Here is a 45,908-nt window from a genome sequence, read left to right as displayed (position 1 = left end):
TGGCTCTTTTTATGTTTTTAGTGATACCACAACCCATTTTTCGCCATCAACAAGTTCAAATGTATCAACAGTAGTAAAACCAATAGCGGTATGTGCTTGTAATGATCGTTTATTTTTAGCGTTAATATCTGTAACAATATAATCAAACTCAGCACCAACGTTTTTTTTCATTGCCTCATACAAGCCCCTAAACACCCCTTTTTTTCTGTGATTTTTTGAAACACATACCTGACCCATTACAATAAATTTTTTGTTATTATAATATGTGTCTTTATTTAGAAAGGTAAACAAAGGTTCCAATACTTCAATTGTATTTCCAAAATCAGGATGCATACTTAAAGCGTAACCTGCAACTTCATCACCGCATTTTGCTATAGTATGTGCACATACATCATTCATTGCTTTTAAAGTGCTGAAATCATGCTCTACGGTAACAAAACCTTCACCGTTTTTTTCTTCCTCAGAAACATTTTTATATAGATTAGCTTGTTGTAATGCTAAAACTTGATTTAGGTCATTCGTCGTTTTTGTGACAGTATAAGTAATATTCATTGGTATGTATACGTTTTAGATGTTTGTGAAAAGCTATTTATTGTTTTTTTGAACTATTGATATTCAAATACTTAATATCATATAGCTAATATCGTCTTAATGTTTTTAATTAATTCTAAGTTAAAACTTAAAGTTTATATGAAAATGTTAAATGTGCTAAAAAAAATATCGATCAAGCACTTTAATCGTATATATTTGCGTTATATCGATAAATTATTTGATTTTATAGGAATAACCCCAATTTTCTTATAAGAAAAAACCTACAAAAATAACAAAATGAAAACTTTTATGTCTGCCACCCTAATTCTAGTGGTTTCTTTAATTTTCTGTAGTGCTACTACATCTTGTGAAAATGAAAGTGAATTATTTACTGAAGCTGTTTTACTTATTGAAGAAGAGGTTACTATTGATCTAGAAAATGCTATTGTTATTCCTGAAGATTTTGATTGGACTAACATTCCTGAAACTTATAAAGACTCGATTTTAGATATTCAGTTTGATTTTGACTTTGAAGAACAAACTATTGAATTGCCAGCGGATATAACTTTATATTTTAGCACAGGTTCTTTTAGTAACGGAGAATTAACAGGTGATAATACTACAATTATCTCACAAACAAAATATCAAGTATTTGATGATATTGATTTGGCTGGTTCGTATGATGAAGATCAGTATTTAATGCCTTATTGGTTTGGAGCAGTTATGGATGGCGTAACTGATGATCGTGATGTTTTTGTAGAAACGCTAGACCAAGCAACGAATATTAGCGGAAAGGTAATGGTAGATAAGGACATTTTTTTAGACGTTGAAGAAACAGGTGCTAAATCTATTTTTTTAGATGATAATAGTTGGATTGAGGGTGATAACGATGCAAATATTATTGTTAATAGCCTATATTCACCTGCTTTTTATATTGCTTTAGTAGAAAATGTTACAATTAAAAATTTAGTAATGTTGTACGACCAACAGTATGACGCTAGTTTTGGTTGGGATACTTCAATAATTGAAGATAATATCACTCAATTACGATATTACTTAGAACAAGAAAAAAATATAATATTTACAAGTAGTACACCTTTATGGAATGGTGGTCCAGTTTCATTTAGAGCATTGTTTTCAATTGAGGCTGCTGAAAATGTAACTTTTGAAAATGTAGATTTTAAAGCTAAGGGTGCAACTGCAGATACTTTTATACAAGAAGCAATAAAATTTAAAGAACAATTTAGTTCCGATCAAGAAGTAGTAAGTGATTTAGGCTTGACAGCAATTTCTAAACAAGTAAGTTTAACCAATATAAGTATGGATGGAGTTATAATGGGTATTCAAGGTATTGTTGAAGATTTACTAATTACGAATTTTGATGGACATAGATATTCAGATGTACAAAGTGCTTCAGGAAATTATATTGGAGGAGCAGATCATTGGATGCCACCACCACATTTAATCTACTTAAATGAAGATAGTTCAATTAATAATCTTTTTACCAATAATGTTCAGATAACAAATGTTATGGATTATGGTGATTATGTTGGTTCAACAGAAACTAGGGGTTCAAGTGGATATTGTAATTCGTTAAAACTAGTTGGTAATGTGCAAAATGTTGTTGTAGCCAATTATACTTCTTATCGTAGAGATGGATTGGGCGATTTTGGTAATATTATAAATGGAGACTTTAGCGATATGTATTCGGAATATACCTCTGATATTTTTGATTCTAGTTTAAAATTTTATTCAATGCGTTTTGTAGGGCCTTTGACTAATTCTACAATCGAAAATGTGACCATTAAAGATATGTCGGACTTAGCTGAAATTTATCCAATGGGTTTTGCTGAGGGTGACTATGTTACTTTGGATAATATACAAATTTATGTAAATGAATTAAATACAGAAAGTTATGGCTTTTTTGGTATTTCAGGTTCAAACAATACTATTATAAACTCTAGTATATCTATTGAAAATCATACGAGTACAGATGCTTATAGAGGTGTTATTTATCATAATGAAGAAACTTTAGAAAGTGGTGCTAATAATTACTATGATGTAACTGTAAATGGGTGGAGAAGTTTAGATGAAAATTGTTATGAAAACAAATGTAGAATGATTTTTGCGAATGCCTCAAACACCAATACTAATTATGCGAAAATTACAGATATTAGTAATAATATGGTGAGTGAACAAACCAATAATACACTTGTTGATACATGGACTCGTACTGAGACTGTCGATTTAGGTAGTGGTACAAGTGAAGAATTAGAAATTAATATTCCTTATGGTTATATGTTGCAATCTATTTCAGCAAACACTGTTGAAAGTTTAGCTTCTGGTGTTGAAATTAGTATAGGAACAAGCGCTACCGAAAAAAGTAATTTAATGAGTACGCTGTCTAAATCTACAGGTACTATATCTGCATTAATTAATGAGGTGACATCAAGTACAAGTAATCGGTCTATTTACTTATTTTCTGATAGTGATTTTGATAGTACTGGTAGTGTTGAGGTGACTATAGAATTAACTCATGAGAGTCAATATGACTAATCAATGGTATAACTTCCTATGCTTGTGAGCAATTTAAAAATACATTTTATCTTTTTTATAAAGATAAAATGTATTTTTCTACTGACTTAATTTGATTGTTGGTTAATTTATCTTTCCAAGCTGTCATTTTTCCGTTTTCAGATCCGTTTCTAATAATATAATATATTTTTTCTTTTCCATAGATCCATTGATCATCTGCTAAGTTTGGCCCGAGTCCACCTTTTGCATTAGCACCATGACATATTTGGCAATTTTCTTGATATAATTTTTTCCCACTAATATTTATAGATTTTGATTTGTCTGTGTTCTTTAATGTAATCATATCAGATTGCTTTTCGGTGGGGTGAAATAAAATAATCTTATTACTTCCAAAGCCTGATACATAAATATTTCCAGTTTTTTTATCTTCAACAAGATCTAAGGGACCTCCATTTATTTGTAGACCTAGTTTAGAGCCATCATAATCTTGTATTATATCGTTTTTATCACCTCCTGGTTTTAATATTATTAGATCATTTTTTCCCATTCTTGCTACTATTAGGCAACCTTGTAATTTTCCTTGGAAATTATCGCTTCTATATTCAATCACACCTGTAGGTGCTACGTGTGGTCCAAAATTATAAGTAAATCCTCTAAAATTTTCATCAGGTGCTATACTGTTGTATTCAAAATTATCTAAACTTTCGTCGCCGTAATTAAGCACATATTCAGCTCTAAGTGGATTAGGGTGTCCGTAATAGCCATTTTTTTTAACCCTAGCCATAAAGTCATTTTGATCTGGATGTGCATTTGTTATTGCTGGAATATTTTTTGGACCTTTATAGTGAATTTTTGAATAGGGTGGTGTATACTGTTCTGACATTGGATCTGAGCTTGGAGTGTTCTCATCTCCACCAGAACCATTAATTGTAGTATAAAGCTCTCCATTGCTATGCCAAACTAAATCATAAGGGTTTCGTATGCCTGTGGCATAAATTTTTAATGGAGCATTTTCGTTATAAGGTTCGTAAATACCGCCACCATCAATTGTTTTTACTGATAAAGGGAGTACATTAGGTAACTTATTTAATTCAAGAGTTAATATTGTTGCTGATAGTAAGGCTTCGCGAGATGGTTCTTGGTTCTCTTCACAATCACACCAACCCATGCCTGTATTGGCTCCTTGCCCAAAATATAGTTTTCTATCAGGACCAAAAACTATAGAATTAGCAAAGTTTTCATTATTTGGACCAAAACGTGGTAAATCCGTTAATACCAGTTCATTTTTTAAAATGGAATCAGATGTACTGCTTAATTGTAAACGACTTAACCTACCAGCCCAAATTGTTTTATCTATATTTTTTGGTGCATTAGGGAGATCAATCCAACCACTTGATGTTTCTGAAAAAGTTGTCCAAACAACTAAACTGTCTCTAGTTGATGCAGGATCAAATACTAATCCAATAGTTAGTCTTTGTTCGTCACCGAAAGTTTTAAAAGTGTGCTCTAATTTTAGTTCTCCTGATGGTTGAATTAAAAATCGTTTTATTTTACCGTCAATTGAATTTGCGTATAATTTATGGTCAGGGCCTATTATTAGGCTAGTATATTGTCCTTCGGCACTTTTCCCTAATTCTATTTTTTGAAACTTAACATTTTCTAAAACGCCTTTAGGTTTTGTCTTGTAGGTTCGAATCTGTCTATGAACGTACCTGTTAAATTTATTTGGATAAAGTACCAGAATAGCTATGACTAAAGCCATTATAATAAAAATAAGTGTTTTTATTTTTTTATTCATGCTATTTCTTGTAAATACATTAAATACTTATGTGATAATTTTGTAATAGATATTTTTTTATTAAATTTTTATCATCACCGCAAGCTTTTTTTACTTCATAAATTTTAGCATCTACTAACGTACGGTACCACCAACCTTGTAAAAAATGCCATAAAAAACCTTCTTTACCTTGCGTGAACCCTAATTTAAAAATATAGCGGTATATAAAATATAGGAATGAACGCCAAAACAGAGGCATGTCAGCATATTTTTTTTTCTTATCTCTTTTAGATTGCGCGTCTTCAGACATTTCAAATTCGTTATCTTGTTGCGTATTTTTTATTAAACTATATTCTATGTTTAATAATTCTATAGCTTCACGAATTGCATAATTGTTGTGTTTTTGTGTCCACCAGCCTAGTGAGTTTTTATTATCATCAACAAAATACCCTTCAAATTGTATCGTTTCTCCTTTTGTTAATACAATATGCTCATCCATCCATCGATTTTCACAAACTCCATGTTGGTATTTGAATAGTCGGAGCATATTCATTTGTACCATACCTTTAGTCATTAATGTATTTAAAAAATACATTTTTCGTTCAAAAACTATTCCTGAAATATCATTGGAGATAGTTGGTATTTTAGTATTAATTTCTGATATTAAATCCTCTGTTAAATACTCATCTGCATCCAATCGAAATACCCAAGTCGTTGTAATAGGTAGGTTGTCTAATCCCCAATTGAATTGTTTAGCATGGTTATTTTCCCATTTGTTTTGGTATACTTTTGCACCCAATTCAGTTGCGATACTTACAGTATTGTCTGTTGAGAAGGAATCCACCAAAAATATTTCACTTGAAAACTGTTGTGCATTTTTAATACAACGTTCAATATGTTTTTCTTCGTTATAGGTAAGTATTATGGTGCTTATGGAATTCATTAATTTAAAATTTCACGTTTCTTAATAAATTTTGCGGGGTTTCCACCAACAATTGTCCAAGCTTCAACATTTTTAAAAACCGCTGCTCTTGCGCCAACTACTGAACCTTGACCAATAGTAACACCTGGGCCAATAAAAGATTCTGCTGCTACCCATGAATTTTCTTCAATATAAATGGGAGCTAAGTATAATTCATGCTTTTTACTTGTATAATCATGACTAGAGGCACATAAATAACTTTTTTGAGAGATGGTAGCATTTTTACCAATTGTAATTTTACCTTGATTGTAACAATCAACTTTTGGTCCTAAACAAGCGTAATCATGCATTTTTAAATTCCAAGGAGCCCAAATTTTAGTTGAAGAATTGATCATAGCAGTCCAGGAAATGTCAGCGCCAAAACATTTTAAAACTAATACTCTCCATTTCTTGAAAATACGCAATGTAAAAGGCCTAAAAAGAAAAATATAAGTAATAGACCAAACTACTCTTAAAATTTTATTCTTTTTTGAAAATTTATGTCTTGTTGAAGTTTTTGATAGTTCCTCCATTTATTATAAAATTTTATTCAGAATAATAATTATGATTTAATCTAAGGAATTTTTTAAAAATTCAACAGAGCTATTAATATGTTTGTTTAGCTTATGGTTTACAGTTTCAAAATTAATTGAATTAATTTCATCTAAATTCACAGTGTCACCTTCTCTTAGAAGTCTATCTTTTAAGTCTACAACATTTAAAAGACTTTCTTGGCGACTGTTGTTGTTTTTATTAGCAGGTGTTATTACATAAAATGGTTTTTCAAAAATTAATGAAAATACACTACCATGAAATGAAGTGGTTAAAACAATACTTGCACTGCTGTACAAACCTAAAAATTCTGCAGGCCCAAAATCTCTTATGTTCAAAATTTTATCGTCAGACTCTAATGGCATTTCGTTTTTGCAAACACGAATAATTTTATATCCAGTTTTTTCTTGAATTTTATAAGCCAATTCTTCCGCATAAGCATTTTTCTTAAAAATAAAGAAGAGAATATAAGGTTCTTTAGACTCGTAGGGCACCATTAATTCTTCCCATTCTATCCTAGATAATAGTAATGTAGGATCTACAACATGTGTTGCATTTTTATCCGTAATATTTTTTATGATACTTACTCCAGCATCTTCTCGTGTACTTATATGTGTTAAGTTATTTAACCATTCTTTATATTGAGGATAGTATGATTTATCTATACTTCCAACACCAAAACTTGACGCATATGAAACTTTATTTGCATCCTCTGGAGCAAAAGTCAAAAAGTAAGGTGCAATGTTTGTTCCATTATTAGGGTTCCATACTTGATCGCTGCCAACTATGAAAGTGTCGTATTTGTGTTTTTGATCATATAGGTCGGTGTAACTTTTATATTTTTTTGAAACTAGTGTGTTTTTTTTGTGAAAATTATCAAATCTATCTTTTCTAACTTTTGCAATTTCTGGATATTTAAAGGCGCTATATTTATCTAGCCATTTTAATACCAAGTCTTTTAGCTTGTTTTTGGCAGAGGTTTTAATCAAAGGCTTTGATTTTTCTTCAGCACAATATTCAGGATTTTTATAATATAAATAATTTATAATCTCATTATCATAACCCATCCTTTTTAATTTATGATGTAAAGCAAAAGCTTGTAATTCCGCTCCGTAATTGTTTACATTTAAGATGGTAATAATTCCAATTTTTTTCATTTCTAAATTTTATTAATTCCTTTTATATATTGAGTTGCTGCTTTACTTGTGGTAAAAGATTCATCAAAAACTTTAAAGGCATTTTGCTTCATTTCATTTTTTTCTAAAATAGATAACTTACTCCACTTTTCTAATAACTCATACGTTTCTTTTGAGGTATTGTTTTTTACAATGCCACTATTCCCATTTTCAATCTCTCGCCAAATATTTACTTTGTTACTTATCAACACTGGTTTGCTACAAGCCAAAGCTTCAACCACAGCAATACCAAAATTTTCTTGATGACTGGGTAAAACAAATACATCACTTTCATAAAAAGCACCCCATTTGGCATCTCCGGTTAACATACCTGTAAATAATATGTTTTTTGATTTTTTTGCTAACTCTTGCATCTCCAATCCATAAGCATGGTTATTTGGGCCTGCAATTATTAATTGCGGTAGCTCTTTAAGTTCAGATTCAAGTTTTAAATATGCGTTTATTAATAAGTCGACTCCTTTTTTTTGGTGAATTCTACTTAAAAATAAAAAATATGGTTTTTCACCCCAATCAGGCACTTTAGCTTTAAAAGCTTGTTGCATTGAAGTCTTATAAGAAGGTGGAGCTTGTATGCCGTACCCTACATTTATTTCTTTTTTTGGTTTGTAATTGGGGAAGCTTGTTCTTGCCAATAATAATTCTTCTTCGCATGTAAATAATACTCCATCCGCTTTATTAATGACTTTGTTTTCAAATATTTTCCAATAAAAGGTGTTTCGTAATGCTTTTAACCTACGTTCTTTTGCTTTCTGAAAATACGGATCTAACATGCCATGCGGCATGACAAATACTTTAGGTGAATTATTGTTAGAATTTCTATATTGAAGTATCGCTTTAATTGTGGCATGGCTTTGGTACAACCACAAACCGTGTATCACAACAATATCAAAACGTTTAAAATTATTCAAAAGCCAAGGGATGAGTTTTTTATTATAACTCCATGGCGTTTTACTAGCACCAAGGGCATGTATGCTAAAAGAATCTTTCCCTAAATAGGCAGCGTCAGGTTGGTCGAAGCAAACTACTTCGTTATGGTGTCCAAGTTTACTTAATTCGGGCACCATATTTCGGATGCCTTGGCAAGGACCGCCCGCTTCTGGATTCATACTTGGAATTACTCTTAGTATTTTCATCTTTCAATTAAATTTTTATATAATTTAATATACTGATTTGCTATATTGGTTACTGAAAAACGTTCAGCGTTAACTAATCCTTTTTTTATTACCTCGCACCTAAATTCATCATTGTTTATACATTTTAGATACATGTTTTTTAATGAATTTTCATCATTTGGATCTATAAATGCAACTGCATTATCACTCACTTCAATCATAGGTTCTATTTCGGATGTGATAACTATTCTTCCAGTTTTTTGACCTTCAATAATGGGCATACCAAAACCTTCATAAAGAGAAGGAAAATTTACAATATCACAGTTAATATATTCCTCTTTAATTTCTTGGTCAGTTAAGTTTGTAGCATTCGAATATTCAATATTGTATTTTTCAAGTAAAACTACTTGTTCTTTTTTTAAATTTCCAATAATTCTCAAATGACATGATATATTATTAAGAGCTTCTATTGACTTTTTAAGATTTTTATTCCAACCTGTTCCAATATGTAATATGACTGGTTTTTCTTTATTAAATTTATTTTCAACATACTCAAAAATTGGATCTATAGGATTATAAATAACATTAAGTTTATTGGACTTTATCTTCGTTAATATGTTTTTCTTGGTTTGATTAGAGATACAGACTACTTCGTTTGCTATTTTGACAGGTATATAGAGCCATAAAAACCATTTTATAAATTTTTTAATTGGATTTTTTACATTATCCAAGAAAACTAAGTCATGTATGGTAAGTACAGTTTTAACACCAATTAACGCTAAGAGAACATCATGAATATGCCCCGTAACGTGATGAATTGTATTTTTAGATCTTTTTTTATAAGTGAAAATATTATTTTTTAGTACGTCATTAGGTTTCGAACCTTTTTTTGGCATTTCAATAATTTCTACAATGTTTGATTTGCCAATTTCTTCAATGATTGTTCTAAATACTCTATGTATAGAATGCCCTACTTTAGGATGCCTAAAAAAATAGTGTATTTTCATGGGAGGAAGTTAATTTTTAAAATTGTTATGGTTTATTTACGCAATTTTTCCCACTCTAGATCTTTAAAACATGGGCCCTGTGTTGCTTCAGAAAACTTTATGTCATTGCTGTACCCATTCCACTCTATAATTACAGGTTTATTGTCGTTATTTACAGTTACGTCCCAGCCAATAGTACGTACCATAGGCATCTTATTATGCAAATCAGTTACTAATGAAATACAGTCGTTAAAGTTAGGAATTATTTGTGACTCAAATGTCTGTTTTGAATCAGGATGTTGAAAAATTTTTCGCCAATTTGACAAGTAGCCATATTTACTTAAAATACCATTTTTCATATTTATCGGAACACGGATATGATCTTTTGATGTAATGTGTGTATTTTGAGTTCTTCCTAATCGTAGGTATGCGGCCCTTAAGGTAATCGTATTGTTCTTATCAATTACTGTTGTCAACCTAATAGTAGCAACACTATTAGTTGTAAATCTATTAAAAAAATCATGTTGAATTATAAATTCTTGAATGACACAGTTGCCTAGCGTAATAATTTTATTTGTGTTGAAGTCTTTTTCTTTAAATACTAAAATTCCCTTTCCTTGAAAGGACTGATCAGGTTTACAAATAACTTTATCCGTAGTACTAAAGAGTATTTGATGAATGTCTTTTTCCTTCAATAGTTCATAGTTTTTGTTAAACCATAAGCCATTTATAAAATAAATTAAATCAGGACCAATTTCTTTTTTAAATAAGTAATTATTTAAAGGTTTTAAAAATGATATTTTTCCATAACTACCTTGAATTTTCGGAATTATTTTTTTTCCATAATAGTTGTCTGGAATCCAACCTTCTTTAAATTCGCCTGCGTTATGGCTGTATACATATAACCAAGGTGCATACCCTTTCCAGCCTAAAGTATTTATGGCGTAATGATCTGAAGCTTTTTTTAAATAAAGTGGAAGCTTTCCTTTTTCCTTTTCTATGTTTTTGAGAACACTTTTTGCTGTGTTGTTTGAAATTTTATGGTATCTGAAAGTTTCTATTTTCTCAAAAACAATTTTCGTTATTGATTTTAAACCTATCATAAATGGTAAGAGCCAATTATTTAAGGTTGTTAACGATTAGTGGCTTTTTTGTGCCCACTTGTTTGATTTTTTGAACCTCTTTTGGTTTTACTTTTATTTCTGATCTTGAACGTTTTTCTAATAAAATAGCCATCTCTTTTACTTTTTCTATAGGTTTATTATTTTGTCGAGGAACATAGTTCAACATTACAGAAAAATCGGCTTCTTGTTGTAATTGTATTTCTTTAAAGTGTTTCATATAACCATCAAACATAACCATAAGATGATCTCCTTTAATGGTTAAACCTGAAGGTGTTTTAATATTATGAGCCTGTCGCCCTCTAACATTCTGCATTAAGGGTAAATTTTTACCGCAAGAACATTTTTTATCCATATATGCTCCCTCATCTCCAATATCATACCGAATTAGTGGGAAAGCATAGTTGGTTAAATCTGTAAGTAATATTTTACCAGTTGTATTAGGTGGGACAGGATTATTATTTTTATCTACAAATTCAATATGCACGGTATCTTCCATTATATGCAACCCTTCTTGTTTGGGGCATTCTGCTGCGATTAACATAATTTCGGTATTCCCGTACTGGTCACAAACAGGGGCGCCAAAGGCTTTTTGCATGATTTCCCTTTGTTCCTCAAATAATGGGGCAGAGGTTACCCAAACCATTTTTGGAGGATGAATCTTTATATTGTTGTCTAGTAAATATAGTGCAAATTCAAAAACAACATCTACATAGCCTTGTAGTAATGTTGGTTTTATGCGGTTAAACTTTGTTACAAATTTATTTAAATCTTCTTGACTAGGATTTGCGGCCGCTAAAAAAACACGTTTCGTAGGCCACCACATAATTTCATTTGTAAGACGCTTAAGTTTAGTTTTTTTATAACGGTATATAAAAGCTTGGTTTTCCCAAGGTTCAATATTCCACCATTTTAAGATTCGCCAACGTATAGGTGTTTCAGGATGCCTTTTATCATGTAATAGAGTTAACGGGTTTCCTGTACTGCCGGAAGTTCTTACAGTTCTATAGTTACCTGATTTTAATTTTTGTATTTTAATTTTGTTAAAATTTTCTTTTATTTCTTCTCTTGTTAAAGGTGGAAGATTTAAAAAGTCTTGGGTAGAGAGAATAGCTCCATTTTCTAAATTCAAATTTTTATACTTTTCTGCATAAAAAGAAGATTTTTTTATGGCATGCTGTACCAAATTTTGACGCCTTTTAAAATTTAGATCATCCAGACTGTTTTGATTTAAATTTTCTTGCGCATTTTTGTGTAGTTGGTTTAGCTTTGAATTTAAAATTTTGGTTTTAAACGAAAAAACTGCTTCTGATAAGCGATTCCCCATAAGTTATTCGTTTTATTGTTCTGTGTTGTTAATACAGAACTAAAACTGAAAAATAATTTTAGTTCTGTATTTCTTTTTTTGGTTGGGGATTAAATTACTTATTTGTAGGTAAAAAAATATTTTTCACCTGTTAAATAGTGCTAATAATCGATGAAATACATATATATTAATATTTTTTACAATTGTTTTGAAAAAGATGTCATAATATTATCCATGGCTAAATACTGTGATGCATAACCTCTAGCATTAGCCTTCATCTTACTTGCATTCTTATTTTCAAATGCTTCTTTTATTCCTTTGTTTAGAGCTAATTGGTTTTCTGCTGCTACCATGATGCCCATATTGTAGTTTTGCATTAATTTATAAATGCTTGAATTTGAATTTGCCGTTACAAGAGCTAAACCTCCTACTGCTAATATTGTTGTTAATTTAGAAGGCATAACCAAATCGCTTGCTTTTTCTTTTTGGATCACCAAATGCAAATCGGCCATATTTAAAAAGGCATTAAATTTTTCCATAGGTTGTAATGCCATGAATTTAACATTTGTTAACTTCATTTCTTTGGCCATTGTTATAAGCTTTTCTTTATAAGGCCCCGTACCACAAATAATGAATTGTATTGCTGTAACTTCTTTTAATGCTTCAGCCGCATTTAAGATTGCTTCTAAACCTTGCTTTTCACCAATTGCACCAGAGTAAAGTACCACATAGTCTGACTCTTTAAATCCAAATTGTTCTTTTAATTCAGTGTTATTTTCAATTGGAAAAAAGCTTTTTGTATTGGTCCAATTAGGAAAAAAAAGAATTGGTTTTTTAGCTTTGCGTTCAATGCGTTCCATCATTCCGTCAGAAATGCTACTAACGACATCTGTATGCTTGAAAATAAATTTTTCCGTTCCATATAAAATTTTCAATAATGCTGGAGATTTTATTAATCCTAAATCTTGAGCAGCTTCAATTTGTAAATCTTGTATATGGTGTAAATGTTTCGCTCCTTTCAATTTTTTATAAAAAACACCTAGCAAACCAAATTGAAATGATGGCGCTATTGAGATAACCCAATCATATTTTTGTTGAAATAATTTGGGTATTAGTGCTAGAGAAGCAGTAGAAGAAAATGTTGTATCTAAAATCATTCGTTTCAACCCAGTAGGGTTTGTTGGAACATACATCGGGCAACGTACTACGGTTAATTTACCACCAGATTCAAATTGTTGTGTTTCTTTCTTATACCAAAATCTATTTTTGCGATAAGGTTCTTGAACTTTCCATTGTGGATAATAGGGGTATGCTGTTAATACCGTACAGTCAAAACCTTCTTTAGCCATCCATTGCATCATTTCCCCGGAATATTTGCCAATTCCTGTAAGTTCTGGAGAAAAATTATACCCTATAAATAATATTCTTTTTTTTTCTGTTCTCAAATTAGTAGTTTTAATTTTGTTGCTAATTGATATCCACTATCAAATTGAATTACTTTTTAGCTTTAATTTATAGTTTTAGCTTGTTATTGTTATACTCTTAATATATAAAAGAGATCTTTTTGCTAACTATAGTTTTTTTAACTCTTATATTTAACTTTTGATTATATCTAAATAAATTTTTTCAATTTGATTCAATATAGTTTTTTCATTAAAGATAGCGCAATGTTCTAAACCCTTCTGAACTATATTTTTTCGTTCCGATTCTGTTAATTGCATCATTTTTTCTACAATTAAAGCTGATTCTTTTAACCAAGCTGTTTTATTTTCAGGAGAAGATGGCATTGATTTTATATAGTGAGCAGCAGTACCGCCTACTTCATTCATAGGCATTGCATCTGTAGTAATTACAGGGCAACCACAAGCCATAGCTTCTGCTACAGGAAAGCCAAAACCCTCTAATAAGGATGGAAACAAAAACAATGTAGCGCCTTGGTAGGCTTTTACTAAAGTTTCATCAGACACTTTGGTTAAGAAATAAATATCTTTAGAAAATGGAGACTGCTCTTGTAGTTGTACCATTTTTTTACACGGTGATGAGCCGATCATTAGTAGTGGTAAGTTTTGATCGCTCATTGTTCGCCATTCTTGGTATAACTGGATTACACCAGCTCTATTTTTGTAAAAAGTATTTCCCCCAACATGCAATATATAGCCGTTTTGTAGCTTGTTATCAATTTTATTTTCAATAAAAATTTTAGCTTTTTTAGTGTCCCCAATTGTAAATTTTGGATCTATTGGATTGTATACTTGTTCTAATGTTTTAGGTTGTTTTTGTAAAAAAGATAACAGCTCTCTTTGTGTATTTTTTGAAATTGCAATAAAATTATCAGCTTTAGAAAATCCTTTTAAAATTAAATTTTGATATATTTTTCCAGTTTTTGAAATAGGGTTTTCCTTGATCAAACCTAGTGATGATTTTAATGCAATAAAATCATGACAATGAATCACATGTTTTCTGTTTTTTATCAATGGAGTCCATATACCTAAAGCTTGATCAATTAAGATATATAGGGTATCCTTTGGCGTTAATCTATTTTTCCAATGAAATACAATAGGGAATAGAAAATAGACATCAATATAACGTAACCATTTGCTTAATCCACTTCGAGAGTCTTTTTTGGATAAGTATAATTTAGGAGCCCATATTTGAGTTTCATGTCCTCTTTTTTGTAACCCTAAATTTAGTATGTTTTCATAACGTTTCATACTATAGCCTAAGGAATCCTGTTGATGGATTATAAAAATTAGTTTCATACTAATTTTATTTTTTTAATAATTGTAACGGTTTCAAATAATTTAATTCAAGAAATTTTAATTTCCATTGTATTGATCTTTTTTCTAAAAAATAACAAACAACTATAAAAGGAGGGATAAAAAGTAATTGGTACATTAAATCAATTTTTTTCATTTCGAAAAAAATTAAAAAAGGATAATGTAATGCATATATAGCATAGCTGCCTTCACCAATTTTAAAGAATAGTTTGTTGATAATATTTTGAGTTTTGTCGAAATTTTTATTTTCAAAAAATAACATACTAAAATAAAAAATTCCATTTAAAAACATACCTTTTCCTATAACTAGCAAAGTGTCAGAGGGTATGTAATTATGGAATATTATAGACATTAAGCCTATCATAAAATTAGTTATAAAAAATAAATTATTTTTTTGCCAAAGGGTAAAATATTTTGAAGAAATATAGCCTTGTATCCAAGTAATAAAACCAGCAAGAAATAGAAAATAGGGTACAAAAAATATTTTTTTATTAAATATTATTCCTATTAAAATAATAAATATAAATACAATGTATTTTACATTTAGATTTGTTTTTAAAAGATATTTCTTATTTAGAATATATGCAATTGGAAAAGCTAAATAGAAGAACATTTCAAAGGCTAAAGACCAAAGGGGTCCGTTTAGGCCATAAGGGACAACCCATGACTCAGCGATCGAAGCACTGGTTTGTAAAAAGAATAAATTTCCAATAAAATTTATGATATTAAAATCTTTTAAGTATAATATGTTAAGTACAAAACCTATAACAAAGGCTAAAGCAATACTAATCCAGTAAATTGGTAAAATTCGTTTTAAACGTTTATAGATATAGGTATTTAAACTCTTTTTTGTGTTTATAGGCCTTTTAGAAACACTTAAACCTATTGAAAAACCTGATATAATAAAAAACAACAAAACAGCTTCTTTATTTAATGAAGAAACATAATCAAAGATATCGAACCAAGTACTAGTTAAGTTATTTTGAAATATTTTTTTATTTAGTTTGAATATATGATGGTATAATACAACCAACGCGGCAATACCCCTTATGCTGTCAAGAATTTTTATTCTACTATATATTCTCATTTATTTTATTTATTTAAATGTTCATTCTTTAAAAGTTTTGGACTTATGTATTTTAGTGATATTTCAATTATATATTTTATAATCAAATAGGTTGTTATTCCTTGTAAAAAACCTCTAATTAAATATCCAAAATCAGCAATTATTCCTTGTCCATTTTTAAACATTCCTAAAAACGTAAAAAGAGTGATTAAAGCAAATGGGGCATATTGTATTTTATTTTTATTGTAATAATTAAAAGTATTCAGTAATTTAAATACCAGAAAGAAAGAGATAGCTTGTATTAAGAAATACCAATATCCAAAAGTTGCTAAACCATCTCCAACATGACTCGTAACTCTATAACCTCCAAGTCCAGAACCGAATAAGTAATCGCCTCTTGAGAATTCTAGACTAGATTTATCCAAATCAATACCTAAAAATTTTAATATGGGAGTAGGGAATAATGCAATAATATTGTTTTTAAATAGCTCTTGCATTTGCCTGTTGGCAAACCCCTTTTTTTCTGCATAATATATGGTTTGATCTGTAATTCTCATATTTGCATAACGTGCTAGCATAAAATTATCTACATAATCTTCAGTCCAACCTTGAGCATAATTAGTTTTTTTATCAATTGTATTTTCTTTCTCAGCTTTTAATTTATTCATCAACTGTTCATTTTGGACAGTTTCTATAGTTTGTTTAAAGGCTTCCATTTTATCTGCATTGTGCCTAGTTTCTCTATCATAAAGCATTGATTGTCTTGTGTGTAGCATTGCTAAAGAAAGATTGCTTAACAAACTAAGAACCGCTATTAAACAGACTCCAATTACAATCATTTTTATCGGTGAAATAAATTTTGTAATTTTTTTATTCTTAATTATTAAGAATAACATACTTAATAATGCTATTGTGGCAATGGGTGTAACTATTAGTGTTCTTTTGTTAGAAGCAATACTAATAACAATTATTAGAATTGTATAAATCCATATTTTTTTTTTAGAGGAGTATTTTATGTTCAGTAATTCTGAAAAGAACAAGCATAACGGAGCATACATTAAATATGTAATACCTGCTAGGAATTTGCCACCTGCATCACCGTAAGCTATTTCTCCTTTACTAAGGTTGTAAACTAACACTAAAAGTCCGATACATCCCATACCCCATAAAGTAGCAGGAGTTATTTGAAAAAAATTCAACTTTAACAATGTTTGTTGTATTACGTTATTTCTTTCTGTATTGGTTGTTTTACATGCTATATAAAATGATAAAGAAGATATTAAAAATAAAATTATTTCAAATAAAAAAGTATCATAAGGTCTTTCAAACCCGTAGGTGATTGGTTTTCCTTCGGCTAATGTGGCTATTAAAGGTAAATAGCGATACAAAAACATTGATAAAAACATCAAAAATGCAAATGGAAAGTTTTTTATATAGTACGGAGTAAAAAAATAATTGAATATAATATAGCTAATGGTAGCCATTATACAACCGTAAAAATTAGGGATTGAAGGGAAGAAAATCATCTCTGAAATTACACCTATGATTAATAAAAACCCTAAGATTTTTTTAATCTGTACTATCATATGATTTTTGTTTTCTACCATAAACTAGTAATCTTAATTTTGAATTTTAACGAGTTATTCTTTTAGATATTTTTTTGAATAAAATTTTGAAATCTGCAAAACTATGTATCACTACACTACGAATAGTCATTTCCATTATTTTAAATCCATTTGGGATTACTAAAATTAGCAATATTAAGTCTAAGGAAACAGCCCCAATTGCGGCACCTATAAGGCCGTATAGTTTAGAAAAGGCATACGTTAAAATTACTGCTATAATAGCCGCTATGACACCATATATTCCCATTTTTTTTGGTTGGTTCACAGCTCTAAACACCATTTCAGTTGTATACCAAATTGCATTAAATAGCATCGCGGATATTAGAATATACCACATAGAATCTGGCATGCCTAATTCGTTTTTAGTCCACATGTTATAAAACCACAATCCAAATATTGCTAGAAAGAAGACGCCAATTACAGATAATATGAATACACCAATTAAAGAAATTCTAAAAATTTGTCTTGCAGTTTTCCAGTTGTTTTTTCCGATTGCAACTTGTAATTCAGGAAATATAGTGGGTTCTACTAAATATAAAACTTGATTAAATGAGCGACTTAATGTTCTAGCAGTATTAAAAATAGCAACAGCCTCAGGGCCAAGAACAATACGAACTACGAATGTTGTACCTTGAAAGTAGATGATTTGCCAGACAGGTAGCATTAAGTAGCTTAGGCCTTTAGCAGTAACATCTTTTAATATAATAGAATTTTTAACTCCTTTGAATTCTTTATGTAAACCTATAATTTGTCTTCCTCTAATCCAATAGTAAGCTCCAAAAAATACGGTTACAAATAATTGTGATATTGCAAATTCTACGATGCCCATACCTAGTAATAAAACTAACAGACCTGCACCTAAATTTAATGCAGCTCTCAATGTTATCAAATTAATACTTAAAGCTGCTTTTTGTGCAGCTCTGTAATAAGCTTCAATAAGTTGAAAATAAAAATTTAATAAACGTGCTAATATTAATATAGAAACAGCAATAATAGCTTCAGAACTATTTATTAATGATTTATCAAATACATGATATATGTTTAAAACATAAATTACTAAAGCACTTATAAGAACCCCTACAAGTACCATAATAGTAATGATGTAGAATCCTGTTTTGCTAATATCTGCAGCTTTTTGTTTGTCTCCAGCTGCATAGGTCAAAACTAAACTATTAGCAGCTGCGGAACCAAAACCCAAATTTGAAAAAGCCATAACACTTGGAATTATGGTAAGTGTTATCCATTCTCCATAATATGCAGCACCCCATGCTGTTATAAAAAAAGGGACTAGGAAAAGCTGTTCTAGAACACGTACACCTTTTGATAAAATAGAAGCCAGACCATTGTTAACGATTCTTTTTTTTAATGACATATTTTGCTACTAGAGCTTTGTTAATTATTGAAATTATTTTTTTTGATGGAATAACTATTTTTTAGATGAACCGTAACCATAAGATGCGGCTGCTTTAGTGTCATTTAAAACTACCATAGTATTTTTAAGTCGTTCGTTATCATAAATAGTATTTATTGTTTTAATAGCATCTTTTTTTGTAACATCTTTTCGAACCACATAAATTGTACTATCAATATATTCATCCAATGCGAATGCATCAGATATAAGGCCAATTGGTGCCGTATCAATAATAATACGATCGAAATTATTTTTAAGGTTTTCCATTAATTCTCCGATTCTGTTGTTAACCATTAAGCGACCAACATGAGTTTTTATACTACCAGATCCTACTAGGTAGAAATTTTCAATATTTGGGTGTTTTTGTATGATTTCTGAAGTTGATGTGCTTTCTTTAACAATGTAATCTGAGATTCCTGGTGAGTTCGGTAAGTTGAAATTATCCATTAATTTTGGTTCTCTCAAATCAAAAGTTAGTACTACAACTTTTTCGCCATTTGAAGCAAAAGTTAATGCTAAGTTTGAAGCCATAAAAGTTTTACCTTCTCCTTTTGCAGTTGAAGTCACCAAAATAGTTTGGTTGTTTTCTGATTTTTTAAGATAATTTAAATTAAATAATAATAGACGAAATAATTCTGCTTCAGGTGAAGCATCACGATCTTCCGTTATCACAATAGTTTGTTTTTTGCTCTTTGCTATTTCACCTAAAAACGGTGCTCTTAATTTTTTAGTAAGATCTTCAACACTTGTAATTTTGTTATTCAATATTTCTTTCGCATAAATTAGTGAAGTTGGTATTGCCAAACCTAAAAGTAAGCCTGTAAAATAGAGGATTTTTTTATTTGGGCTAATTGGCCATTTCCCTGATTTTGGGTAGCTCACTATTCTTGTAGACGAAACTGGCGCAGCAAGAGATAATACTTCTTCTTCTCTTTTTTGTAATAAATATAAATACAGCCCTTCTTTTGTGCTCTTATCTCGGCTAATATCAATTAATTTTTTTTCCATGCCTGGCACTTTAGCAATTTTATAGTCATATTTATTAGCGTTAGCCAATAAGTTACCACTTGCTATAGAATACCCATTTTTAACATTCTTAATGTTTTGTACAATTGATTGACGAAGACTGTTCAGGCTTTGATCTAAATTAGCAATCACAGGATTTGAGCTTGAAGCTGATTGTGATAAATTCTGTTTTTCAATTAACGCTTGGTTATATTGTGTGATTAAACTATTTACGGTAGGGTCATTAATTGCAGTACCTCCAATTGTAGTTTCGTTGTTACTGTTTTGTAAAGAAAACTCAACACCTTCTAAAACATTAATTTGTGTTTGATATTCAGCAACGCGATTTTTATAATCGTTTGATTGCTGTATGTATGTATCAGCATTGTTTGCAATATTAGTAACAGTATTTTGTGTTTTAAAGTCTACAACCGTTTTTTCTACACCTTCAATTTCTCCAGACAATAGTGTTAGTCGGTCATCAATCATTTTGATGGTGTTTTCAGCTAATTCATTTTCATATTTTATAGTTTTTTCAATATAAGTTTCTATAATATTTGACAAGACCTCTTCACCTTTTTTTCTGTCATTAGAAATAAAACTTAAATTTAAAGAACCACCTGTTTTATTTGCAGAAGTAACACTAAGTCTACCTATATAGTTAGTAATAACGTCTTCTTTATTACCAATTTTGAAATATAGTTTTTGTGAATTATCAAATGAAGGGTTTTCTCCTTTAGTAGCAATAGTGAATGTACCATAAGGCGTAGTAATTACTTCGCCAAAAGTGTGTTGTGAATTTATTTCTTTCTCAACGTCATCAACTTTAATAGTGGCAGATAATTTGTAAGTTGTTGGGTCAATGTACTGAAAATGAACAGGTGTGTTATAAATTAAATTTTCAGCCGTTTCGTCTGCAGTTATATTAATTGGTATGTTATTACCATGTAGTTCAACGTCACGAATGGAACCTTCATTATAAAATGTAATATGATAATTATTTTTGGATATTACCTCTTCCATAACACCAAAAGAAGTTAAGATGCCTATTTCATCTTCTAAACTGTGTGTATTTTTAACTAAACCTAAATTTGTAAACTCAGTTAAATTATTTAAACCTTGGCCTGCTTCTACATTTTTTAACAGTATGGTGCTTTCAATATTATATTCATTTACCGCCCTATACCTGATGTGAAGGTATACAGTGAGTATACCAACAAATATTGAAACTAAAAATAGTGGCCAATACCTTACATATTTAAATATTATTGAACGGATATTTGTTTCTTGCTGAGAATTAAAATCTGAATGTGTTTCTTCCATTTTTTGGGATGAATTTAATAATAGGTTAGGATAACTTTGGTTTGTTAATTTTGGACTTTAATAGGCTTTTTCTTCTCCTCTAATAGCATTAGCAACTGTGTAATATATAATAGATAAATCTAACTGTAATGACCATTTTTCCATATAAAAAATATCATATCGAACTCTGTTAATAATATCAGCTTTTTCAACAATTTCACCACGGCATCCTTTAATTTGTGCTAATCCTGTAATGCCCGGTTTTAAAAAGTGACGGACTAAATATTTATCAACTGATTTCTCATATTTTTCAGTATGTAATTGCATATGAGGTCTTGGACCCACAACACTCATGTCGCCTTTAAGAACATTGAAAAATTGAGGTAGTTCATCAATACTTGTCTTACGTAAAATTCGACCAAGTTTTGTAATTCTCATATCGTTTTTAGTAGCCATCTTGGTATCACTAGTGTCACTTTTAGTCATAGATCTAAATTTGTAACATTCAAAAGTATCTCTATTTACACCGTGTCTTTTCTGCTTGAAAAACAATGGACCTTTTGAGTCTATTTTCATTAAAATCCAAATAATTGGGGTTAACCAAGAAAGAAGAAAAACTATAGCTAAACTCGAAAAAATAATATCAAATACTCGCTTTACAACGTTAGCATATTCTAACTCTAATGGTGATGCACGTAAGTTTAAAACAGGAACTTCACCGTATAATTCAATAGACATTGCTCTTGAGAATAATTCTTTATTATCAGGTATAATCTTTATTTTTTTAAGGCTATTATCAGCAATTTTCATTAACTCTTGAATCTCACTTTTTGAAAGTCTTGAAGCTAAACAATAAACTTCTTGAATATTGTTATCAAATATATAATCAAATGAAGTTTTTATATTTCCGAGGTAAGTTGGACTGCCAGATTTTGAGTTATCAAAATAACCCATGTACTTATAACCGTATTCGGGAGTATCGAAAATTCGCCTTAATTTTTTTAAGTTTTTATCTCTTCCGATTACTACAGCACGTACGCCTTTATTGTAGCCTTGAGACCTATAAAGGTTTCTTGAGAAATAAAAAACCATTCTGAAGAATGTTAGTACTAGGCAGATAAGTAGATATACTAGCACTAAGAAAGACGAATCATAATGGTGTTGACCCAAAAAAGTAAAAGAGGTAAAAAACACTAGGCCATACAGAATAAAAAGCAAAAGAAAATTTCTCAAATTAGTTCCAAAGCCTTCTCTTCTAGAAGTAGGATAGAAATCAATGCTGTAGGTAACTACATACCAAGATATATTGTAATATAATATACTATAACCACTTCTGTAAGTTTCAGGAGTAAGTAAATATAATATTAAGTTGATGGAAATTATATGAAATATAAATGAAAGTGGGACGACAAAATATGACTTTTTCATTTGTAACCTTTAGTATATGTTATATTAATTTGGTTAGTTATTGGTTGGTTGTCAAACAATAAAATTAATTGGAGAAACTTTGTACTAAATATTATAAGCTATACTTATAAAATAATAAAAAAAATTATTTTTATTTAGTGTACCAGTCATAAATTCTAGTGACTCCTTCTTTTAGTTCTACGGTGTGTTTCCAGCCTAATGCATGTAGTTTTGATGGGTCAGTTAATTTTTTCATGGTACCATCTGGTTTGTCAATGTTAAAAAACAATTTACCTTCAAAACCAATATTTTCTTTTATAAGTAATGCTAAGTCTCTTATTGAAATATCTATACCTGTTCCAATGTTTATGTGAGTGTTTCGAATCTCTTTAGTTGTCGTATCATAACAATCTTCAAAGTTTCTTTTTTCCATTAGAAATACACAAGCATCGGCCATGTCCTCACTCCATAAAAACTCTCTCATCGGTTTTCCTGAGCCCCAAATTTCTAAATGCACGGTGTTCTCTTTTTTCTGAATTCCGTACTTGTCTAAAATCGAATAAATAGCATTTTCACTTGCGCCACCATCAACACCTTCGATAGGGAGATTATTTAAATCTTTTCTAATAGTTTCCCAGTCATTATTTTCTAAAGCTTTACCAAGATGCATTTTTCGAATAAGAGCCGGTAATACATGAGATTTTTCTAAGTCAAAATTGTCATTAGGGCCGTAAAGATTTGTTGGCATTACAGATATAAAATTTGTTTTATATTGCAAGTTGTAACTTTCACACATTTTAATACCTGCTATTTTAGCTATTGCATATGGTTCGTTAGTATATTCTAAAGTATCAGTTAGCAGATAATCTTCTTTCATTGGTTGTTGACAAAGTTTAGGGTAGATACAGGTACTGCCCAAAAACATCATTTTTTTAACCTTATGAACATAACTTTGATGAATCACATTATTTTGTATCATTAAGTTATCATGTATGAAATCAGCTCTATATGTATTATTTGCTACAATACCACCTACTTTTGCCGCTGCCAAAAAAACATAATCTGGTTTTTCTTTATCGAAAAAATTAGCGACATCAACACTGTTGGTTAAATCGAGTTCTTTGTGAGTTCTAGTAACAAAGTTACTGTACCCTCTTGCTTGCAAATTTTTTATGATTGCACTACCTACTAGGCCACGGTGACCAGCAACGTAAATTTTAGCTTCTTTTTCCATATATGATATTGACGAACTTTTTTATTAGCATACCACATATTTATTATATATGGCATGCGTTTAATTTTTAGAATTAAATCTTTATTCGAAATAATTAAAAGTTTCGTAACCTCCTTTTTTCAAATGCTGATCTTTCTGCATTAACTTAATGTCGCTTTGCATCATATCTTTAAGTAAGCCCTGTAAATCATATTCAGGAATCCAACCTAATTTAGTATTCGCTTTTGTAGCATCACCAATTAATAAATCAACTTCAGTAGGTCTAAAATATTTAGGATCAACTGCAAGAACTTCTTTTCCAATTTCTATTTGAAATTCAGGGTTGTTACAAGCTTTTACATATCCTTTTTCGTCAATACCTTCTCCTTTAAATTCAAGTTCTATACCAACTTCGTTAAAAGCCATACGAACAAACTCTCTAACTGGAGTAGTTTTACCTGTAGCAATAACCCAATCTTCAGCCTCTTCTGCCTGTAAGATCATCCACATCATACGAACATAATCTTTTGCATGACCCCAATCTCTTTTTGCATCTAAGTTTCCTAGGTATAATTTGTCTTGTAAGCCAAGAGCAATTCTTGAAGTTGCGCGAGTAATTTTACGAGTTACAAAAGTTTCCCCTCGAATAGGAGATTCATGATTAAATAGAATACCATTACATGCATACATTCCGTATGCTTCTCTATAATTTACTGTAATCCAAAAAGCATACATTTTAGCAACCGCATACGGGCTACGAGGATAAAAAGGTGTAGTTTCTGATTGAGGAACTTCTTGCACCTTACCATATAATTCAGATGTTGAAGCTTGGTATATACGTGTTTTTTTCTCTAAGCCTAATAAACGTACAGCATCTAATATACGAAGTGTACCTAAACCATCAGCATTACCGGTATATTCAGGAACTTCAAAAGAAACTTGTACATGGCTCATTGCGGCCAAGTTGTAAATTTCATCTGGTTGAATTTCTTGAATTAAACGAATTAGGTTAGTACTATCCGTCATATCACCATAATGTAAAATAAAATTACGATTTTCTACATGAGGATCTTGGTATAGGTGGTCAATTCTATCCGTATTAAATAATGACGCTCTTCTTTTAAGACCGTGAACTTGGTATCCTTTTTTAAGTAAAAATTCGCTAAGGTAAGCGCCATCTTGTCCAGTTACGCCGGTAATAAATGCTACTTTCATAATTTAAATTATTTATAAAATGGTTATTTTGTTTTTATACTATTTATTAATTCTTTGGTACCGCTCCGCATTGTTAGCCACAAATTGAAAGCCACATAGTTGAAATCAAAAAGAAGAAATATCTGATATTCAGAGTCATTTCATACTTTTTTTAAATGTAAATAAAACCTTAAAACATTTAAAATTAAACACGCTAAGTTTAAGTTACAAGGTTTCATTTGAATCTCTATTGATATTTACGATGTATATAATATTATAGATGTTTATATGGTTATAATATATTTAGGTACCTCTATCATTGAGATAAGTTAAATGTCTTATTCTGCTGTTAAATTTGTCATAAGGTGATGTGTTAATTTTTCATGTTTAAAATTAATTATTAAACCACATCTTTAATTCTAGCATTTAAAACAATATCTAATCCAGGAATAATTAATCGCATTCTCTTTTTACCAATTTCTTGTATAATTGCATTATGATTTTTTAAAAAGCCATTTTTAATTAATAATTGATCACCAGGTATTAAATTTGATAAAGTAATTTCTTCAACAGTATCATTTTCCAACCAATTTTTAATAGTATTTATTTCTTCATCTTTCACTATTGCCGGTTTACCAAGCCAAAATAAATAACGTATCACTCCTGAAATATCAAAAACACGTTTTCTTTCTTTTTCATCGAGTCGTACAAAAACATATGATTTAAATAATGGTGTTTCAATTGTTTTCTTCCGATCGCTCCATTGTTTAATTTCTTTAATGATTGGACAATACACATCTATACCAATATTTTCAAGTTGCTGGGCTATTTTCTTTTCTTTTCTGTACTGTACATATATTACATACCAGTTCATAAAATAAATATTTTGTATTGTTATGCTTCCTGTTTTAACAGAAATACCTGTCAAAAATAAGTTAAATTTTTAACCACATATCTTTTAATTTGATATAGTTTTTGTGGTTTTTATTTATCGTAAAGACTTAATTTTATTTGAGTTAAAGTAAAATTTGATTGAGTTAAAAATTAATTTTTAAAAAATATTTGTAGGAAATTTCATCATAAAAAGTCATCCTTTTGTAATATAATATAATTTAATTCGTTACTTTTACAGAACCCAAATCTTAATGACGTATGCAAACTATTCAAATTACAAATGAAATAGCTGTTGAAAAGACTACAGCTTTTACTGAAAAAAAATCAGTAACCTTTTTAGAAAAATTATTAGCAAGGTTCAACAAAAAGTTTTTTAGAACTAGTATAGGCAGTAGACCCTTAGTGAGAAATAAGAACAAAACCGGTTCTGTTGCTGTAGGTAATTCAGTTGCTTATGATTATGAAAAAATTGCTCAAAATCAACTAGAATACTCAAAATTACTTGAAGGAAGAATACAAAAACTACATTGTAGTAATAAGAAATTCGATGCAGTTGCTTAATTCATATTCTAGATTTTAAAATAAATTGACACCTATAGTAAGTAAGGGTTTACATTTAATATTAAACCTTTATGTTTGTTGACAAAAATGATACTTATTATAGGTGTTTATTAATCTTGTTTATAATTTAAGCCATGCCTTTCTATTTTTTATAATTTTCCTTGAAGGCTGATTGCCACTTTTTTCTATTAATTCTATTTTATATAAAGGGTTAGAACCTAGTTTTATTATGGTTTTTTTTTTGACTTCATATCTTAGAAAATCAATAGTTAATTTATCACCCACATTAAATTTGTTTATATAGTCGCTAAACTTTTGTCCGTTCGGAAAAGGTTTGCCATTTATTAATGTAATAATATCATCTTTTTCAATACCAGCGATATAGGCAGGACTGCCAATTTTTATTGCACCAGAAATTTTGCCATTTAAATCAGAATTTATAACTGCATTGGTTCCAAAGTAAGGTGTTGAAATATCTTGGGTTAAAACAACACCTACTGTATTTAAAAGATTTTTGTAATCAGGCATTTCACTTTTATAGATGTATTTATTAAAGAAATCATCGCCAAATTCTTTTCCCGCATATTCATTCAACCTATTGTTCAAGTCTTGAATCGTATATGGTATTTCTTTTTTACCATAAGTGTTCCAAACTAACTTCATAAAATCATCTAAATTCAATTTGTTGTCACGTAGTTGTAAATCTAGAGCCAAACCGAGCATGCTACCATATGAATAGTATGAAATAAATGTATTTTCTCTATTTACGGGGTCTACGGAAGTTGCTGCGTCAACAAAAGGAGCTTGGTAACTCATTTCAATAGGATTAAAAAACTGTCTTGCGGGTGAATTCCAAACATAATTAAAAGTTCCAGTTAGTCCTTCTACATACTTTTCTTTACTGATAATACCTGCTCTACACAAAATAAGATTGGTATAGTAGCTTGTAAAGCCTTCAGCAAACCATAATTCACCACTCATATTTGCTTCTTCAAAATTAAAAGGTTCTAATGATTGCGGTCTTATTCGCTCAACATTCCATGAGTGAAAAAACTCATGAGAAACAGTACCAATATTACCTTCCATACCGCCATCAGCTAAACTTTTTGAACTAGTTAAAACTGTTGAGTTTCGGTGTTCCATACCATCTCTTGAAGCATTTGGCATATAACATGCTAAAAAAGTATATTCATTGTAATCAAAATCAGGAAGCTCACCAAACACTTTTTTTTCTTCCAAAACTATTTTCTTTACTTTTTCAAAATAAGTATCAAGTTCTTCTTCAGTTCCATTATGGTGTAAGTCAAACTTTATTGTTTTCTTTTTTCCGTTAGCTTCAATTACGTCAAATTTTCTAATACTGTAATCGCTAATTTCAGTAGGGCTATCCATAAAATACTGAAGATTTGGGGCGCTGTACGTATTTCCGGAAACCAGTGGTAATTGTGTGGCAATCTTCCAATTTAAATCTTCACGAGGCTTAAAATTTATTTCAATCTTTCTTTCTGAAAACTCAGGAGCATACATAAAGGTTGCAGGGGTATTTAAGTGGGCATGAGTTTCATCAATTTGACTATAAGTGCCATCTGCACGATTAGCAAAAAGTGTATAGCTAATATTAACTGTACCATTGTGATTATGAATATCCCATTGATACGGATTCGGCCTTGTCACTTTCAGAGAGTTACCTTTATTATCGATCGCTTTAAAATTATACACATTTTTAGCAAATTCGTGCAATGCATATCTGCCTGGAGAGGTTCTACTCATTCTAACAGTAAAAACTTTAGAATTAACATCAGAGAAATTTGCTTTAATTACTGCTTCGTGGTGAATAGCATTTTCAAAAGAAATACTGTAATTGTTTGTTTGTGCAATTGTAAGTGCGGTAAAGGTTAGGAAAATAAGAAGAAAAATAGTTTTCATTTAAAGAGTGTTTTAGTAATGCTACTAAGATAGTGTTTATATATATTTTACCTTTTTGTTAAAAAAAGTAAATTCCGAATTAACTTTTCTTGCGGCATATATTAATGATAATTTTTACCTTTACAGTATGCCAATTTTTCCCAAAAAACTGAGTAGAAAGTTAGAAAATCGTAAGCAAAAAAATGCATTGCGAATTTTGCCGAATTCCAATAATTTAATTGATTTTTATTCTAACGATTATATTGGTTTTTCTAAAAACAAAGTAATATTTGAGAATGCTTCACAATTACTTTTTGCTAATAACTTTAAACAGAACGGAGCAACTGGTTCTAGGTTAATTTCTGGTAATCATAATTTGTATTCGCAACTAGAAAATACAATTATAGACTTTCATCATGTTGAAGCAGCTTTAGTGTTTAACTCTGGTTATGATGCCAATATTGGTTTTTTTAGTGCTGTTTTACAGCGTGGTGATCTTGTTTTTTATGACGAATATGTTCATGCCAGTATTCGTGATGGTATTGCGATGAGTAACGCTAAAGCATATAAATTTAAACATAACGAAATAGAAGATTTAAAGCAGTTGGTGGAAAGACTTGTGGTTAGCACAGAGAATGAAGTTTACATTGTTACAGAGTCAGTTTTTTCTATGGATGGTGATTCACCTAATTTAAAAGCGTTTGCTGATTTTACAACTGATAATAACTTCCATTTTATTGTTGATGAGGCCCATGCTATTGGTGTTTTTGGTGATAAAGGGCAAGGTTTACTTCATGAATTAGGGATTCAAGATCAGGTTTTTGCACAAATTGTAACTTTTGGCAAAGCAATGGGTTGTCATGGAGCTGCAGTTTTGGGTAGTATACAATTGAAAAACTATTTGGTGAATTTTGCGCGTAGTTTTATTTATACCACTGGTTTATCACCACATGCTGTAGCAACTATAATTAGTGCCTATCAAGAGCTTTTACGTCAAAATAAAAACAGAGAAAAATTATTAGAAAACATCTCTTTTTTCAAAAATCAAATAGAAGAATTAAATATAGCTTCATTATTTATTAAAAGTGAGGCTGCAATACAGTGTAGTGTTATTTCAGGCATTGATAACGTAAAAAAATTAGCTTTAAAAATAGAAGAGAAGGGGTATTCTGTTAAACCAATTCTGTCGCCCACAGTACCTAGTGGGCAAGAGCGTTTACGTTTTTGTTTGCACAGCTATAATTCAAAAGAAGAAATTAAAAATTTATTAGTTACCTTAAACAAAAATTACAATAATGGCTGATAAATTTACAACCGTAGCAGCATTTGAATATGTTGCTGATCTTGAAATTTTTAAACTTAAATTAGAATCCGAAGGTATTCAAGTTTTTGTAAAAGATGGAAACATCGTTAATTCAGACCCTTTAATTAGTAATGCTGTCGGCGGTGCTAAAATTCAAGTGTTTACCGAAGATGAAGAGAGAGCTAGAGAAATTTATGATAGCATACGTAGTTATGCTATAGGTGATAATGGTCAGCCAATTACTTGCCCAAATTGTAAAGCTCAAAAATCAGAAAGTTATTATGAGCGTAAAAGTATATTCCATAAGCTGTTCCCATTTTTCGAAAAAAGAAAGTTTAAATGTTTAAACTGTAATATAATTACAAAACCATATTAAATTCATGAAACAATTTTTTGTAACAGGAATATCTACTGAGGTAGGAAAAACAATAGCATCAGCAATTTTAGTGGAAGCACTTGAGGCAGATTATTGGAAACCAATACAAGCAGGTGATTTAGAAACGTCCGATACCCACAAGGTTAAAGATCTTATTTCAAATGATAAAACAGTTTTTCATAAAAACAGTTACGCATTAAACACACCTATGAGTCCGCATGCTGCTGCGAAGATTGATGGAATTGTTATTGATAGAGAAAAAATAGAAGAACCGGAAACAGAAAATAATTTAGTTATTGAAGGAGCTGGTGGTTTGTTAGTTCCTTTAAATGATCATGATACTATTTTAGATATTATTATGCCGAATTATGAGGTAATTGTAGTGTCAAGACATTATTTGGGCAGTATAAACCATACGTTACTTACTGTTATGTGGTTAGAATTTAAAGGATATAATGTTTCCTTGATTTTTAGTGGTGATGAGCAACCTGAAACAGAAGAAATAATTCTTAAGAAAACTGGAGTAAAGTGTATTGGTAGAATAGATGAAGAACCATTTTTTGATAAAACTACAGTGAAAAAATATGCTAATAAGTTTAAAAAAGCCTTACAAGAATTATAATTAAGTCAATATTTGTTGTCGGAAGTATTAAGTGCTATTTATAGCTTATTCTGGCTATTAATTAGCATCTTTGTACTAGAAAAAAATAAATATAATTATTAAATAATTTTCTAGTGGGAAATATATCCGAAAGAGATAAAAAACACATTTGGCACCCTTTAACACAGCATAAGATACATGATACTATGTTGGCAATTAAAAAAGCTAAAGGTTGTATTTTAACTGATGAAGATGGTAAGGAGTATATAGACGGAATTTCATCATGGTACACCTCGGTTTATGGGCATTGTAATGACTATATAATTGAAAAGGTGTATGCGCAAATGCAACAATTAGATCAGGTTGTCTTTAGTGGTTTCACCCATGAGCCAGCGGTACAGTTGTCAGAAAAATTGATGGAAATTCTACCTGATAACCAACAAAAAATATTCTTTTCTGATAATGGTTCTACATCAACAGAAATTGGAATCAAAATGGCTATTCAGTATCATTTTAATCAAGGTAATAAACGTAATGTCTTATTAGCTTTTGATGATGCATTTCATGGTGATACTTTCGGTGCTATGTCTGTTTCTGATTTGTCAGTTTACAACGGATCTTTTGAAGAGTTTTTTATCACTGTAGAACGAGTTGCGCCACCAACAAAGGAAAATATAGCACATACCTTAGAACAGTTAGAAAAACGGTTGATACACAATGATATCGCAGGTTTTATATATGAGCCATTGATACAAGGTGCAGCTGCCATGCAAATGCATGATGTAGACGGACTTGGTGAGATACTTAAGTTGTTAAAAAAGTATGATGTAATCACAATTGCCGATGAGGTAATGACTGGTTTTGGTAAAACTGGAAAATATTTTGCATCAGATTATTTAACTGAAAAGCCAAATATAATTTGTATGTCTAAAGCACTTACTGCTGGTATGGTGCCTATGGGAGCTACGAGTTGTACTCAAAAAATTTACGATGCTTTTTATAGCACAGATATTGCAAAAGGCTTATTTCATGGGCATACGTATACGGCAAATCCTTTAGCTTGTGCGTCAGCGATAGCTGGTATAGAGTTGTTGCAGTCCGATGAGATGCAACAGAGTATGAAACGAGTAATCGCTTCGCATCAACAATTTAATGAAGAAGTTAAAGTGCACCCTAAAGTTGCTCGAACAAGACAAACAGGTACTATTTTCGCATTAGATTTGAATATTAAAATGGAACGTTACGGTAATTTAAGAGATCAATTATTGAAACATTTTATGGATAGTGGTGTGTTCCTGCGCCCTTTAGGAGCTACGATTTATATTTCAGCTCCCTATGTAATTACAGATGAGCAATTACAAAAAATTTACAGTTCTATTAAAGCTATTTTAGCAAAAATTTAAAGACGTTTTGAAAGAAGATATTTCAATTACAGCTATTTCTTCAATTTCTCCATTGGGTATTACACAAGAAGAAATTTGGAATGCTTACCAAAAAGACACTCATTTTTTAACTAAAAGAAATTTTGAAGCTGTTTCCACTTGGGTTGGTGCTTTAACCGAAGAAGGGGTTGAAGCAGTTGAAAAGCTAAAGTTATCCGATGCCAAATATAAAAATTTAGATGATAGTGTACTGTTTACCCTTTTTGCATCAAGACAAGCAATGGCACAAGCAGGTTGGTCAGCGGGTGATAATTTTGGAATCAATATTGGGTCATCACGAGGAGCAACATCATTATTTGAAAAATACCATCAAGAATATTTAAATGATAAAAAATCGTCAACATTAGCATCGCCAACAACTACCTTAGGTAATATTTCTTCTTGGATTGCACATGATTTACAAACTCAAGGACCAGAAATATCACATTCCATTACCTGTTCAACAGCTTTACATTCTTTATTAAATGGCGTAGCTTGGCTAAAAGGTGGCATGGCAGATAAATTTATGGTTGGTGGTAGTGAGGCTCCGTTAACACCTTTTACTATAGCGCAGATTAAAGCATTAAAAATTTACGCACGTGAAGAGGTTGAATATCCTTGTTTGGCTTTAGATTTAAATAAAACCCAAAACACAATGGTTTTGGGTGAAGGAGCTTCAGTAGTGTGTTTAGAAAAAGGAGTTCCGGATAATGCGTTAGCAGTTATTGAAGGTGTTGGTTATGCCACTGAAATTTTAGAACATAATATATCTATTTCAACTGATGCTGTTTGTTTTCAACGCTCTATGAAAATGGCTTTAGGTGATACAAACCCTGATGAGGTAGATGTAATAGTAATGCATGCTCCAGGTACTAGAAAAGGAGACTCTTCAGAAGTTTTAGCAATTAATGAAATATTCTGTAACAAAAGACCGTTTTGTACTACAAATAAGTGGAAGATAGGGCATACTTTCGGAGCTTCAGGAATGTTGAGTTTAGAGCTAGCAGTTTTAATGATTCAACATCAGAAAGCAATTAAAGTGCCTTATGTGAAATCAGGTGAGCTTCCAAATAAAATATCAAAAGTATTAGTAAATGCTGTTGGTTTTGGAGGGAATGCAGTAAGTATATTATTGAAAAAAGTAACCTAACTAATAAAATATAATTCTATGGAAATATGGTTTGATGCCTTGTCAATATTTGAAAAAATATATTGGATTATAGCATGTGTCGCTTCCATAATTTTTATAGTATTGTTAATACTAACGCTGTTAGGAGGAGGAGATGATCTTGATGGCGATATAGATGCGGAGATAGAAAGTGATACTGGTATTGAATTTCAATTTTTGTCTTTCAAAAATTTAGTTGGTTTTTTCACCATTTTCGGATGGTCAGGTATTGCATCTCTCGATGCTGATTTGCCAAAATACCTAGTTGTCGTAATTTCAATTATTTGCGGTTTAATAATGATGTTTGCAATGGCGTCACTGTTTTATTATCTAGCCAGACTTCAAAGTAGTGGTACGTTAAAATTAGCAAATGCAATAAATCAAGTAGGCGAAGTTTACCTAACTATTGGTGCTAACAGGTCTAAAGTTGGTAAAGTAAGTATTACAGTTCAAGGTACTTTAAGAGAACTTGATGCCTTAACGGAAGAATTAATTGATTTGACCCAAGGTAACGTTGTTTGCGTTACTAAAATCACTGACAACGGAATTTTAATTGTTGAATTACTAAATAAATAACTACATGCTATTATTACCATTACAATTGGGTAGCGGCGTTGCTACTTTGCTAACCATTGGTTTTGCAATTTTATTTTTATTTATCATTATTATCTCTTTTATACGTAGATATAAAAGGTGTCCTTCCGATAGAATATTGGTAGTGTATGGAAAAGTAGGTAACGGAAATTCTGCTCGCTGTATTCATGGTGGAGCGGCATTCGTTTGGCCGGTAATTCAAGATTATGAGTTTTTAGATTTAACACCTATTTCTATTGAGGTGAATCTTGTAAATGCGTTAAGTAAGCAAAACATTCGTGTAAATGTACCTTCAAGATTTACAATTGGTATTTCTACAGAGCCTGGGATTATGCAGAATGCTGCTGAGCGTTTATTAGGGCAAGGCATGCAGGATGTGCAAGATTTAGCAAAAGAAATTATTTTTGGTCAATTACGTTTGGTTGTTGCTTCAATGGATATTGAAGAAATTAATTCAGATAGAGATAAGTTTTTGACAAACATTTCTAAAAGTGTTGAATCGGAATTAAAAAAAGTAGGTCTAAAATTAATCAACGTAAATATTACAGATATTGTTGATGAATCTGGCTATATTGAGGCATTAGGTAAAGAGGCTGCCGCGCATGCAATTAATGCCGCTCGTAAGTCTGTTGCTGAAAAAAATAGAGATGGTTCTATTGGTGAGGCAAATGCTTTGCAAGATGAACGCACACAAGTTGCTGCTGCAAATGCGCAAGCAGTAGAGGGGGAAAATATTGCAAAAATAAATGTTGCAAACTCTGATTCACTACGTCGACAAAGAGAAGCGGAAGCTGAGCGTACTGCGATAGCTTCAGAAAAAGTACAATCAGCAAAAGCATTAGAGGAATCATATGCTGCTGAAAAAGATGCTGAATTAGCGAGAGCTGAACGTGTGCGTAGTTCTCAAATGGCAGATATTGTTGTACCTGCAGAAATTGATAAAAGAAAAGTAGAAATTGATGCTGAAGCAGATGCAGAGCGTACAAGACGCATTGCAAAAGGTGAGGCTGATGCGATTTTGTTTAAAGCACAAGCAGAAGCACAAGGTTTGTTTGAGGTTTTAACTAAACAAGCGCAAGGTCTTGATGAAATTGTAAAAGCAGCAGGTAATAATCCTAAAGATGCAGTATTGTTATTGGTGGCAGATAAACTTCCGGAATTAGTAAAAACACAAGCTGAAGCTATCAAAAACATTAAAATCGATAAGGTTACTGTTTGGGATTCAGGTGCAAAATCTGCTGATGGTAAAGGTTCAACGGCTAACTTTATTTCAGGAATGTATAAATCAGTTCCACCACTTCAAGAAATGTTTAATATGGCAGGTATGCAATTGCCAGAATACCTAAAAGGTAAAGACGTTAATGCCGAAGAAATTAAAGGAGAAATAGAAGATAATACTTCTAATAAAGAATAAATAAAATATAATTCTTGTGTAAAATTGAAGCCCTGTGGAATGTAAATTCAACAGGGCTTTATCATTAATCAGCAATTTCTTTATTGGGATTTGAATTACAAATAAGTTATTTTTGTGAATTGATTAAATGAGCTATATGAGCGAGACAAGACATAATTGGACAAAAGAAGAAATATTAGACATTTATAATAAACCTATGATGGAGTTGTTGTATGATGCAGCTACAATACATAGAAAAAATCATGATCCAAATACGGTTCAGGTTTCTACATTACTATCAATAAAAACTGGTGGTTGCCCTGAAGATTGTGGGTATTGTCCGCAAGCAGCTCGCTATCATACAAGTGTTGAGGGTAATGATTTAATGACGGTGCCACATGTTAAGGCTCAAGCGTTAAGAGCAAAAGCTTCTGGAAGTTCAAGAGTGTGTATGGGTGCTGCTTGGCGTAATGTTAAAGATGGCCCTGAGTTTGATCAAGTGCTTGAAATGGTTCGTACAATTAACAAATTGGATATGGAGGTTTGTTGTACTTTAGGTATGATTACTGAAAATCAAGCACAACGTTTGGCGGAAGCTGGTTTGTATGCGTACAATCATAATTTAGATACATCAGAAGATTATTATAAAGATGTAATTTCGACAAGAGCATTTGAAGATCGTTTAGATACTATAGGTAATGTTCGTAAAACTAACGTTACAGTTTGTAGTGGTGGAATTATAGGAATGGGTGAAAAGCTAGAAGATAGAGCAGGAATGCTAGTAGCTTTGGCATCACTTAACCCGCAACCAGAATCAGTTCCAATTAACGCTTTAGTTCCTGTTGAAGGTACTCCAATGGAAGATTTTGAGCCAATTCCTATTTGGGATATGATTAGAATGGTTGCTACAACTAGAATTGTTATGCCAGATACACAAGTTCGTTTATCGGCAGGTAGAACGGATATGAGTAGAGAAGGGCAGGCAATGTGTTTCTTTGCAGGTGCAAATTCTATTTTTGCAGGTGATAAATTATTAACAACACCTAATCCTGATGTTAATGATGATATGGCAATGTTTAAACTTTTAGGTTTAAATTCTCAAAAACCATTTACTAAAGTTTCACAACCAAAAACTGTTGAAGCGGCAGATTCTGAGTATCAAAATTTAGGAGAAAAACCAAAATGGTCACGCCCAGAGCATAAGATTGAAAGAAATGAAATAGCAAAAGCGAAGGCAAAACTTTCTTAAAATATATAAAAGTGCTTCGTTATCGAGGCGCTTTTTTAATTACCAGCCAAAACCAATTTATTACCTTTTTTAAAGCGTTGTCATTTTGTGAAAATAGATAACGCTATAGTTTATTTTAAAATTTATTACTATTGAATTTACAAGATATTCCTAGGGTAAGCAGTATTACAAAGGAAGACTTTATTGAGTATTATTTTAAACCGCAAAAACCTGTTGTTATAGAAAGGTTTATTGAGGATTGGCCTGCATTTACCAAATGGAATCTTGATTATATTAAACAATTAGCTGGTGATAAAGTCGTTCCGCTATATGACGATAGGCCTGTTAGTCATGAAGATGGTTTTAACGAACCGCATGCTAAAATGAAAATGGCGGAGTATATTGATCTGCTTAAGAAAGAGCCTACTAAGTTTCGTATTTTCTTATGGAATGCTCTAAAAGAAGTACCGCAACTTCAAAAAGATTACAAGTTCCCTAATGTTGGTTTGCGATTATTGAAGGGGGTTCCAATGTTGTTTTTTGGAGGTAGAGATTCGTACACTTTCATGCACTATGATATAGATTTTGCAAATATATTTCACATTCATTTTGAAGGTAGAAAAGAGATTATTCTTTTTGATCAATCTCAAAATCAATTTTTATATAAAGTACCTCATTCGCTAATAACGCATGAGGATATTAATTTTTCTAATCCTGATTTTGAAAAATGGCCAGCATTAAAAAAGGCAACAGGTTATAAAACCTATTTAGAACATGGAGAGGTGTTGTATATGCCAGAAGGTTATTGGCATTATATGAAATACATTACACCTGGTTTCTCTATGAGTCTAAGGGCTCTGGCTCGTAATCCATTACATTTTGGAAAGGCTGCATATAATATTTTTGTAATGCGTTATTACGATAATTTAATGCGTAGAATATATGGCCAAAAATGGATTGATGGTAAAAATCAAAAAGCAATTGATAAAACAAATAACAATCTCATTTAGTGTAATTTATTTAGTTTAGATATTTATCTTTGCCAACTAAAATTTATAACACTAATTATAAAAAATAATTTAATGAAAAAAGTATTAGTTCTTTTGACAATGGTATTGGGAGTGTCTTTTGCAAATGCACAAGCGTATACAGGAAGTGGAGATGATAAATTTCAAATAGGAGCGAATTTTCAAGATAACGGTTCTGGTATTGTACTTACCTACGATCACGGAATGGGAGAAAACTTCTCTTTAGGTTTATCTTCATCTTATATTTTAGGTGTTGAAGAATCAATAGATGCAGATTTTGTTGACCGTTTTGATTTGAAAGCACGTTTTAATGCAAATTTAGGAAGTGTTTTTCAATTAGGGAATAACGTAGATATTTATCCTGGTTTAGATTTAAGTTTAAAAAACTTTGGTGGCCATTTGGGTGGGCGTTATTTCTTTACAGATGGTTTTGGTTTGTATACTGAAATTGCTGCGCCATTTGCAAGATATGATAATGGTGATTTAACTGCTGCGGAAAAATTGCATAACCAATTTGTATTTAGTTTTGGTGCTGTATTTAGCATCAACTAAAGAAAAATTAAAACATAAAAAAAGAGCGATTGTTGTAAAACAATCGCTCTTTTTTTATTGAATATATTCAGTTATTTTTTCATAAATCAAATGGCTTTCCCAACCTCTATATAACAGGTAATCTGCTATTTTTTTTCTTTTCTTAAAAACATTTTTTTCGCTTATAGCATCAATTCTTTTCTCAATAAGTAAGTCCAGTGTTCTTAAATATTCATCTTCATCAATCTCTTTTAAGGCTGTGTTAATGTTATATTTCGATATATCACGAAGTTTTAGCTCATTTGTAATGCGTTTTTTCCCCCATTTTTTAATATTAAACTTTCCGCGAGCATAGCTTTTTGCAAATCGTTCTTCGTTTAAAAAATTCTCTTGAATTAAATGATTTATAATTTCATTTATTGCAATTGTAATCATTCCCATGTCTTTAAGTTTTTGAGTAACTTCTTTATGGCAACGATCTTGGTAAGCACAATAACTTTCTAGTTTTCTAGTAGCTTCTTCTAAGGTGTAAGAGGGTTGTGCGTGTTTCAAAGTAGAAAATAGTATTTATGCTAAGGTAATAAATCGTGATTTATATAAACAAAAAAAGCGACTTCATTGCTGAAATCGCTTTTGTTTAGTATATGGTTTTTCCGTCTTTGTTTTTAAAACGGTATTCAAGATACGTATACGCATCTCTAGGCTGTATTTTAATCCACCTTTTGTGTTCTAAAAACCATTTAGAACGTATTGAAGGAAAACCTTTAGTAATATACGCTGCAATAAAAGGGTGAATATTTAAAGTAATACCATTATCTTTTGCAGGTCCATTGAGTAATTTTTCTAGGTCAGCATTTATTTTGTCAATTAAAACAATTGGTGCTTCTACTTCCTGTCCTTTTCGGTTAGGGTCAGCTTCAGTTGTTTTAATATTCATTTCTGGCCTTACTCTCTGTCTTGTAATTTGTATCAGTCCAAACTTACTCGGAGGCAAAATTTTATGTTTTGCACGGTCATCCTTCATTTCATCACGAAGGTGATCAAATAGTTTACGTCTATTTTCTCCTTTTGTCATATCAATAAAATCAACAACAATAATACCACCCATATCACGAAGACGTAGTTGTCTTGCGATTTCAGAAGCAGCTAATAAGTTTACTTCTAAAGCAGTATCTTCTTGATTTTTTGCTTTATTAGACCTATTTCCACTGTTTACATCAACAACATGTAATGCTTCAGTATGTTCGATGATTAGGTAGGCACCTTTGCTCATTGCTGCAGTACGACCAAATGAAGTTTTTATTTGTCGTTCTATTCCGAATTTTTCAAAAATAGGAACGGTATTATTGTTATATAATTTAACAATAGATTCTTTTTCTGGGGCAATTTCTGCCACATAGTCTTTTACTTGCTCATAAAGGGTCTCATCATCAACGTGTATTCCTGTGAAGGAGTCGTTGAAAACATCTCTTAATATAGATGATGCTCTGTTTAGTTCAACTAAAACTTTTGATGGATGCGGAGCTTTGTATAATTTTTTACACATTACTGACCATTTTGCCAGTAAGTTTTGTAGATCTTTGTCGAGTTCTGCGACTTTTTTGCCTTCTGCAACTGTTCTTATAATTACACCAAATCCTTTAGGCTTAATACTTTTTACAAGTCTTTTAAGTCTATTTTTTTCTTCATTACTTTCTATTTTTTGAGAAACAGAAACGCGGTCAGAAAAAGGTACCATAACTAAGTAACGTCCTGCAATAGAAAGTTCAGAGCTAATTCTTGGTCCTTTAGTTGATATTGGTTCTTTAACAATTTGCACTAGTAAAGATTGGTTTGCCTTTATTACATCAGTAATAACACCATCTTTATTAATATCTTCTTGAAATGGAAAATCTTTTAACGAAAAATCTTTTAATTTTCCGGTACTAGCTTGCTTAATGAATTTTAACATTGTAGCAAATTGCGGGCCTAAGTCGTGGTAATGCAGAAACGCATCTTTTTCATAACCCACATTTACAAAGGCAGCATTTAAGCCAGTAACTGGTTTTCTAACTTTGGCAATAAATATATCGCCAACAGAAAAATTATTACTGTCTTCTACTTTTTGAAGTTCTGTTAATTTTCCATCTTTTAATAAGGCAAAATCGACGGTTTCGGAACTAGATCTTACGATTAATTCTCTATTCACCTGAATCAATTTTTATTTATAGATAAGTGTAATAAAAAATACTACACTTAGTACATAAATGATTAAACAATGTATATAATAAGTTAATTCAATAACTTATTTGAAATTCTCTTACGAATTTCGATGTCAATGAACGTTTTAAAATGAAAAAGTAGTTGAAACAACTACTTTTTCTTGTGACGGTTAGCTCTTCTACGCTTCTTGCGCTTATGTGTAGCTACCTTATGTCTTTTTCTCTTCTTACCACTTGGCATAAAACTATACTTTTAAGATTAATATTTTGTTATTTTACTTCTACGTTACTTTTCACACTTTCTACAAAAACCTTTGCTGGTTTAAAAGAAGGTATGTTATGTGCTGGTATTTTGATAGTTGTATTCTTAGAAATATTTCTACCAGTTTTTTCAGCTCTAGTTTTGATGATAAAACTACCAAAACCTCTTAAATATACATTGTCACCATTCTCCAATGAATACTTAACTTCCTCCATGAAAGATTCAACAGTTGCCTGTACATCTCCTTTTTCAATACCCAGTTTTTCTGAGATTCTCGTTACAATATCCGCTTTCGTCATTTTTTGAAATAGATTTATCTATGTTTTTTTCGGGATGCAAATATATAAATTAAAATTCAATCTACATCTTAATAGACTTAATTTTAAGTATATAAACCACTACTTTTGTTTCATAGCATTTTCAAAATGATTTTTTCAGATAAAATATTACATTGGTACGCCTTAAATAAAAGGGAACTTCCTTGGCGAAATACCGTCAATCCTTATAATATCTGGCTTTCAGAAATTATGTTGCAACAAACACGAGTTGCGCAAGGAACTCCTTATTATCTTAAATTTATTGAAAATTTTCCAACAATAAAAGATTTAGCAGACGCTTCTGAAGAAAAAATATTAAAACTTTGGCAGGGTTTGGGGTATTATTCCCGTGCAAGAAATCTTCATGCAACGGCAAAAATGGTCATAAATTCCTATAATGGTGAATTTCCTAACACCTATAAGGAGCTCTTAAAGTTAAAGGGAGTGGGTGATTATACTGCTAGTGCCATTGCTTCAATAAGTTTTAATTTACCAGAAGCTGTTGTTGATGGTAATGTAAATCGTGTTTTATCTCGCTATTTTGGAGTTGATATACCTATTAATAGTACTGAAGGAATTAAATACTTTAAAAAATTAGCTCAGGAGGTAATGAATGTTGAGCAAATTAGAGATTATAATCAAGGTATAATGGAATTCGGTGCTATACAATGTGTGCCAAAAAATCCCAATTGTAATGTTTGTCCTTTAAAAGATAGTTGTGTGGCACTAAATGATGATAAAGTTGATAGTCTTCCTATAAAAATTAAGAAAACTAAGGTCAGAAAAAGATACTTTAATTATCTTGTTATTGTTGATGAAGCAAATAAAACAATATTGCAGCAACGTACCGGAAAAGGAATTTGGCAAAATTTATATGAATTCCCTTTACTAGAAACAGAAAAAGATACTATAATAAAGGATGAGCAAATTAATAAGCTGTTGTCTGAGCTATCTATTAATGCTAAGTCATTTAAAAAGTACCAATTTAATGAGCAAAAAATTGTTCATAAATTATCTCATCAACATTTATATACTACATTTTACATTGTCAACGTTAATAATGAAATTGCTAATGGAGTTTCAGTTTCAGAAATAAGTAAATTTCCTGTTCCAGTTTTAATAGCAGATTTTATTAAAATGTTTAAAATTTAGTATTTTTGACGAAATATATTTGTTATGAGTGGTACGTTAAATAAGGTAATGTTAATAGGGCATTTAGGTGATGAAGTAAAGATTCATTATTTTGAAGGAGGAAATTGTATTGCACGTTTTCCGTTAGCCACAAATGAAAGCTATACAAATAGACAAACAGGTGAAAAAGTTACAAATACAGACTGGCATAATATTGTTATTAGAAACAAGGCGGCTGAGGTTTGTGAAAAATACTTGAGTAAAGGTGATAAAATTTATGTCGAGGGAAGACTTAAGAATAGACAGTGGCAAGGTGAAGATGGTCAACCAAGATATACGACTGAGGTTCATGTTCAAGATTTTACTTTTTTAACTACAAAAGGAAATTCGGGTAACAATCAAGGGCAACAACCAAGTCCGAGCCAAAATACTGCAGTTCAAAAACCTGCTAGTCCTGTGCCTACTAAACCTGCTGAGCCAACTTTTAATGAGCCTGTACAAGATGATGATTTACCATTTTAATTTAATAAATAAATTTTAACTTTTGGATCCAGACCCCTATAGTCAACTGCTTAACTTCGTTGTTTTTGATAGTGCTTTTGTACTTAAAGTTGTTGTGCTTATAATTTTATTAGTGTGTTCTGCGCTAATATCGGGTGCCGAGGTGGCATTTTTTGGTCTTTCGGCTACTGATATTCATGATATAGATGAGGAAAAAACAGCAAAAGGAGCTGTTGTTGTGACGCTTTTAGAAAAACCTAAAAAACTTTTAGCAACCATTCTTATTGCAAATAATACTATTAACATAGCTATTGTGTTATTGTTTAGTGCAATTGGCGATGAGTTGTTTTCTCATATTACTTATAAGTTATTAGGTGTAATTTCAGTTCGTTTTTTGTTAGAGGTCGTTGTGGTGACTTTTTTAATATTAATGTTTGGTGAAATTTTACCTAAAGTATATGCTAATAGAAACCAGAAGAGTTTTGCTCATTTTATGAGTTATCCTTTAAAGGTGTTAGATTTTGTATTTACGCCTTTAAGTTCGCCAATGCGTTCAGTAACATTATTTCTTCATAATAAATTGGGCAAACATAAATCTAATTTGAGTGTTGATCAACTATCACAAGCTTTAGAATTAACATCTGAAGGAGATACAACTAAAGAGGAGCAGAAAATATTAGAAGGAATAGTTTCTTTTGGTAATACTGATACTAAACAGGTCATGCGTCCGCGAATTGATATTTTTGCTTTAAACTCTGAAATGAAATTTTTAGAAGTTATTGAAGAAATAAAAAAGCGAGGTTATTCAAGAGTTCCGGTGTTTTCTGAAAATGTTGATAATGTACAAGGTGTTTTATATGTGAAAGATTTGTTACCTTATATAGATCGGAAAACATTTAGTTGGATGAGTCTGATTAGAGAACCTTATTATGTGCCAGAAAATAAAAAGCTAGACGATTTATTGTTAGAATTTCAAGAAAAGAAAATTCATTTAGCTGTTGTGGTTGATGAGTATGGCGGTACTTCTGGTATTGTAACTTTAGAAGATATTATAGAAGAAATTGTAGGTGATATTAGTGATGAGTTTGATGATGAAGATTTAATTTTTTCTAAATTAGATGATAAAAATTACCTTTTTGATGGAAAAACAAACCTTAAAGATTTTTATAAAGTTGTGAAAATTGATGATGAGGATGATTTTGAAGAACAAAAAGGAGAGTCAGAAACAATAGCGGGTTTTGTATTAGAAATAGCAGGTAGTTTTCCAAAAAGAGGAGAAGAGGTTGTTTTTAAAAACTATAAGTTTGTGATTGAGAGTTTAGACAAAAAAAGATTAAAACAAATAAAAATTACATTACCAGATGAGGCTTAAACTTAGCTTAGTAGTTGCGTTATTTGCAGTATTGTTTTTTGGGTGTAAAGATGATTATGTTATTCCGAAGCCAAAAGCAATGCTCCGACTAGAATATAATTCGCCAATTGAGAAGCAGCTAGATTTATCAAAATTCTCATTTAGTTATAATGAATTGTCTAAGCCTATCGTAAAAAACCAAAAATCAATAGTTTTAGATTACCCTTCAATGAATGGCTCTATTTTTATTACTTATAAAGATGTTGATGGTAATTTAAACAATCTTATTCGAGATGCAGAAAAACTATCTATGGAGCATATGAAAAAGGCTGATAAGATTGAGCCAAGGACTTTTATTAATGAAAAGGATAGAGTTTATGGCACCTATTTTCAAATTATAGGTGATGCGGCATCGCAATCACAATTTTACCTTACGGATAGTATTAATCATTTTGTAACTGGTTCAGTGTATTTTTACTCAAAACCTAATTACGATTCTATCTTGCCAGCTTCTACATATTTATCTAGTGATATGAGAAGTGTTATGGAAACTTTACGCTGGAAAGAATAAATTAATATTTATTTTAAGATTGCTTCAGCGTTTTCTATGCTTTTATTCATTTGGTCACGAAGTGCTTTAACCTTTAGTTCTTCTTCATCTAAAAGTTTTTGTTTTTCTTCTGTAAGTGCTTTTCCTTTTAAAATTTCATCACCATCAAAACGATCACCAAAACCTTTCATCCAGTCCATCATGGCCTTGTTGGCATCTTGTAAATCTTTTTTAGCATCTTCAAGCTCTAGCGTAGAGTCAGTTGCTTTTACAGTTTCAATTTTAGAATTTATTTCACTAATTAATTTTCCGATTGTGCTCATTTTCGGCATAACTTCATCATGTACAGCCATAACTTCTTGCATCTGAGTTTTCTTTTCATCTTTTTTTGAGTCTTTGCAGGCAAAAGTTAAACTCAGTGCTATTGACGCGAATAGTATGATGTATTTTTTCATGATAAATAAATTAGAGCTGTAAAGATATATTGTTTTATAGGTGGAGCAAAATAAAAATAGTCACAACCTTTTAATTTAGAGGTTGTAACTATAGTTTAAATGTTTTTTACAGTGAATACTGAGCACCAAAATTTAGGCTATTACTTGTTTCTAACTGAATTCCGTTTAGGTTTTGGTACAATGGAAATGAGTATTCAAAACCAAATCTTAGGTTTTTAAAAGCTCCATTTCTAATATAAGTGTTAAAGCCTATGCCTGAATTTATGTATGTTCCTCCTGAATTTGTAGTATCTGCAGTGGTTACCATCATTGGTGTTAAATCCTCATCGGCACCGCTAATTTCGTCGACATATAAACCCTCAACTCTTGCAGAAAAACTTAGCCATTCAGTTGTTTTATAAGACAACCAATTGTTTAGTGAATATTTGTTCCCAAAAGTGTATGACCTATCATTTTCGCCAGTTCTTAATGTTGCTTTTAATTGTGAGCCTAAGCCAATTGTTTTGTATTGTTTTAAATAGGTTAAACCTAAATCAATATCAAAAGTACCGCTACCAATTTGCATTGGGTAAGGTAGTTGAACTTCATCTGGTGAAGAAGCTGGTGTAACATCCATTTCATCGATACTCCCTGTTGGTATTGAAAAACCAAGTTGACCATGTAAAGATTGTCTTTTATTGTTTAAAAATTTATACAATCCAGAGATTTTTAAATCTCCAAATCCAAAAGATTCAGTTGAAAAATTGACACCTGTTCCTGTCACTAAATCCATACTCATTGAAGTGTAATTAGTCATTGCCATAAGTGTAATTTTATTACTAGGAGCATACATTAAGCCAAGCATATGCATATTCATGCTCATGTTTTCAGGACTTATAGCGTAACCTTCGTCAAAAACAGTTTGTGATGTTGCATCATCACTGCCTTGTTTAAGACTGTTCATATTCATCGTCATAAATCGGTAACTAAACATCCAATCTCCTTTGTTGTGAGTATGGTCAGCCATTACAGATATTGGCGCGTGACCATCAGGTCTGTTTGAGGTCCATTTTTCTTCTGT

General features: G+C 30.9%; 41 protein-coding genes (1 of these 41 running past the window's edge). 16 read left to right on the top strand and 25 right to left on the bottom strand.

The window, feature by feature from the left end:
• Positions 1-9: 9 nt before the first annotated feature.
• Entirely contained in the window at positions 10-552 is a 543-nt protein-coding gene (locus KO500_RS04385; protein ID WP_215955284.1) for a GNAT family N-acetyltransferase, read from the bottom strand.
• 276 nt (positions 553-828) lie between these two features.
• On the opposite strand from KO500_RS04385, the gene KO500_RS04380 reads away from it, so the two are divergent.
• Positions 829-3,087: a hypothetical protein gene (locus KO500_RS04380; protein WP_215955283.1), complete on the top strand. Its 2,259-nt coding sequence runs from the start codon at positions 829-831 to the stop codon at positions 3,085-3,087.
• A gap of 55 nt (positions 3,088-3,142) precedes the next feature.
• Here the strand turns inward: KO500_RS04380 and KO500_RS04375 are convergent, their stop codons facing one another.
• From KO500_RS04375 to KO500_RS04290, 18 genes are all read right to left on the bottom strand, one after another.
• A complete protein-coding gene (locus KO500_RS04375) occupies positions 3,143-4,864 on the bottom strand; it encodes a c-type cytochrome (RefSeq protein ID WP_215955282.1) in 1,722 nt (573 codons plus the stop codon).
• Positions 4,865-4,883: 19 nt separating this feature from the next.
• Positions 4,884-5,786, bottom strand: a complete 903-nt coding sequence (locus KO500_RS04370) for a glycosyltransferase family 2 protein (RefSeq protein WP_215955281.1) — start codon at positions 5,784-5,786, stop codon at positions 4,884-4,886.
• Positions 5,786-6,337 (bottom strand): putative colanic acid biosynthesis acetyltransferase, encoded by a 552-nt coding sequence (locus KO500_RS04365; RefSeq protein ID WP_215955280.1) that lies wholly within the window; start codon positions 6,335-6,337, stop codon positions 5,786-5,788. The genes KO500_RS04370 and KO500_RS04365 overlap by 1 nt, the downstream gene beginning before the upstream one ends.
• A 36-nt stretch (positions 6,338-6,373) precedes the next feature.
• A complete protein-coding gene (locus KO500_RS04360; RefSeq protein WP_215955279.1) occupies positions 6,374-7,513 on the bottom strand; it encodes a polysaccharide pyruvyl transferase family protein in 1,140 nt (379 codons plus the stop codon).
• A 2-nt stretch (positions 7,514-7,515) separates the two neighbouring features.
• The gene (locus KO500_RS04355) at positions 7,516-8,685 is read right to left on the bottom strand and encodes a glycosyltransferase (RefSeq protein WP_215955278.1); all 1,170 of its coding nucleotides are present in this window, start codon (positions 8,683-8,685) and stop codon (positions 7,516-7,518) included.
• Positions 8,682-9,671, bottom strand: coding sequence for a glycosyltransferase (locus tag KO500_RS04350; RefSeq protein WP_215955277.1), 990 nt, complete (start codon positions 9,669-9,671; stop codon positions 8,682-8,684). The genes KO500_RS04355 and KO500_RS04350 overlap by 4 nt, the downstream gene beginning before the upstream one ends.
• A 32-nt stretch (positions 9,672-9,703) precedes the next feature.
• A complete protein-coding gene (locus KO500_RS04345; protein WP_215955276.1) occupies positions 9,704-10,753 on the bottom strand; it encodes a sugar-transfer associated ATP-grasp domain-containing protein in 1,050 nt (349 codons plus the stop codon).
• 16 nt (positions 10,754-10,769) lie between these two features.
• Complete coding sequence (locus KO500_RS04340; protein ID WP_215955275.1) at positions 10,770-12,098, bottom strand: phenylacetate--CoA ligase family protein; 1,329 nt, start codon at positions 12,096-12,098, stop codon at positions 10,770-10,772.
• A gap of 176 nt (positions 12,099-12,274) precedes the next feature.
• A complete protein-coding gene (locus tag KO500_RS04335) occupies positions 12,275-13,522 on the bottom strand; it encodes a WcaI family glycosyltransferase (RefSeq protein ID WP_215955274.1) in 1,248 nt (415 codons plus the stop codon).
• 150 nt (positions 13,523-13,672) lie between these two features.
• The gene (locus KO500_RS04330) at positions 13,673-14,836 is read right to left on the bottom strand and encodes a glycosyltransferase family 4 protein (protein WP_215955273.1); all 1,164 of its coding nucleotides are present in this window, start codon (positions 14,834-14,836) and stop codon (positions 13,673-13,675) included.
• Positions 14,837-14,843: 7 nt separating this feature from the next.
• Positions 14,844-15,941: an acyltransferase family protein gene (locus KO500_RS04325; protein ID WP_215955272.1), complete on the bottom strand. Its 1,098-nt coding sequence runs from the start codon at positions 15,939-15,941 to the stop codon at positions 14,844-14,846.
• 5 nt (positions 15,942-15,946) lie between these two features.
• Positions 15,947-17,506, bottom strand: a complete 1,560-nt coding sequence (locus KO500_RS04320) for a hypothetical protein (RefSeq protein WP_215955271.1) — start codon at positions 17,504-17,506, stop codon at positions 15,947-15,949.
• A gap of 46 nt (positions 17,507-17,552) precedes the next feature.
• Positions 17,553-18,917: a lipopolysaccharide biosynthesis protein gene (locus KO500_RS04315; RefSeq protein ID WP_215955270.1), complete on the bottom strand. Its 1,365-nt coding sequence runs from the start codon at positions 18,915-18,917 to the stop codon at positions 17,553-17,555.
• A gap of 54 nt (positions 18,918-18,971) precedes the next feature.
• Complete coding sequence (locus KO500_RS04310; RefSeq protein ID WP_215955269.1) at positions 18,972-21,284, bottom strand: GumC family protein; 2,313 nt, start codon at positions 21,282-21,284, stop codon at positions 18,972-18,974.
• Positions 21,285-21,341: 57 nt separating this feature from the next.
• Entirely contained in the window at positions 21,342-22,691 is a 1,350-nt protein-coding gene (locus KO500_RS04305; protein WP_215955268.1) for an exopolysaccharide biosynthesis polyprenyl glycosylphosphotransferase, read from the bottom strand.
• Positions 22,692-22,821: 130 nt separating this feature from the next.
• Positions 22,822-23,904 (bottom strand): GDP-L-fucose synthase family protein, encoded by a 1,083-nt coding sequence (locus KO500_RS04300; protein WP_215955267.1) that lies wholly within the window; start codon positions 23,902-23,904, stop codon positions 22,822-22,824.
• Positions 23,905-23,985: 81 nt separating this feature from the next.
• The gene (gene gmd, locus KO500_RS04295; protein ID WP_215955266.1) at positions 23,986-25,098 is read right to left on the bottom strand and encodes a GDP-mannose 4,6-dehydratase; all 1,113 of its coding nucleotides are present in this window, start codon (positions 25,096-25,098) and stop codon (positions 23,986-23,988) included.
• A 379-nt stretch (positions 25,099-25,477) separates the two neighbouring features.
• Positions 25,478-25,951 carry a UpxY family transcription antiterminator gene (locus tag KO500_RS04290; RefSeq protein ID WP_215955265.1) on the bottom strand — a complete coding sequence of 158 codons (474 nt, stop codon included), beginning with the start codon at positions 25,949-25,951 and terminating at the stop codon, positions 25,478-25,480.
• A 278-nt stretch (positions 25,952-26,229) separates the two neighbouring features.
• Here KO500_RS04290 and KO500_RS04285 point away from each other — a divergent pair, with 278 nt between their 5' ends.
• Positions 26,230-26,532, top strand: coding sequence for a hypothetical protein (locus KO500_RS04285; protein ID WP_215955264.1), 303 nt, complete (start codon positions 26,230-26,232; stop codon positions 26,530-26,532).
• Between the two features lie 120 nt (positions 26,533-26,652).
• Here KO500_RS04285 and KO500_RS04280 read toward each other — a convergent pair whose 3' ends face one another.
• Positions 26,653-28,458 carry a M61 family metallopeptidase gene (locus KO500_RS04280; protein ID WP_215955263.1) on the bottom strand — a complete coding sequence of 602 codons (1,806 nt, stop codon included), beginning with the start codon at positions 28,456-28,458 and terminating at the stop codon, positions 26,653-26,655.
• A 127-nt stretch (positions 28,459-28,585) separates the two neighbouring features.
• Between KO500_RS04280 and KO500_RS04275 the strand changes: the two genes are divergently transcribed.
• From KO500_RS04275 to KO500_RS04230, 10 genes are all read left to right on the top strand, one after another.
• Positions 28,586-29,740, top strand: coding sequence for an aminotransferase class I/II-fold pyridoxal phosphate-dependent enzyme (locus tag KO500_RS04275; protein ID WP_215955262.1), 1,155 nt, complete (start codon positions 28,586-28,588; stop codon positions 29,738-29,740).
• Positions 29,733-30,116, top strand: coding sequence for a DUF2007 domain-containing protein (locus KO500_RS04270; protein WP_215955261.1), 384 nt, complete (start codon positions 29,733-29,735; stop codon positions 30,114-30,116). The genes KO500_RS04275 and KO500_RS04270 overlap by 8 nt, the downstream gene beginning before the upstream one ends.
• A gap of 4 nt (positions 30,117-30,120) precedes the next feature.
• Positions 30,121-30,738, top strand: a complete 618-nt coding sequence (gene bioD, locus KO500_RS04265; RefSeq protein WP_215955260.1) for a dethiobiotin synthase — start codon at positions 30,121-30,123, stop codon at positions 30,736-30,738.
• Between the two features lie 113 nt (positions 30,739-30,851).
• Entirely contained in the window at positions 30,852-32,120 is a 1,269-nt protein-coding gene (gene bioA / locus KO500_RS04260; RefSeq protein ID WP_215955259.1) for an adenosylmethionine--8-amino-7-oxononanoate transaminase, read from the top strand.
• 7 nt (positions 32,121-32,127) lie between these two features.
• Positions 32,128-33,288, top strand: a complete 1,161-nt coding sequence (locus tag KO500_RS04255) for a beta-ketoacyl synthase N-terminal-like domain-containing protein (protein ID WP_215955258.1) — start codon at positions 32,128-32,130, stop codon at positions 33,286-33,288.
• An 18-nt stretch (positions 33,289-33,306) separates the two neighbouring features.
• The gene (locus tag KO500_RS04250) at positions 33,307-33,882 is read left to right on the top strand and encodes a hypothetical protein (protein WP_215955257.1); all 576 of its coding nucleotides are present in this window, start codon (positions 33,307-33,309) and stop codon (positions 33,880-33,882) included.
• 4 nt (positions 33,883-33,886) lie between these two features.
• Entirely contained in the window at positions 33,887-35,314 is a 1,428-nt protein-coding gene (locus tag KO500_RS04245) for a flotillin family protein (protein ID WP_215955256.1), read from the top strand.
• A gap of 136 nt (positions 35,315-35,450) precedes the next feature.
• On the top strand, positions 35,451-36,542 hold the full coding sequence (gene bioB, locus KO500_RS04240; RefSeq protein WP_215955255.1) for a biotin synthase BioB: 1,092 nt from the start codon (positions 35,451-35,453) through the stop codon (positions 36,540-36,542).
• A 131-nt stretch (positions 36,543-36,673) separates the two neighbouring features.
• Positions 36,674-37,531: a cupin-like domain-containing protein gene (locus KO500_RS04235; protein WP_215955254.1), complete on the top strand. Its 858-nt coding sequence runs from the start codon at positions 36,674-36,676 to the stop codon at positions 37,529-37,531.
• A gap of 72 nt (positions 37,532-37,603) precedes the next feature.
• Positions 37,604-38,101, top strand: a complete 498-nt coding sequence (locus KO500_RS04230; protein WP_215955253.1) for a DUF6646 family protein — start codon at positions 37,604-37,606, stop codon at positions 38,099-38,101.
• A 54-nt stretch (positions 38,102-38,155) separates the two neighbouring features.
• On the opposite strand, the gene KO500_RS04225 is transcribed toward KO500_RS04230, so the two are convergent.
• The 3 genes from KO500_RS04225 to KO500_RS04215 all read right to left on the bottom strand — a co-directional run bounded on the left by KO500_RS04225 (position 38,156) and on the right by KO500_RS04215 (position 40,842).
• The gene (locus KO500_RS04225) at positions 38,156-38,632 is read right to left on the bottom strand and encodes a regulatory protein RecX (protein ID WP_215955252.1); all 477 of its coding nucleotides are present in this window, start codon (positions 38,630-38,632) and stop codon (positions 38,156-38,158) included.
• An 85-nt stretch (positions 38,633-38,717) separates the two neighbouring features.
• Positions 38,718-40,268: an Rne/Rng family ribonuclease gene (locus KO500_RS04220; RefSeq protein ID WP_215955251.1), complete on the bottom strand. Its 1,551-nt coding sequence runs from the start codon at positions 40,266-40,268 to the stop codon at positions 38,718-38,720.
• A gap of 283 nt (positions 40,269-40,551) precedes the next feature.
• Positions 40,552-40,842, bottom strand: a complete 291-nt coding sequence (locus KO500_RS04215; RefSeq protein ID WP_013549904.1) for an HU family DNA-binding protein — start codon at positions 40,840-40,842, stop codon at positions 40,552-40,554.
• Between the two features lie 126 nt (positions 40,843-40,968).
• On the opposite strand from KO500_RS04215, the gene mutY reads away from it, so the two are divergent.
• Genes mutY through gldD form a run of 4 tightly spaced genes read left to right on the top strand, consistent with a single transcriptional unit; the run spans position 40,969 to position 44,414 of the window.
• Positions 40,969-42,012 carry an A/G-specific adenine glycosylase gene (gene mutY, locus KO500_RS04210; protein WP_215955250.1) on the top strand — a complete coding sequence of 348 codons (1,044 nt, stop codon included), beginning with the start codon at positions 40,969-40,971 and terminating at the stop codon, positions 42,010-42,012.
• 24 nt (positions 42,013-42,036) lie between these two features.
• Positions 42,037-42,513, top strand: a complete 477-nt coding sequence (locus tag KO500_RS04205; RefSeq protein WP_215955249.1) for a single-stranded DNA-binding protein — start codon at positions 42,037-42,039, stop codon at positions 42,511-42,513.
• A gap of 22 nt (positions 42,514-42,535) precedes the next feature.
• Positions 42,536-43,864, top strand: coding sequence for a gliding motility-associated protein GldE (locus KO500_RS04200; RefSeq protein ID WP_215955248.1), 1,329 nt, complete (start codon positions 42,536-42,538; stop codon positions 43,862-43,864).
• Positions 43,854-44,414, top strand: coding sequence for a gliding motility lipoprotein GldD (gene gldD, locus KO500_RS04195; RefSeq protein ID WP_215955247.1), 561 nt, complete (start codon positions 43,854-43,856; stop codon positions 44,412-44,414). The genes KO500_RS04200 and gldD overlap by 11 nt, the downstream gene beginning before the upstream one ends.
• Positions 44,415-44,422: 8 nt before the next feature.
• Here gldD and KO500_RS04190 read toward each other — a convergent pair whose 3' ends face one another.
• Together KO500_RS04190 and KO500_RS04185 are read right to left on the bottom strand one after the other, a co-directional pair.
• A complete protein-coding gene (locus tag KO500_RS04190; RefSeq protein WP_215955246.1) occupies positions 44,423-44,848 on the bottom strand; it encodes a hypothetical protein in 426 nt (141 codons plus the stop codon).
• 106 nt (positions 44,849-44,954) lie between these two features.
• Positions 44,955-45,908, bottom strand: the 3' portion of a protein-coding gene (locus KO500_RS04185) for a transporter (RefSeq protein ID WP_215955245.1). It continues 63 nt past the right edge of the window; 954 of the gene's 1,017 nt are visible here — the last part of the coding sequence; its start codon lies beyond the right edge, outside the window — the gene reads right to left on this strand; the stop codon is at positions 44,955-44,957.

The organism is Cellulophaga baltica, assembly GCF_018861125.1.
Lineage (GTDB): Bacteria > Bacteroidota > Bacteroidia > Flavobacteriales > Flavobacteriaceae > Cellulophaga > Cellulophaga baltica_A.
This window is presented reverse-complemented; position numbering and strand designations above follow the sequence as displayed.

What these genes read in the sequence shown, in the direction of transcription:
- KO500_RS04380 (WP_215955283.1), top strand. Translation starts at nt 829, where the DNA reads ATGAAAACTTTTATGTCTGCCACCCTAATTCTAGTGGTTTCTTTAATT.
- gldD (WP_215955247.1), top strand. Translation starts at nt 43,854, where the DNA reads ATGAGGCTTAAACTTAGCTTAGTAGTTGCGTTATTTGCAGTATTGTTT.
- bioB (WP_215955255.1), top strand. Translation starts at nt 35,451, where the DNA reads ATGAGCGAGACAAGACATAATTGGACAAAAGAAGAAATATTAGACATT.
- KO500_RS04245 (WP_215955256.1), top strand. Translation starts at nt 33,887, where the DNA reads ATGCTATTATTACCATTACAATTGGGTAGCGGCGTTGCTACTTTGCTA.
- KO500_RS04365 (WP_215955280.1), bottom strand. Translation starts at nt 6,337, where the DNA reads ATGGAGGAACTATCAAAAACTTCAACAAGACATAAATTTTCAAAAAAG.
- KO500_RS04320 (WP_215955271.1), bottom strand. Translation starts at nt 17,506, where the DNA reads ATGATAGTACAGATTAAAAAAATCTTAGGGTTTTTATTAATCATAGGT.
- KO500_RS04305 (WP_215955268.1), bottom strand. Translation starts at nt 22,691, where the DNA reads ATGAAAAAGTCATATTTTGTCGTCCCACTTTCATTTATATTTCATATA.
- bioD (WP_215955260.1), top strand. Translation starts at nt 30,121, where the DNA reads ATGAAACAATTTTTTGTAACAGGAATATCTACTGAGGTAGGAAAAACA.
- KO500_RS04275 (WP_215955262.1), top strand. Translation starts at nt 28,586, where the DNA reads ATGCCAATTTTTCCCAAAAAACTGAGTAGAAAGTTAGAAAATCGTAAG.
- KO500_RS04360 (WP_215955279.1), bottom strand. Translation starts at nt 7,513, where the DNA reads ATGAAAAAAATTGGAATTATTACCATCTTAAATGTAAACAATTACGGA.
- KO500_RS04310 (WP_215955269.1), bottom strand. Translation starts at nt 21,284, where the DNA reads ATGGAAGAAACACATTCAGATTTTAATTCTCAGCAAGAAACAAATATC.
- KO500_RS04205 (WP_215955249.1), top strand. Translation starts at nt 42,037, where the DNA reads ATGAGTGGTACGTTAAATAAGGTAATGTTAATAGGGCATTTAGGTGAT.
- KO500_RS04290 (WP_215955265.1), bottom strand. Translation starts at nt 25,951, where the DNA reads ATGAACTGGTATGTAATATATGTACAGTACAGAAAAGAAAAGAAAATA.
- KO500_RS04300 (WP_215955267.1), bottom strand. Translation starts at nt 23,904, where the DNA reads ATGGAAAAAGAAGCTAAAATTTACGTTGCTGGTCACCGTGGCCTAGTA.
- KO500_RS04330 (WP_215955273.1), bottom strand. Translation starts at nt 14,836, where the DNA reads ATGAAACTAATTTTTATAATCCATCAACAGGATTCCTTAGGCTATAGT.
- KO500_RS04285 (WP_215955264.1), top strand. Translation starts at nt 26,230, where the DNA reads ATGCAAACTATTCAAATTACAAATGAAATAGCTGTTGAAAAGACTACA.
- KO500_RS04385 (WP_215955284.1), bottom strand. Translation starts at nt 552, where the DNA reads ATGAATATTACTTATACTGTCACAAAAACGACGAATGACCTAAATCAA.
- KO500_RS04350 (WP_215955277.1), bottom strand. Translation starts at nt 9,671, where the DNA reads ATGAAAATACACTATTTTTTTAGGCATCCTAAAGTAGGGCATTCTATA.
- KO500_RS04315 (WP_215955270.1), bottom strand. Translation starts at nt 18,917, where the DNA reads ATGTCATTAAAAAAAAGAATCGTTAACAATGGTCTGGCTTCTATTTTA.
- KO500_RS04270 (WP_215955261.1), top strand. Translation starts at nt 29,733, where the DNA reads ATGGCTGATAAATTTACAACCGTAGCAGCATTTGAATATGTTGCTGAT.
- KO500_RS04325 (WP_215955272.1), bottom strand. Translation starts at nt 15,941, where the DNA reads ATGAGAATATATAGTAGAATAAAAATTCTTGACAGCATAAGGGGTATT.
- KO500_RS04355 (WP_215955278.1), bottom strand. Translation starts at nt 8,685, where the DNA reads ATGAAAATACTAAGAGTAATTCCAAGTATGAATCCAGAAGCGGGCGGT.
- KO500_RS04250 (WP_215955257.1), top strand. Translation starts at nt 33,307, where the DNA reads ATGGAAATATGGTTTGATGCCTTGTCAATATTTGAAAAAATATATTGG.
- KO500_RS04370 (WP_215955281.1), bottom strand. Translation starts at nt 5,786, where the DNA reads ATGAATTCCATAAGCACCATAATACTTACCTATAACGAAGAAAAACAT.
- gmd (WP_215955266.1), bottom strand. Translation starts at nt 25,098, where the DNA reads ATGAAAGTAGCATTTATTACCGGCGTAACTGGACAAGATGGCGCTTAC.
- mutY (WP_215955250.1), top strand. Translation starts at nt 40,969, where the DNA reads ATGATTTTTTCAGATAAAATATTACATTGGTACGCCTTAAATAAAAGG.
- KO500_RS04190 (WP_215955246.1), bottom strand. Translation starts at nt 44,848, where the DNA reads ATGAAAAAATACATCATACTATTCGCGTCAATAGCACTGAGTTTAACT.
- KO500_RS04375 (WP_215955282.1), bottom strand. Translation starts at nt 4,864, where the DNA reads ATGAATAAAAAAATAAAAACACTTATTTTTATTATAATGGCTTTAGTC.
- KO500_RS04345 (WP_215955276.1), bottom strand. Translation starts at nt 10,753, where the DNA reads ATGATAGGTTTAAAATCAATAACGAAAATTGTTTTTGAGAAAATAGAA.
- KO500_RS04280 (WP_215955263.1), bottom strand. Translation starts at nt 28,458, where the DNA reads ATGAAAACTATTTTTCTTCTTATTTTCCTAACCTTTACCGCACTTACA.
- KO500_RS04215 (WP_013549904.1), bottom strand. Translation starts at nt 40,842, where the DNA reads ATGACGAAAGCGGATATTGTAACGAGAATCTCAGAAAAACTGGGTATT.
- KO500_RS04230 (WP_215955253.1), top strand. Translation starts at nt 37,604, where the DNA reads ATGAAAAAAGTATTAGTTCTTTTGACAATGGTATTGGGAGTGTCTTTT.
- KO500_RS04340 (WP_215955275.1), bottom strand. Translation starts at nt 12,098, where the DNA reads ATGGGGAATCGCTTATCAGAAGCAGTTTTTTCGTTTAAAACCAAAATT.